The sequence below is a fragment of the Sphingobacterium allocomposti genome, from assembly GCF_008124885.1.
Classification (GTDB): domain Bacteria; phylum Bacteroidota; class Bacteroidia; order Sphingobacteriales; family Sphingobacteriaceae; genus Sphingobacterium; species Sphingobacterium allocomposti.
The window spans coordinates 1-57,671 of record NZ_VNHX01000020.1 but is presented as its reverse complement, the minus strand read 5'-3'; the positions used below and the strand labels follow the sequence as shown (position 1 = coordinate 57,671).

Here is a 57,671-nt window from a genome sequence, read left to right as displayed (position 1 = left end):
TCCTGACGGATACACCGAGCGGATACCGGACAATGTGATGTTTTCGGATTTAACCGATAGGTATCTATCTTATTTTACCAATATCGGCTACGAGTACCAGGGGAGATATCTGGCATCTCTTAGTGCCAGAAAGGACGAATCAAACCTGTTCGGTGTCAGAACAAATCAAAAGGGCGTCCCCTTATGGTCAGCAGGATTATCATGGCTGCTTCACAAGGAGGAGGGATGGCTCCCGACAGCGGTGTTTTCCCACCTGAAACTTCGCACCACCTACGGTTATAGCGGAAACGTCAATAAAAGTCTTACGGCGTACCCCACCGGCATATATGGCGTGTCAAGCTTGACCGATCTACCGTACATACAGTTGCTCACGCCGCCGAATCCTGACCTGCGTTGGGAGCGGGTAGGCATGTTAAACGTCGGACTGGATTTTGGGCTGTTTGGAGATATGCTTAATGGAAGCGTCGAATACTACAGGAAAAAGGCCATCGATCTCATCGGACAGATTACGCTCGATCCAACAGCAGGCTTTAGTGTCGGCAGCAGAAACATCTTCATTGGCAACAGTGCCTCCTTAAGAGCAAGTGGTGTCGACGTAAACCTGAATTTTACCAAGCGGTGGAAAGATGCCAATCTACATATCAGAAACACCTATAGCTATAATACAGACCGTATCGTTTCCTATGACTATGAAAACACAATATCGTCGTACTTCAGTAACTACCCTAGGCCAAGAGAGGGCCGGACCCGGCACGCGCTGTACAGCCTACGGTGGGGAGGCCTTGACGGGAGCGGCGACCCACAGGTATATGTGGACGGACAGCTTTTTAAGGAGTATGCCTCGGTGCTGTCGGCTATCGATGACGATGACGTCATATATCATGGATCAGCCCTGCCGCGACATTTCGGGGCGCTGGTACCGACGTATACGTGGCGCGGTCTGTCTCTAGGAGTTACGATTAACTACAAATTTGGATATTGGTTCAGAAAAAGCAGTTTGCGCTACACGGATTTATTCGATCGCTGGATTGGCAACGTGGACTACGCCCAGCGGTGGCAAAAGCCCGGTGATGAAAACAGCACCGACGTCCCCGCTATGCCTGCGGTTGGTGTGTCTCCTATGCGAGACTTTGTGTATGCCAACGCAGATGTTTTGGTGCTGAAAGGCGATCATATCAGGTGGAGGGATATTAACGTTTCCTACACGTTCCGGCCGAAAAATATTAGACAGCTATCAAGTCTCACGGTATATGGCTATGTCGATAATATCGGGCTGCTGTGGGTTTCAAACACGGATGGAATCGACCCTGAATATGCATATTATCCCATACCGCCGATGCGCAGCTATTCTGTCGGTATTAAAGTAAATTTTTAATGATATGAAAGTAAGGATTTTATACGGTATACTACTACTGCTCGTCATGGGGTGCCGCGAAGAATTTTTAGACCTGAAAGCGGATAAACAGATGGTCATACCCGAAAGTTTCGACGACATGGAGGCGCTGCTCGACTATACTGACCTCATGAACCGTTTTTTGCCCTGGATGGAGGAAGTACAGGCCGACGACTACTATATACTGGAGGAAAATTGGCAAACATTGTCCTCGACTCCGGAATACCGGAATGCCTATGTCTGGGCGAAAGATATATTTGAAGGAGACGCGGGCACTTCCGATTGGAAGACGCCTTACAGGATCATCTTTCAGGCAAATGTCGTACTGGATGGCCTTTTGAAAATAAATTCGAATATGAACAGCGTGCGCTATAATGAAATCAAAGCCCGCGCACTTTTCTTCAGGTCCTGGCAGTTTTTTAGGCAGATTATATTATACGCACCGGCTTATGATACCGGTGGCGACAATCGTGCCACGCTCGGGGTCCCCCTACGGCTGAACTCGGGGCTGCACGAAACGTCCGTCCGTGCTTCCCTGGAAGAAAGCCTGCAAAGGGTCGTCTCCGATCTTCAGGAGGCTGAATCGCTTTTTGCCGATGTTGATACCCACATAAGAACGCGGCCCTCTAAGGCGGCCTGTCAAGCACTGCTCGCCCGCGTTTTCCTATACCTTCAGAAGTACGAAGAAGCGGGGCGCTATGCGGGTCTGGCGATCTCGAATTTCAAAGGGGGGATTATAGATTTGTCGTCAGTAAATAGTGCGCTAACCTTCCCGATGCCGAGGTTTAATCGCGAAGTAATATTTCATTCTGCTGCTTCCACACCATCGCCGATGACCGCCTCCCGATTGAATGTGGATTCCGTACTCTACGCGTCTTATGGCGACGATGATCTCAGGAAGACCGTGTGGTTTCGGATGAACGCTGGCAGATTAGGGTTCCGGGGTAGTTACGATGGTTCGTCTGTCTACTTTAATGGACTGACAGTGGCAGAATGCTTACTGACAAGAGCCGAATGTCTGATAAGACAGGGAGAACTGGATGCCGGGCTCCGCGATCTGACAACACTGCTGAGGAATAGGGTGGAAGGCTATGTGCCGCCTACCGCACTGGATAGAAACCGGGCGTTGGCGTATGTACTATCTGAACGACGAAAGGAGTTGGTTTTTAAGGGCGTTAGATGGATGGATCTGAAGCGGTTGAATCTGAAACCTGAAACGGCACGGACAATTTCCAGGAGATTGGGAGGACGGACTTATCAGCTGTTGCCGAATAGCCCTAACTATGTATATCCTATTCAGCCTGACGTGATAGAGCTGACGGGGATGATTCAAAATGAAAGGCAATAAAATGAGGGCGTCTAAAGGTGTATTCTGTCACACAGAGCATATGACCAGCTATGTGCAAGCGTAGTCGATGTGCGACAGAGTACGCTGAAGTGTGATCCTGAGTGGAATGGATGATACATTTCAGTTTTTTAGACGCCCTGCTTCTTAATCTACACGAGTCCGGTGGTCCACTTCGTTGTTAATTTCCGACGGGATTACCGTTCTCGAGTTGCCGGATCCGGTGGTTTGATTAGCGTTATACAGCCGTGCGCAATTAGCCTGTTCCTCCTTATCAGGACAGATTTCATCGACGCTGCTTATCGGACCGGGAAGCGGTGTTTCTCCGCTTGCATCCATAGCAAACCAGAACTGGCTTTGCGAATCTTCAGACTTCGTTGTCTCCGCCATTTTAAATGCCGAAAAACCGATTACGGTGGCTAATGCTACCACCATTAAAAAATTTTTTCTTATTATTGTTATAGTTTTCATTTGATGGCCTTTTTTTTACGCCTAAAAAAAGGTTACCACAAAAAACGCTATGTATCTACCTTAACGGCTGTGTCGGGCTCTAACGGGGCGGCACAGCCTCTTTTCTTAACCCCGGCAGCATTTTTTTCTGGTAGGGTTCACCCCTCAGAAAGAACGCATATCATCCGGATAGGCGTCTTTTTTTCGATCATGCCGCAAACGTATCCTTTTTCGCTTAGACGTACCGGCCAGGCCGGGAAAGGAGCAAACTTCCGTGGAAATCTTCTTCGACCGTATATGAAAGTGAAAAACACCATGTGCGCAGCGTTGTCCATAAATACGGGGCGGAGCCAGCCCGCCATGGAGCCGGACCGCCTTCCGCCCCGTCCTGCAGTTGCCGCGCGCCTGCAGAGCACCCAACCCAATATAGAAGAAACCAGTAATAAGCCATTGACGAGGAGATGCGACGACCACGATAGGCCGCTAAATACGGAAGCACAGCCGCAGGGCTTCTTCGGGTAGAAGCCGGCCACGCCCAAACCTATATATAGGGTGAAGGCGAGCATGAGCAGCACGGAAAGGAGGTAGGCTGTCCTTTTCCTCGACAAGACGAAGAGTAGCGATATCCCCATCTCCGTCATGGGCAGGCTCCAGAACAGCACGTCGGCCCAGGCATCCGGAAAGGGCTGCCTGAGCAGCGCCGCATGAAACGAAGGCAGGTCCCAGAACTTGTCGAGGGCCACATACAGCCAGAACAGCATCAGAAAGATGTGTAAGCTATGTGAAATGATATGTCTGATCTGTGCTTTCATTTTTTTTAACTACTGCTTTATTCTTACTTTATATAATCATATGCACGCGCGTTATCAGCGCCTGAAACAAAAATAAATTGCGGCAGCTGGTTTAGGCTGATAAAAACCGATACAGCAGACTGATGGAAAATCGTATTTGTGTATTCGGCAATTCACTTTATTTTGAAAATTATGCTGTTTTGGTTATACTTGCACTGTCACTCTATTATACATTAATCACCGTATTATGATCAATAAAGCTTCGTTATCTGCCGTATCCGGTTTTTTATTCCTGTTCTTCCTGAGCTGTTCAAAAGACAGCCCTGCACCTGTTCCCGCCGAAGTTCCGCCCGCGGTCTTCCGGTTTGACAGGATCGAGGTTGTGGAAACCAAGCTCTTCGTGGGCTCCAAGGATGGGGGTGTAGACCGATCGCATATCATAGACGATCCCGCTTCGTATTTTCCGAAGATATATGGCGGAGGTAGCAGTTTTGATGTGTACATTAAAGACTCGCTGCAGCTTGTACAGGATACACTGGCTGAATTTCCGCTGGAGACTGCCGCCAACAGATTTGTGTTCAAGGTTGCTGCGGGCGACTCCCTGTTCCGCTGGAATACCAATGCTGATTTCTGGCAGTTTTATGGTTTTAAGCTGCCGGATGATAACGGTGTGGTGTACAACCGCTCTTTTTATCGCTTCGTCAAGGTGCGGTCAGACGGTCCCTCCATTCTGCTTTCCGGCAGCGAAACGGGATTTCTGACCGGCAAAGGCTTCTTTGACGATGGCGTCTACCGGTTTGACGGCCTGGAGGATATGACGGCAGAGACCGATACTGTGCTGTTCTGCAATGTAAAATATTACTATAAATGACGCGCTGGCGTGGCCGGACGTCTATTGTGTCTTAAGATAAGTCAGCGGGCTCAGTCCCATTTTGGCCTTAAAGAAATGGAAGAAGCTTTCGGGCGAGTTGTAGTTGAGTGCGTAGGCGCACTCCGTAGGGGACAGGCCGCTGTGCAGCAGATCACAGGCTCTGGCAAGGAGCAGTTCTTCGCGGTGCTTTTGCAGCGTCTGCCCGAAGTACTGCTTATGTTTGCGGCTGATGCGGGTCAGGCTCTCGCCGAGGTCGGCGGCGATCTGCGAGAGTTGTACGCTCTGCCCGTCGCGCTCCACATACAGGGCGAGCAGTTCCCGGGCCCGTTCCGCGGTTCTGCGCAGCCGCTCGGCACGGGTGGCCGCCGGAAGAATTGTCTCTCTGGACAGCGCAATTAACCGCGTGAGCTTATCCATAATAAAACTTTCGTTACGGAGTTCTTTGGGACGTATATCGCGGCAAAGGGTCTCGATCAGAAAGCGTGTGCGCAGGCCGATGCTAAAATCAGCGGTGGATAGAGCTGTGCCCGACCCCGTTCGGTAGGCCTCAAGCAGCGGCCTAAGAAAATCGTAAGGGCGCTCGTTGCCCCGTCGGAATATTTTAGCCCGGAAGTAAAATCCGAAAAGCCGTGTCCGTCCACGTGGCAGGCATAAGCTGTATTCTTCGGGCGGAAGATAGAGGTATACGGCGCGCTGTGAATCCAGCTGGCACACCGGGCGTACGTCCGTATCGTATAGGCGGGTCTGGCCCGGGCTCTGCAGGACGTATAAAATGTGCATATCGGCGCGGTCAACCTCAACGGGGATATGCCGCTGCCTGTCTAGCCGGACGTCGATATAGTAGAGAAAGCCGTAGTGTCCGTCGAACTCCTGCAGCACGGCTTCCTCGTCCTGCTGTTTCCAATAGCTCGCCTCGGCGTTAGGCATCGTGACCCCCTGTTTCAGATGTACAAGGGAGTCTGCTGTCCTAACCGGATCGAAATGTTCGTACAGACCTAAGTGAAAACTCTTTTTCATGACTAAAAGGTGGATGGTTAATGGTCCTCATGTATGTTCGTGTTTTTTTGTTTGTCGAGATATTTGTAGGTTGGTCAGGTGGATAAAGTTGATAACTTTTTCAGTTTTACTAACTCCTAATCAACTGATACACCTCATTCCTTTGATCCTACAGCTTATCTAATGCGACATACAACCAGAACGCCGTCAGAAATGTGCTGATGCAGGATGAGGCGATATGTGTTGCTTTCGTTTTCATTCCCATTAGTTTCTACCAAAGTTCCGGATGGTTACTGACGGATTTCTGCCTGCTAAGACAGGCTACTTTCGACATTTGTCAGCCGGATAGAAGATATTTCTGTGCTTTTTGCACGGTATAGTGCCAAATGCCCCGGAAGTCGCCTTGCTCCAGCTGGGTGGTGACCTGCTGTATGTCAAAATCGCCGCCACGCGGAGGTGTGGGCATGGCGGCGGGTTAACGTGGGCCTCGCCTACGAATCTTTATAGTAGATGTGTACGAGCAGGCTTCCTTCTACCTGGGTGCTTCCCGGCTGGGGAAGCACCTTGCTGCCGTCCGGCACATGGATACTGGTGCTTTGCTGCGTGTTCTTGCTGATGGCGATCACTTTGACAGAATCGGAAGACCCTGCCTGGGCTACACGACGCTCGTCTTTCTGCAGCCGGATCGGTAGCTGGTAGTTGATCGCGTCGATAAGTGCGTCCTGCAGTAGAACGACGAATTGGCTCTCCAGTAAATAGAGGTAAGAAATCTGGTCCGGTGTGAGCAAAAACCGTTGCTGCACCCACTGGTGCAGAGACTTGCCAATGAGCATCTGCTCGTAAGCCTGGTCCTGGACAGATGAGTGGTATAGATCCAATTGCCATTGGTCTACGCCGGAAGGGGTAAATTCATATCTTTTCATATCGTATAAAAGTTTATAATGGATCGATCGATCAGAGGCAAAAATAACACAGCCCAAATAGGATCAGAAATAAATCCGGTACTTTTGCGCGAACGGTCTAGGAGCTGACGCGAATGATCGCAGAAATGCGCTTCTACGCTTGTTTTAACGACCCTAGTTTCCGCAAAAGAAAAATATAAATTGCAAGTTACTTGAAATATTTTTGTGATGTTTTACTGTTTTTCGTTAAATTTGACTACTTAACCGACTGACCAATAGGTTTCGATTATGGAAAAAAATGGCTTGTTCGAAAAATCTTTTTTTGGCTCATGGTATGGTAAAGTGCTGGGCATTCTGTCGATGGCGCTCGTCGCTTCTGCATTGATTACGTTCTATGCGACACGCCTGCCGATGCTCCAGAGCGTAGGCACGGGGCCTCATCTGTTTACCCTATTATTTACATGGTTGCTCATGGTGCCCGTTGTGTGGGTGGTCGCCATCGTTGTTTGCCGCTTGGATAGGTCTGCATACTTTCAGCGGAACGAGCTGGCGCGCTGGCTGCTGCAGGCAGCGCTCTTGTGTGTTATACTGCCGACGGTTATCCTGTATGCGGTTTATTTTATTTACAGCCGCTTTCTGGGGGCGAATTTATGGGAGCACGATTATGTGAACCGCGATTTTGTGGTTGTGGTGTTCTGTGTCATCATGGAGCAGGTGTTTTTTGAGTTTCGGAAGAACAGGATCCGCATTGAAAGGCTGTCAGAGGCGCTCGCTACGGCGGGCGCGAGGGAGAAGAGCCTCCTAAGCCGCATCGAATTATTGGAGCCCAAGCTTGCCAACACCAAGCGCGATGCCGTGAAGCTGCGGGCTTGGCTGCTCGAGCTGACACAGCCCATTTACGTCCGCCTGGACGGAAAGGAGTTTGTTCCGGTGCCGGTCGTGCGGGCAGACTCCGTCTATATCGATAAGGTTTTTGCGGGGCAGAAGATGCTGCAGGCTGGTCTCCCCGGTGGGCATGTCGGCGAGGTGCGGGAGGATTCTCTGCAGGAAATCGGCAGCCGGTTTCCGTTCTGGATGGTTAAGCTTAAACGGAGCCTGCTGGTGCCGCTGATGTCCATTCGCGCCGTCGGATATGCTTCTGGAGTGCCCTATGTACAGCTTTTCGGCGAGGACAGGAAGGTCAAGGTGTCGGCATCTACCCTGAAAGATATCAAGGAGCGGATAACGGCGTACCGGAACGCGCTTGGATCAGATACGCCGCCGGGTGCGCTGGACTGGCTGCATACTTTGCTGCCTGATGGCAGCGACGACGAAGACCGCTCCTAAGGTGCCTAGCGCATCCGCGCGTAGATCTCGTTCACAGGCAGGCCGTAGTAATCGGCAAACTCCTGGACCGTCAGCTCCTGGTGGCGGAGACGGCCGTAAGCGTCTTTTACTTGGTTATAGCGTCTGCTAGCCTGCCGCAGACTGACGTTCAGAATATAAGCGATATCTTTCGGCGTGATACACAGCCGGGGGGATTTTTCGTGCATGGGTTCATAATCTGAGGGTTGTCGTGGCCAATAAGTGGTATGGCCGGACAACCATGGTTAGACAATGATTCTCCGGTCGGCATGACACCTCCTATCGGTACGCCCGCTGCGGCAAATAAGGCGGCATGTATACGTCCAAAATGCCTGTCGCATACCGGCGACGGATACCCCTATATGAAGAAAGTTAATAACGACATTAAAACAACAGGAGTTACATATTTGTTTCATGGTTTTTTGTTTTTTCTATGAACTATTGGTTAACTAGTCGCTAACCGTGATATACGGCCTGACCAGCAAACCGTCGATCAACTACCACAGAAGTACGGTGCCCGGTATATCTCCCGTACCTCTCTAGTACCTTTCTGGTACCTCTGTAGTACCTCTGTAGTACCTTTTCAGTACCTTTTCCGTACACTCGCTGTACACTCCCCGTACACTCTGCGTACCTTTTTTGCAGTCAGGTGTATCACCTTTTTTGGACATTTTGGTCGTTTTTAGACATTTTGGTCGTTTTTGGACACTTTGGTCATTTTCGGACATATCAAGACAAAAGAGGACATTTTCGCCATATCCGGACATTTTGGACAGAAGTTATTTTTTGCTGTTGCACCTTTGGATTGTCATAACAAATAATATCATGGCAAAACAAGAAAGTTTAGTAAAGATTAGAGGAACGATCGGGGATCTTTCCTTTAGCAAACACCGCGAAAGAGGGTACGAGGTGCGCATGAAGGGCGGCGTAGACAGGGCGCGTATCATGAGCGATCCAAACTTCGAACGTACGCGTGAAAACATGAGCGAGTTTGCCTCGGCCACACAGATGGCCAAAGTGATCCGCCTGCAGCTGAATAACCTGAGCAGGGGCGTGGCAGACAAATCCTTCCGCAACCGGCTTGTGTCTACGGTATATCGCATCCAGAAGGCCGATACAGTGAGCCCCCGCGGGCAGCGGACCTTCCGGCCGGAAAACTCCGGACAGCTGAAGGGTCTGGAGATCAACGGAGCGAGCAGCCTGCGGTTTATGTTCGGCGGCGATCTTCCCACAGCGTACGACCGGTCGTCGGGCGAGGTGACATTGAACATCCCGGAGTTCAACCCGCGTGAGAAAGTCACCTTGCTCGAGGGAGCCACACACGTACAGTTTACGCTGGCAGCGGTAGAGCAGGCGCTGGATATGGACGACCTTCCGCGGCCCGAGGTGCAGCACTCCTCCTATATTCCGCTCATAGGGGTACATCAGGCCGAGACGATTCAGGTGAACCTGCCGCCCGCAACCGATAAGGTGGTCTATATCCTGGTCGGGATATCTACCTATCAGGAGGCGAATGGTGCATTCTACCCCCTGAAAAACAATCCGCACAACGCATTGACCATCGTTGACGTGGATCTGCCATAATCCATGATCCTTGGCGGGACACTCCGTCCCGCCTTATTGCTTACTAATTTATACGTAAATGAAGAATACACATACCCTGGTGCTCCGCCGGAAATACGGAGAACAGGGAACAAACGGAACCGTCACCTATCAGGGGCGGCACATCTGCCATACGATCGAGCTGCCCGACCGCAATAATATCCCCCGCATCAGCTGCATACCTGAGGGGCGCTATAAGCTGCAGAAGCGGCAATACCCGCGGCATGGCGAGCAGATCGGTATTCCGAATGTGCTGAACCGCGAGGCCATCCTGATACACCCCGCAAACAATGCCCTGAAGGAACTGCTCGGGTGCATCGCTCCCGTAACGGCGCTGACGGGCGAAGGGCAGGGGACCGGCAGCAGGGCGGCCCTGCAGGAACTGAAAGCGCTGGTATACGCGCTGTGGGACCAGGGAGACGACGTGTTTCTGGCGATTAGGAGTTGTGGTTAGTAGTTAGTATCAGGATGAAGAAGATAATCCGGAAGGTGCGTGATGCAGTGCAGGTGGTGCTGCTCGCACCGGTGAAACTGCCCGGCAAGGTGCTGGGCGTGCTGAAGTACGTAGCGCTGGGGCTGGGGATCCTGGAGACCGTGCTGGAGGAAGACGAAGGGCAGGAGTCGCCGCCCGCAGGAAAGGAGGAGGGCCATGAAGGCGCTGAATAACGTGCAGGCCGGAACGCTGGGCGGCACCCTCGTTTCGGTGTGGAGCAGCTTCGACTGGTCGGACATGATGAATACGGCGGTGATGGCGGTAGTCGGCGCTACCGTCAGCTACCTGACCAGCCGGCTCCTTGAAGGACGACGGCGGAACCGCCGCCGGTGATTGTTACCCCAATCATCGCGAGGAGGAATGACGACGCGATCTTAGCCGATATACGGGAGGATCGCGTCACCTTTGTTCCTCAGGTTTGTAAAGATGTAAAGTCGTTGTCGTCGGTTTGTAAAGTCGTGGATTTGTAAAGTCGTAAAGGGAGAGGCTGATAGCAGATGGCTAATGGCAGATAGCAGATGGCTATAAGCTATAAGCTGTAAAGTCGTCGGTTTGTAAAGTCGTAAATCGAAGGTGTAAAGTTGTTGATTTGTAAGCGGCCTAACATCTAACTCAGTTTCTCACTTCTCACTTCTGATTTCTCACTTCTAATATCTATTATGGCGGCCCGCTGACGCAGTCGAACCAATGCCGGTCCTTTCCCCACGCACAGGGCTGCCGTGGAATAGGATTTAGGTGTGTGAAGTCGTAAAGATGTAAAGTCGCGGGTCTAAGCACAACGATTGACCTCGTAGAGGTCATATCCCAATAGAAACCGGGCATTAATTTACACGACCCCGACGGGGTCGAATATCTTCGCGATAGGCATAGCGAGGTGAAAAACGCCTAAAAAGGGCATAAAACCCCGTCATCGAGAGGAGGAACGACGAAGCAATCTACCCCTCTAACTCCATCTAACTTTTCTCACTACTCAAATCTCACTTCTAATATCTCACTTCTCACTTCTAATTTCTCACTTCTCACATCCGTTCATCGCTAGGAGGAACGACGACGCGATCTTAAATGAGCCTTTTGATGCCGGAAGAAGCGCTTTTAATCGTAAATTTGCTAAACAGATTATAAATGCAAACAAATAGCTATGGCAACACTCTTTATCAAAAATATGGTTTGCAACCGCTGTATAATGGTGGTGCAGAATGAGTTAGATAAACTCGGCTTAAATGTTAAAAGTGTAAAGCTGGGCGAAGTTGCTCTCGCCGAAGAGCCAACTTCTAAACAAAAAGATGCGTTGACAGAAGTATTAGACGCGCTTGGGTTTGAGGTAATCGACGATAAAAAAAGCAGGATTATCGAAAAGATAAAAAATATCATTATTGATCTGGTTCACTACCAGGATAACGATACCAAAACCAACCTTTCTGATGTGTTGAGTGATAAGTTGCATCACGATTACAATTACTTGTCTAATCTATTTTCAGAGGTGGAGGGTACGACCATTGAAAAATATTTTATTGCCCAAAGGGTAGAAAAGGTAAAAGAACTGCTGGTGTATGATGAGCTATCGTTAAGTGAAATTGCCGACCGCCTAAACTATTCGAGTGTTGCTTACTTGAGCAACCAATTCAAAAAAGTAACAGGGCTTACCCCAAGCCATTTTAAACAGATCAAAGAAGACAAAAGAAAACCTTTGGATAAGGTGTAAGTAAATCTTACAAATCAAACCCATAATTTCATAATAGCCGGCCGGCAAATTGTTGCCAATTTTGTGTTATCAAGACAAAAGCAAAAGAGGATATGGCAACAAAAGATAAAAATACAGTTACACAGACTTTCCCTGTATTGGGGATGACTTGTGCATCTTGTGCAAGTAGCGCAGAAAGCATCGTGCAACATCAGGAGGGTGTTGTGAATGCTTCTGTAAATTTTGCAACGGGCAACCTTACCGTAGATTACCTCCCTGATACTACCAACGTTGAAATCCTGCAAAAAGCGGTGCAATCTGTCGGTTACGATTTATTAGTGGAAGAGGAGACCAAACAGCGGGAAACGTTAGAAGCTATCCACGAAAAGAAATTCAAAAGCCTAAAGGCCAGGACCATTTGGGCTATTATCCTGTCTTTACCCGTGGTCGTTATAGGAATGTTCTTTATGGATATGCCCTATGCAGATCCGATCATGTGGTTATTCTCAACCCCTGTAGTACTTTGGCTGGGCAAAGACTTTTTTATCAATGCGTGGAAACAGGCAAAACACCGTTCTGCCAATATGGATACATTGGTGGCATTGAGTACGGGCATTGCTTACCTGTTCAGCGTATTCAATATGCTTTTTGCAGATTTTTGGCATCAAAGAGGACTACATGCCCACGTTTACTTTGAAGCGGCGGCCGTAATTATCGCATTTATTCTCTTAGGTAAATTGTTGGAAGAAAAGGCGAAAGGCAATACTTCATCTGCCATTAAAAAACTAATGGGATTACAACCCAAAACGGTTATTGTGGTAGAAGCTGATGGAACAGAACGGCAGAAAGCTATTGAAGATGTAAACGCCGGTGATGTTATCCTTGTGAAGCCGGGCGAAAAAATTGCGGTGGACGGTATGGTAACATCGGGCGGCTCTTATGTTGACGAAAGTATGTTAAGCGGCGAGCCCGTACCTGTACTGAAAAAGGAAAACGAAAAAGTGTTCGCCGGGACGATTAACCAAAAAGGTAGCTTCCAGTTTAAGGCGGTAAAAGTGGGCAAAGAGACCATGCTTGCCCAAATCATCAAAATGGTGCAGGATGCACAGGGTAGCAAAGCACCTGTACAAAAATTGGTGGATAAAATCGCAGGTATCTTTGTTCCTGTCGTAATGAGTATCGCAGTTCTCACATTTATATTATGGTTCATTTTGGGTGGCGATAATGGTGTGGTACAGGGATTATTAGCGGCAGTTACCGTATTGGTTATTGCCTGTCCATGTGCATTAGGATTGGCAACGCCAACGGCTATCATGGTAGGTGTGGGTAAAGGAGCTGAAAAAGGTATCTTGATTAAAGATGCAGAGAGCCTTGAATTGGCGAAAAAAGTAAATGCCATCGTATTGGATAAAACAGGTACGATAACCGAGGGAAGACCGGAGGTAACAGGTATTCAATGGCTCGACAATGACGATATGACCGAAGATATTCTATTGAGCATCGAAAAGCAATCGGAACACCCATTGGCTGAAGCAGTAGTGAAAAAACTGCAAAACGTTTCTACAACTGTTTTGACCAACTTTGACAGTATTACGGGCAAAGGAGCGAAAGCTGATTATAACAACGAAACTTACTATGTTGGTAATAAAAAATTGTTAGCGGATAACAGCATCAGTATTGCCGATACTTTGCAACAACAAGCCGATGAGTGGGGCAAACAGTCCAAAACCGTTATTTGGTTTGCAAACAGCAAACAGGCTCTTTCCGTCATTGCCATTTCGGATAAGATTAAACAAACATCGGTACAGGCAATCAAGGAAATTCAGTATATGGGGATTGATCTGTATATGCTTACCGGAGATAATGATGCGACTGCCAAAGCTATCGCGGAGCAGACAGGCATCAAGCATTACAAAGCCGACGTATTGCCGCAGCACAAAGCCGATTTTGTGAAAGAATTACAAAGCAAAGGTAAAGTAGTGGCTATGGTTGGCGACGGTATCAACGACAGTACGGCTCTTGCGACCGCAGACGTAAGTATCGCAATGGGAAAAGGCTCGGATATCGCAATGGACGTAGCGAAGATGACCATCATTTCTTCCGATCTTACCAAGATACCACAAGCTATCCGCCTGTCAAAGCAGACTGTCGCGACCATCAAACAAAACCTGTTCTGGGCGTTCATCTACAACCTTATCGGTATTCCGATAGCCGCAGGTATTCTCTATCCTATCAACGGTTTCTTGCTTGACCCAATGATAGCAGGTGCTGCAATGGCATTGAGCAGTGTAAGTGTTGTAAGCAACAGTTTACGGTTGAAATGGAAAAAGTAAAACAGTAAATCTCACAAATCAAAGAAGAAATTGTACAACGATAGGCAATGATGTTCTGCCGAAATTTGTACTATCAAATAACAATTAAATTTTTATAAAATGGAAAACAAAGAGTTTCAATTCAAAACAAACCTTAATTGCGGAGGTTGTGTGTCAAAAGTTCAGTCTGATTTGGACAGTGCCGAGGGTATCTGCCATTGGAACGTTGACACGACCAATACAGATAAAATTCTTACGGTAAGTTCTAAGGGGATTACAGAAGACGAAGTGGTAGCTATCATCCAAAGCAAAGGTTTCAAAATCGAGCCGATAGCATAATAATTTCAGAATATCGGAGTAGCCAGTTCACTACTTCGATATTTGATAAAGAAGAAGCAGATATATGAATAAAAGTAACAGTAAATATCTATTGCCCCTGCTTGTTATTGCCACGGCGCAGCTTACCATTGTGATGGACGATTTTATTTCCAACATCGCTTTACCAAACATACAGCAGGGCTTGGGTATATCTGCATCCAATTTGCCTTGGGTAATCAACGCCTATATTCTGGCTTTCGGCGCATTGTTGCTTTTCGGCGGGAAACTGGGTGATATATTCGGGCGTAAGCTTATCCTACAGGTAGGCGTTGTGGTATTTACCATAGCGTCCATGTCAGCAGGTCTGGCACAAAACGACATATCCCTTATTGCCGCCCGGTTTATTCAAGGAACAGGAGCTGCAATGATAGCCCCCAATGTATTGGCATTGATTGCCGTTACCTTTCCACAAGGAAAACAACGCAATACCGCCTTGGCAGTATATGGTGCGATGTCGGGGCTTGGAATGATTATAGGGTTGCTGCTAGGCGGAGTGTTGACAAGCGCGTTCGGATGGCGCTGGGTTTATTTCATTACTGTTCCGATAGGCTTAGGAATCCTTGCAGGTTCTCGGAAATTAGTAGATGCAGAACGACAAAAAGGGAAATTGGACCTATTGGGCGCAGTAACAGGAACGCTGGGAATGGCATCGCTGGTCTATGCGATTACCAGAGCGGGGGAATATGGCTGGACGGATAGTGCCACGATAACATTCTTCATTACGGCTATGGTCGTGTTAGCGATATTTATCGCCAGCCAAGCCCGCGGCAAAGAACCGATGCTTCCGTTAAGCCTATTCAAAGACCGTAGCCGTTCAGGTTCGTATCTGGGAATGGTATTCCTGGCTTTTGCACCGATGGGTGTAGTGTATCTGTTGACATTGTATATGCAGATTGTTCTTGGCTTTAGTCCGTTGCAAACAGGTTTAGCTTGGCTTCCTTTCAGTGCGGGTGTTATTCTGGCAACAGCGATAATTTCGAAGTTGGTTGCCAAATTCCGCCCCCGGAGTATCGTGGCATTGGGAATGTTTATATGTAGCGGCAGCATGTTTTGGCTATCCACAGTCCATGAGCACACAGGTTATGCGGGACATCTTATGCCTGCGATATTTTTCGTAGCATTTGGGTTCGGAATGAGTTTTATTCCGTTAACGCTTGCAGCCGTTAATAAAGTACAGGCTCACCAATCCGGTATCGCGTCTGCATTGCTTAATGCATCACAGCAAATAGGTACGGCTCTTGGTCTTGCCATTTTATCGTCAATCGCCGTAACCGTATCGGCAAAGCAACTTCCCGATGCATTTTCCGTACTCCATCAGGCGCATGCTTCCCAAAACGATGGGCTTATCAGCGCAGCAAACAACGCTTTGATAAACGGCTATTCAGCCGCCCTTATAGTAGGTGCGTTTACACTTATCACTATCGGGGTTATCAGCTTTTTTGTCATCAATGCCAACGTTCAGCATGCGACGGGAAAACAATAAAAACATGGTCTATCTTAAATCAAGAATACAGAATGAAAAAAATATTTAAAACATCGGTAATAGCAGGTACAGTTGTTGCAGGCTTATTCCTTACAGCCTGTAATAACACACAAAATAAAAGATCAGATATGGAACAGCATCAGCACAGCCATAGCGACGGCATATATACCTGTCCTATGCACCCCGAAGAAACAGGAAAAAAAGGTGATAAATGCCCTAAATGCGGAATGGATTTAGTCCCCGTTTCCGATGAGAATGCCTCTAAAGTTGAGGTTAAACTGCATACGGAACCACAGACCATTGAAGCAGGAACATCAGCAAAATTGACTTTCGCTTTTCAGGAAAACAATAAGCATGTTCCGTTGGATATATCGCACGAAATGAAAGTCCATTTGATGATCGTGGATGAAAACCTTTCATGGTTCAGGCACATCCATCCCGAAGAACAGGCAGATGGTTCCTATACCATTGCCGAAACGTTTCCCAACGGTGGAAAATACATTCTTTTTTCAGACTTTAAACCACAGGGGGCAGCTTCCGTAGTGGATAAAAAAGAAATTATCGTAAAGGGAAGTTCCGATAGTAAGGCAGATTTCTCAACCAAACTTGTTTCCGTGGTGGACGGCTATACGGTGACACTTGAAAACGGAAAGGATTTAAAAACCAACCGTTCACAGGCATTGGAAATATCGGTTGTAAAAGACGGCAAGAAATTAACCGAAAGCGATATACAGCCATACCTTGCAGCAACTGCCCATATCGCCATGGTCAGTAAAGAGAATAAGGACTTTCTGCATATCCATCCCATATCAGACGACCGTTTTCCTATTTACGCCGAAACGCACATTAAGAAAACAGGTACTTACAGAATTTGGGTAGAGTTCCAGACGAACGGAAAAGTGCATACAGCAGACTTTACCGTAGATGTAGCGGAGGGCGAGAAGAATGCGCATGACGATGGGCATCACGGCCACCACGAGCATTAAATATAATTGATGTAGCAATGTGTATATGGAAGTCTTAAAATCTTTTGGAAACAAAAAAATCGGTTATATACCATTCGATACAATCATTTCATTTGATGATTTTCGGCTACCTTGTCGAAAATCAAAAGATTGCTACGTTGTTCTTTATGCAGAAAGCGGAAGCACCATAACTTCTGATTTTGTGGAATACAGAACTGAACGGGATACCCTGTTTTTTTTCAATATCGGACAACAGTTTCAGATCGGCAATAACAGCAGAGGTAAGCTGGTTTATTTCAATCCCGAGTTTTATTGTATTGCCTTTCACGATAAGGAACTTACCTGTGACGGCGTATTGTTCAATAATGTTTTTGAAACGCCCTCTATCGTCGTGGAAGAACATGAAAATGTTTCATTCAACAGGATAATGGACGAGATTAAGCAGGAACTCAGCAAGGAAGATTACTGGACAGAAGAAATGTCGAGAACGAAGCTGAAAGAACTTATCATCACGGCAAGCAGAGCTTGGCTTGATCGAACGCCTGACCAAAAAGGTCTTGGTACAATAGAAGATGAACTAAGCAGAAAGTTCAGTCAATTGGTAGAAACCAATTATCACAAACTGCACAGCGTCTCAGAATATGCAGCGCTACTCCATATCAGCCCAAAGACCTTAAACCGAAAGATCGTAAAGGAAAAAGGAACGTCGCCCAATACATTTGTCAAAAACAGGATTATTCTTCAGGCAAAGCGTCTGCTTGCCCACACAGACCTTTCGGTAAAGGAAATTTCTGCCCAGCTTGGATATGACGACCAATCTTATTTTGTCCGTTTTTTTAAAATACAAACAGAGAAATCACCTCTTGAATTTAGGAAAACAGCAAGCATATATTAAAGGTAGGGCGAAATATGCTATACTATGAGAAGTATCTCCATTGTCTGGAGGTGGCCCTTGAAGTACCTTTGTATGTATAATGTTTAATCAAATAATAGATATATGCAATCAAAGATTACAGCCGTATGGCAAGGAAGTTTTAAAGAGGGATCGGGAAAATTAGACGCAGCACATTCTTCTCTACACAATGTGACATTCGCCCCCGTTTTTGCGAAAAATGAAACCACAGCAATAAGCAATCCCGAAGAGCTTTTGGAGTCAGCCCATGCTACCTGTTATAACCTCACGCTTAGCTATATTTTGTCGCAAGCGGGTATCCGTGCGGAAAAATTGGAAACATCAGCCGAATTGACGTTGAAAAACAAAGTTATCACTAATTCAGACCTTACATTGACAGCTAAAATTCCAGACATAACAGAAGAACAATTCCAAGGCTTTGCTCAAAAAGCAAAAGAAATGTGTGCTGTAGGCAATGCGATCAAAGCCGAAATCAGCTTAAAGGCTACATTGGAATAGCATAAAGAAAGTCGTCTCCAAACGGCTTTCTTTTCATTAGCTATTTTATCAACTCAAAAACGTAAAACGATGACATTTCAAGAAATAATAATTCAGGACAAACCCATATTGATTGATTGTTTTGCCACGTGGTGTGGGCCGTGCCAAATGCAGGGCCAATCGTAGATGAAGTAAGGCAAAAGGATGGGAAAAAATGCTCCGGTTATTAAAGTTGATATTGATCAAAACGGGGAACTTGCCACACAGCTTCAGGTACGCAGTGTGCCTACTTTAATGATTTTAAAAATGGAGATTTAAAGTGGAGGCAGTCAGGGGGTTTCCGGCTTCAGCATTAATGGGCTTGATAGCAGAACAGTTAGCACCAAAAGTTTAACTTTGTATTTATGAAAGTCAAAGGACAAATGAACAAAAACTGGTAACCCGACATAGAAAAATGGAGCAACTTGAACATATAACAGAATTTAAATCATCGCCTGAATTAATTGGGAAGCTTTATGAATACAGCATACGAAAAGAGTATGGAGCAGGAACCGTTCTCTTGGATGAAAACGCCTACATACGTTCTATCCCCATTGTTACCAGAGGAACGCTGAAAGTTATGCGAACAGATGAAGACGGCAAAGAAATCCTGCTCTATTACATCAGATCCGGAGAAAGCTGTATTATGTCCTTTTTGGGTGGTATGCACAACGAAACAAGCAAGGTAAAAGCCGTAGTGGAAGAAGATGCCGAGGTTCTTTTTCTGCCTATGGATAAAGTATCCTTGTTCATTAAGGAATATCCGCAGTGGCTGGATTATATTTTCCGTTTGTACCACAAGCGTTTTGAGGAACTGTTGGAAGTAGTCAACGATGTCACTTTTAAAAAGGTCGATGAGCGATTGTTATCTTTATTATACAAAAAACAGGAACTTACGGGAAGCAATATTTTAAACATAACGCACGAACAATTAGCCAATGAGCTGGGTACTGCCCGAACCGTTGTATCACGCCTTTTAAAGCAATTGGAAGACATGGGCAAGGTGCAGCTGGGCAGAAACAAAATCATCCTTGTGTGACTAAAGTAACTGTATAGGATTTGAAATTGATACAATTTTGCAGTATCAATTTCAGACATCTTATGGACATAGCAGGTTACTTGGCATCAATTTTTGTAGGAATAGCATTAGGGCTAATCGGCGGTGGCGGCAGTATTCTTACGGTTCCGATGCTGGTTTACTTGTTTAGCCTCGATGCAGTACTGGCTACCGCTTATTCTCTTTTTATCGTTGGTGCAACGAGTGTGGTCGGCTCGTTTTCTTATTTCAAAAAAGGATTGGTTAATATCAAAACAGCTATCGTTTTCGGTATTCCGTCCATAGCCGCCATTTTTCTGACAAGGCATTACATTCTGCCTGCTATCTCGCAGCACGTCTTTACTATCGGGAGCTATACCGTAACCAAAAACATTTTACTGATGTTGCTCTTTGCCGTACTGATGATTGTAGCATCGTACAGTATGATAAAGAAAGACGACGGGAAGTCAAATGAAGAAGCCCCGAAAAGGCAATCACTCAACTACTTCCAAATTCTGATGCAGGGAATTTTTATCGGGGTGATTACGGGGCTGATTGGAGCAGGTGGCGGTTTCCTCATAATACCTGCTTTGGTAAACCTGCTGAGGCTACCGATGAAAACAGCCGTGGGCACATCATTGGTTATCATTTCCATCAATTCATTAATGGGCTTTTTATTTTCCCTGTCGCATACTTCCGTGCAATGGAGATTTTTATTGAGCATTGCCGCTATTGCCATTATCGGCATCCTGATAGGCAGCTATCTTTCTACGAAAATAAAGGCGAACAGATTAAAGTCCGCTTTCGGTTGGTTTGTGCTGGTAATGGGGATTTATATAATCATTAAAGAAACCATACTAAAATAATTTCCTTATGTGACCAAAGTAGCTGTAGGATAAAAATAAGTAACGGAAATTTGCAGTATAAAAGAAATAATGAATCATAAAAATAAAGGACTATGTTTTTTCAGCACGTATATGATAGAAGTTTGGCACAGGGCAGTTATATAATAGGCTGTCAGGTAACTGGTGAAGCAATCGTAATAGATGCCCAAAGGGATATTGACGTATATCTCGACATTGCAAAGCAAAACAATTTGCGGATTACGCACATAGCCGAAACCCATATACACGCCGACTTTCTGTGCGGTTCAAGAGAGCTGGCGGCAGTAATCGGGGCAACAATGTACCTTTCGGACGAGGGCGGCAAAGACTGGCAATATCAGTTCCCGCACAAGGGACTGAAAGACGGTGATGTGATTAAAGTAGGTAACCTTACATTGGAGGTCATGCACACACCTGGTCACACGCCCGAAAGCATCAGCTTTTTGCTAACGGACCATCCGGCAACGGACGAGCCCGTTATGGTATTCACAGGCGATTTTGTTTTTGTAGGCGATATTGGTCGTCCTGATTTACTGGAGAAAGCCGCAGGGCTTATCGGTACAAAAGAAGCCGGAGCCAAACAGATGTTCCAATCGTTGAAAAAGTTTGCCGCATTGCCGGAATATGTGCAGGTATGGTCGGCACACGGAGCAGGTTCAGCTTGCGGAAAGGCTTTGGGAGCGGTACACAGTTCTACCGTAGGTTATGAAAAAATCCGTAATTGGGCGTTCCAATATGGCGAAGACGAAAAAGGCTTTACCGATTACCTTTTAGCAGACCAGCCAGAACCGCCTAAATATTTTGCAATGATGAAGCACCTCAATAAAGTGCCACGTACTTTATTGGTTGAAGTGCCGAAACACCCGAAATTGAGCAAAGAGCAGTTTATTTCCGCCTATGAAAAAGGTATCAGGGTGATAGACACCCGCAATAAGACGGATTTTGCCAATGGCTTTATTCCCGGAAGCCTGAACATTCAAGGCAATAACTCATTTTCTACGTGGTGCGGTTGGCTGTTGAACTATCAGGAGCAGTTTATATTGGTAGCTGATGACAGCCGGATGGAAGACTTGACCCGTAAACTGATGCGTATAGGCTTGGACAACATTTATGGCTACATTTCAGAGGTAAACGATTTGGGTATAGAACTCCAGACGGCAGATGTGATTTCCTTAGACGAATTTAAAACCAACATCGGGCAGGAAAATGTACAGATAGTAGATGTTCGGGGCGCATCAGAATATGAAGCGGGACACATTGAGGGAGCAGATAATGTCTTTGTGGGAACCTTGCCGGACAATCTGGATAAAATCAGTAAGGACAAACAGGTAATCATCCACTGCCAGGCAGGCGACCGCTCGGCGATAGCTTATTCCATCCTTACCAAGAACGGCTTTGAAAACGTAAAGAACTTTTCGGGCGGTATGACAGAATGGTTGGCAGCCAATGGTAAAACAACGGGTTTTGCCTGCACCGATGCTTAAAATATGAATAATGGGATTTTTTCGACCTGTCGGAGAGAAGTCAATTCCCCAAGACAATTCGTATGGCAAAGGAAAATGTTAAGCTAATTATCATCACAATAACCGTAATAACAATGTTTGGAATTTTCAAAAATATGTTTGCACCGACAGACGACGGCGAATTGAAAGAAGCCGTAAGCAATGGTGCGTTTTTAGTGGATGTTCGCACACCTGCCGAGTTTTCCGCAGGCAGTGTGAAAGGAGCGGTAAACATTCCGCTGGATAAAGTCTCAGGCCAATTATCCAAATTCAAGGGCAAGAAAAATATTGTTGTCTTCTGCCGGAGCGGAAACCGGAGCGGACAGGCAAAAAGCATTTTGGAACAGAACGGTTTTCGGAATGTGACCAACGGTGGAACGTTGCAAAATGTAAATCAGGAACTTAATAATAAATGATGAAAGCTTTTTGGGACGAACGATATAGCGGAAAGGATTTTGTATATGGAGAAAATCCAAACGAATACCTAAAAGCGAAACTAACGGAGCTACGTAAGGGTAAAATCCTACTACCCGCAGAGGGAGAAGGAAGAAATGCCGTATTTGCTGCAAAATCAGGCTGGATGGTTTCAGCCTTTGACCAAAGCACTACTGGAAAGAAAAAAGCGGAGAGATTGGCTCAAAAAAACGAGGTAGCAATCGACTATACTATTTCAGATTTGGAAGATATCCGGTATCCCGAAAATTCATTTGATGTATTGGCTTTGGTGTATGCACATTTTCATTCGGAAAAAAGAACGGCATACCATCAAAAATTAAGCACTTATCTAAGGAAAGGTGGTACACTCATTTTGGAAGCTTTTGGGAAGCGTCACATGGAAAACCAAAAGATAAATCCAAATGCGGGTGGGCCGAGGGACGTAGCAATGCTTTATAGACTGGAGGAATTAATGTCCGATTTTGAGGGGTTTGAATTTCTTGAAGCTATCGAAACGAAAACGGAACTGAATGAGGGGAAGCATCATCTGGGAGAGGCCGATGTGGTAAGAATTTTCGCCATAAAAAAATAGTATGTAGGTGCAACGGTATATAGTATATGCCTTTTTAGTATCAACACTCTTAAACGGAAAAGACGATGAAAAACTATTTGAAGAATTGGAATTTTATGCGGGTGCTGCGTTTGGCGTTGGGTATCATTATTATTGTACAGGGTATCATGGCAAACGCATGGTTGCTCGTGGGATTGGGCGGTCTGTTCTCCCTGATGCCTTTGATGAATATGGGTTGTTGCGGTGTATCAGGTTGCAATACACCTGTTCCGAGAAGTAATAAAAAAACAGAAGATATCACGTATGAGGAAGTTCGGTAAAAAGCATCTGTCCACCCTGATAGGCATGACAATCGGTGCAGTCGCAGGCTATTTATATTGGAAGTTTATCGGATGCAACACGGGTAGTTGCGCCATTACTTCCAACCCGGTAAACAGCACCTTGTATGGAGCCGTAATGGGTGGGTTTCTATTATCAACATTTAAAAAAGACAAAAAGCAATATGACGTTTCAGGAAATAATTAACAGCGACAAGCCCGTATTGGTAGATTTCTTTGCCGAGTGGTGCGGACCCTGCAAAATGATGTCGCCCATTCTCGAAGAATTAAAAGGGCGCATTGGCGATAATGCAAGTATCATTAAAATTGATGTGGACAAGAACCCACAGGCAGCAGCTGCTTTTCAGGTACGTGGTGTACCTACGCTCATTATATTTAAAAACGGTGAAATACGCTGGAGGCAATCGGGCGTTTTTCCGGCAAATGAATTAGAAAGGCTAATTAACGAAAACAGATAAAAATATAAATGTTAGAATTTTTGAAACAACCGTTGCCTTGGTACGTTGCAGGCCCGTTGGTCGGGCTTACCGTACCAATACTTTTAATCATCGGTAACAAATCATTCGGTATCAGTTCCTCACTACGGCATATATGTGCCTCGTGTGTACCTGCCAACATTCCGTTCTTTAAGTACGATTGGAAAAAAGAAACGTGGAACCTGTTCTTTGTATTTGGTATATTTTTAGGCGGAGCCATCGCCATAAACCTGTTGTCCAATCCCAACCCTGTTGAGATCAATCCGAAATTGGCAGAAGAATTGGCAGGTTACGGCATTACCAGCTATAACAACCTAATCCCTGAAGACATCATCAATTGGCAGTCTTTATTTACGCTGAAAGGTTTTATCCTGATGGTAGCCGGAGGTTTTTTGGTAGGCTTCGGCACACGCTATGCAGGAGGCTGTACAAGCGGACACGCCATTATGGGTTTGTCTAATTTACAGTTGCCCTCGCTGATTGCCACCACTTGTTTTATGATTGGCGGTTTCATTATGGCAAACCTCATTTTACCGATTATTCTTTCACTTTAACCCCAACAAGAAATGCAACAAAATTCAGATACAGAAAAAGATTTACAGCTTCGTGAGTTAGATGCGATGTGTGTAAACGAAAGCCGTCTGGAACACAAATGGTATCACAACCTGAAATACCTGGTCATCGGAATACTGTTTGGTATCGTCTTCGTAAAATCGGAGGTAGTCAGTTGGTATCGCATACAGGAAATGTTCCGATTGCAATCGTTCCATATGTACGGTATTATAGGGAGTGCGGTCTTGACAGGTATGATTTCCGTTTTCCTGATAAAGAAATTCAATATCAAAACCATCTACGGCGAACCCATTAAGATTGCTCCAAAAACATTCAACAAAGGACAAATCTACGGCGGTCTGATTTTCGGTCTGGGCTGGGCAATGACCGGAGCTTGCCCCGGCCCGTTGTTCGCACAGATCGGGACAGGTGCAACCGTCATTGCAGTTACGTTATTGAGTGCGATTGCAGGTACTTGGGTGTACGGTAAATTAAGAGAGAAACTTCCCCACTAAATAACAGTTATGCATAGGTTATACACATTACCCCCCTTTACTTAGCGCAACAAAAATGTACGAAGACAACCTCTATCTGAACTTGACCTACCAACTCGAAAAACCATAAAAAAGGAGGATAACCCTAAATCATTTCCATTATGTGACAAAAGTAACAGTACGGTGAGAAAAGATAGTTTAAATTCGCAGATTAAGAATTTCTAAAATGAGGAGCTATGCTGAACAAAGTGACCGTAACAACTGCCCTATTCTTTTTTGCCCTGTTATTCACACAGGGAAATAATTTACGGGCACAAAGCTATTTTTTTGAACGTGTATTTGATGAAACACTTGCACAGGCAAGTTACATCATAGGCGATTTGAATACCAAAGAAGCCATTGTCATCGACCCGCAAAGGGATATGGATGTTTATTTGGAAATAGCCCAGACCAACCACCTTAAAATTACAAAAATCGCCGAAACACATATCCACGCCGACTTTTTAAGTGGTTCCCGTGAATTGGCAGCCGTTACCAATGCTGAACTGTTGCTATCCGATGAGGGCGGAACAGAATGGCAATATCAGTTCTCCCACACAGGGCTGAAAGACGGAAGCATAATTGCAATCGGACAGGTAGAGCTGAAAGTAATGCACACACCCGGACACACGCCCGAAAGCATCACTTTTTTGGTGAGAGATACCAAAGTTCCCGCTACGCCGCAAAGAGCCATAACGGGAGATTTTATTTTCGTGGGCGATGTGGGGCGTCCTGATTTATTGGAAAAGGCCGCCGGAGAGATCGGTTCGCGGGAGATTGGCGCAAGACAGCTATATGCTTCCATTCAGAAGTTTTCCGAACTGCCCGATGATTTGGAAATATGGGGAGGACACGGAGCAGGTTCGTTTTGTGGTAAGAGCCTAAGCACTATTCCGCATTCTACATTAAAAGCAGAAAAGCAGTATAGTAGGGCTTTTCAGTTGAAAAATGATGAACAAGGATTTGTAAAATACATTTTAGACGGACAGCCGACCCCGCCCAAATATTTTGCAGTAATGAAACAACTCAACCGGGTTGAACGTCCGTTACTGATTCAGGTTCCTGTACACCCCAAACTCAATCAGACGGCATTTCAGAAAGCAATAGACAACAATCTTCTGATCATCGATACCCGAAGCAAAGATGAGGTTGCCAAAGGTCACGTTCCAAACAGTATTCATATAGCAAACAGTAATTCGCTTTCTACATGGATGGGATCATTGGTTGACTACCAGCAACAATTGGTTTTGATAACCAATGAACTACACACGGAGGAGCTGACCCGTAAGCTGATGCGTATCGGAATGGATAATATCTACGGTTTTGTAACCGACTTGGAGAAAATGAATATTGAATTGGAGAAGTCAGACCTCGTTAATATCGGGGAACTGAAGAAGCATTTAGACAAAAAAGACGCACAAATCATAGATGTGCGAAGCGAAAGCGAATATAACGTCGGACATATCAAAGGCGTGGAAAATATCGTTTTGACTTCTTTGGAAAACAATTTAGCCAAAATCGATCAAGACAAACCGGTTATTGTGCATTGCCAAAGCGGAGTGCGTGCGGCGATGGCATACTCCATTTTGAAAAGAAACGGAATACAAAACCTCAAAATTTATTCGGGAGGCATCAACGAATGGACGGAAAAAAACAATGAATTAGTGAAATAGAATTTATTCCGATTTTAGAGGTGATATAAAGAATAAATGCGGAGATGGACTTCCGCATTTAATCATAAAAACCCGAACTTTCGGGAAACTTAAAGTTCCGGCACTGAAACGCATCGGCAATAAGTTCTGCCGAATGTACCATTTTTTCAGGCGAATGTCCTAAGTTTACGACCATCAGCTCATCTGCTCCCGATATTTGCTGCACCTTATTCAGGCCACCTGCAACCATTTCTCCCGTACCATGGATCATTTTTGACCGCCAGCTTTCCATCATATATTTTTCCTGTGGCGTGTATGGGTAAGTTGCCAGTTCCGCAGGAGACGGCATTACATACGACTGACGTTTCATCATCCGCATCATGCTATGCGCGTAGCTTTCAGTTTCCGTTAGGGCTTCTTCTTCCGTGTCCGCCGCAAATACGGCAAAACAGGCTAAGGTATAGGGCTTTTCGAGTACTTCCGACGGTTGAAAATTTTCCTTATAAATGGCAAATGCCCTTTCAAGGTTTTCCGGTGAAAGTTGTGCAGCAAAAGCATAAGGACGCCCAAGTTTTCCGGCTAAACGTGCCGAATAGCCCGAAGAACCCAATAGCCATGTAACAGGTTTTCCCATAGAACGTTCAATACCGTTTTCCATATCCTGTCCAGGGCCGGGTACAGCCCAAACCTTATCCTTATACGGATGGTCTTCAGGAAAGTCATTATCAAGAAAATGGAACAATTCTTCGAGTTGTTCTGTATAATTTTCGGCTCCGATATTACGTGTGCCACGAATGGCCGTTGCCGTAAACCCGTCCGTTCCCGGAGCACGCCCAATTCCGAGATCTATCCGGCCCGGAGCCATTGCTTCGAGCATGCCAAACTGTTCGGCAATTATCAATGGAGGAAAATTAGGGAGCATCATTCCCCCAGCTCCCAATCGGATGTGTTTTGTTTCGCCGATCAGACGGGCAAGCATGACTGCCGGAGACGATGTGGAAACAGCAGGCATGGAATGGTGTTCAGCAACCCAATAGCGGGCAAACCCACGGCTATCAGCAAGTTTCGCCAGTTCAATACTTTTGTCTATACCCTCGATCGGGGAAAATCCCTTGCCCGTCGTTGCCCAATCCAATATGGAAAGTGGCACGGGGGCATTCCCTTGTTTTGATACCGTTTTGAAATTGTTCCGCTGTTCTTTTTTATTTTCGGTCATTTTATATCCTTTGATTTTATACGTAATTTAAAGTACAAAGGTATCTGTAATCGAAGCGGAAAAGGATACCAAACCAACCCCTTATCCTACCATTTTGATAAATAAACCTCAATAATTGCGATACCATTTAATCTGAATTTTGTAAATTGCAGACTATGGATCATTAGCGTGTTGATTAGGATGGAGACTTATAAATTTCATAAAACGGACTGCGGTGTAGATTTTCTCCTGAATGTTGTCCATTTGGAAAGTGCAGACGGAACGTACCTTAAAAAAGTACCGTTCAATACCGATTTTTTTGAAGTGGTGTTCTTCAAAAAAGGCAATGGCCAGCTTATATTGAACCACCAACAGATTGAATTGGCGGATAACAGTATTGTTTTTATTTCTCCCTCTCAGAAAAGGCAGTGGCATTTTGAAGAAAATAAGGAACAGGATTTTACCATACTTCTTTTCCAAGAGGATTTTCTCAATGAATTTTTTGCCGACAAACTTTTCACCTATAAACTACTGTATTTCTATCAACTTCATTTTCCGGTAAATATGATGGTCGATAAACCGCTGATACAAAATTATTGTACATTTCTCACCGAAATAAAAAATGAACTTACCCATACCAAAGCAGATAGCGTTCACATCATACGTTCACTTTTGTACTATATTCTTCAGAAACTCAATAGAGAGTATGCAACGAGAAACCACCTCGATCTGGAAAAGGAAAACAATCATTATGCTTTTCAATTCAAACAATTGATCGAAGTACATATTAAGGACAAACAACGGGTCGGCGATTATGCCGAAATGCTCGGCATCAGTCGAATTTCATTAAATACCGCCGTCAAAGAACAGTTTAATGTAACAGCCACGCATCTATTAAAGCAACGGTTGTTACTGGAAATAAAGAACTATCTTATCCATTCCAAATTAACCGTCAGCGAAATTGCCTATAAACTCAATTTTTCTGAACCCAATCACCTGATGCGTTTTTTTAAAAGTCAAACGGGAATGACGACAAGTAAGTTCCTGTCAGACAGTGAGCATCAGCTTTATTCCCAATAGTAGCTGATAAAAATAATAATCCTGCGTTCTATTTATCAAAATGGTAGTTATATCCAATCTTTTGGTAGCATATCCCCACTGCTATTAGCCGAACTTTGTTTTTATTAAAGAGCGTATAAATTATTAAATTTTAAAACGATGAGTAAAAAAGCATTACTGGTTATTGATATCCAGAACGATTATTTTGAGAATGGGGCTTGGGAACTCGTGGGAGCCGAAGAAGCAAGCCTGAAAGCAAGAAAAGTGATAGACCACTTTAGAGCGAACAATCTTCCCATAGCACATATCCAGCATTTTGCCGTTGATGGTAATATTCCTTTCTTCCATCCGGGAACACAGGGAGCGGAAATCCATGAGAACGTAAAACCATTGGAGGGAGAAAAACTTATCCAAAAATTCTATCCGAACAGTTTCAGGGAAACAGATCTGTTGGAATATCTGAAAGCAAATGATGTGACCGAAGTAGTTGTGACAGGTATGATGTCCCATATGTGTGTCGATGCTACCACAAGAGCCGCTAAAGATTTTGGATTTGACTGTACGGTCATCAGTGATGCCTGTGCTTCTAAAGACCAGGAATTGGACGGTAAAGTTGTAAAAGCCGCAGATGTGCACACCGCATTTATTGCAGCACTGACGTTCTTCTACGCAACGGTTAAAACCGCTGACGAATTTATCAACGCTTAAAGAGTGAATTACAGGAACAATATACTATTGTTCCTGTAACTTTAAATGATATGAACACGATCAGGAACCAAATTCTGTAAAAGAAAATAGTGTTAAAATGCGATAAATTCAATTTTGCTACTTGTCCACTTACGCAAATAACACTACTTTTGTAAATTGATGAACAGGACTATGCCAAATATTTTAGAATATTGTAAGCGAAGCTTTTTAGTGTTCGCTGCAATGCTTTTGGTATTACTTTCGTCCTGTGCGATCAAAACAAGCATCAAAAACTTAGCTGGTATTCCCTCGAAAACAGAGCGGGGCGTACCAAAAGGAAACAAAAATTTTTCGACACACACAATTGAAAAATGTGCGCAGTTTGATGCTTCAGATACACAAATCGTTCAAAAGGTTTCTTTCAGTGCGAACGATTTACTGCCTGCCGTTATCTTCGCGGCGGCATTTCTATTTTTATTCGGCTTACGCCCTGTAAGCAAAGAAAGCAAACACCCGCTTTACAGTGGTAGCGGGAAAATCCGGAGTTCTATTCCCATCTTTCTCGAATACCGGAAACTTATCATTCATTACGCCTGCTAATTCCCTTTTTCCCTGTTGACCGCACCTGTTCAACGGGACGAATTTCTATTGATTTCATTTTAAAATAATCTAAGGTCGCCGCTTGCGACCTGTCCAAAATTTGTAGAGTAATATGATAAAATATATTATGGCAACCGCATTATTGTGGTTAGCCATTGTTGCTACGCTTCCACTATATGCACAGCAACAAAAGGAACATACTTTAGGCAGCCTGTGGCCTAAAGTCGAAGAAAACTATCCGGGCGTTGGCGCAAAAACATCGGCGATTGATGCCGCAAAATTCAACCAACGGGCGGTCAAGGGCAATATGCTCCCACAGGTAATCGCACAGGCACAGAATACCTACGGAACTTACGAGGGAAGCGCAGGAGCGTTTTTTCCGCAGGCAGGCTTTTTCAATGTAAGCGGTTCGGCAGTACCACTGGACGGTAGTTATACAGCTGCCAATACCTTTGGCTCCGCCATCCTGCAATGGGAAGTATTTTCTTTCGGGAAGCTCCGCAAGCAGAACGAGGCCGCGGGTGCATTGTACGATAAGTCGGTCAGCGATAAAGATGCTTATTTACTCAACCTGAAAAAGACATTATCCGAAAGGTACATTGGTCTGTTATACAACGATGCTAAACTGCAATGGACGGAGAAGAACGCAGAACGCCTGGACGATATTCGTAAAATAACGTCGGGCTTGTCCGCTTCCGGTTTACGACCTTCGGCAGACAGCCTGCTCGCCGCATCATCGTATGTGCAGGCAATGGGCGAACGCGACAAATGGTTTGGTTTTAAAAATGCCGCGTACATCAAATTATTGGAATTGTACGGCAATGATACCGTTAATTATACCGCATCTACAAACCGCTTTGGCAATCCCGCAGAAAATGACTTAAACAAGGTCAATACCAATAATCCCACGCATCCCATTTTAGATGCTTTGCATAAGCAATCGGAGTATTACACGTTGAGCGGAGAAGCACAAAAAAGGTCTTCTTTGCCCTCTATCAACCTGTTGGGCGGTTATGCTTATCGGGGTACGGGCATCAGCCCTAACGGAACGGTATCGGGAGCGTGGAAAGACGGCTTTAATAATACGACCAATAATTTTTTGGCGGGTATCGGCATTACGTGGAATTTGACCAGCCTGCATACCAACCGTATGAAAGGCGAGCAGCTTTTTAAAGAAGCCGAGAGCACCAAATTATTGCAATCACAGTACCAGCAGGCGATGCAGGCGGATTTATCCGCTTTGCAGGCAAAAATAATTCAGCAGTACGAACAACTCCAGAAAACAAGGCTTGCCGTACGGCAGTCGCAGGATGCGTACAATATGTACCTGGCAAGGTACAAAAGCGGTTTAATCACGCTCAGCGAACTGTTGCAGATACGCATCTTGCTCGAACAGGCGGAGAACGCCCATATCGAGGCTTCCCGTGACTACTGGGTGTTGCTGGCTTACGAAGCGGAGCTTACTGCCGATTTCGACTTTTTGTTTAACAACCTTTAATTAATCGTATATGAACATGATAAGATTTGCGTTAAGAAAGCCCATTGCGATTATGGTTGTCGTACTTGCGATAGCTTTCTTTTCCTACAATACCGTAAAAAAAATAAACGTAGATATATTTCCCGAAGTGGAATTGCCTGCGATGTACGTCGCTATGCCTTACGGCGGATTGTCGCCTGCCTATATGGATGGGTTTATGGCAAACGAGTTCCAAAAGGTACTCCTATTTGTGAGTGGCGTAAAAAATATTGATTTTAAAAGCGTACAGGGCTTAACCCTGATGAAGCTGACCTTTTATCCGGGAACCGATATGGCACAGGCTGCAGGAGAAGTATCAACGTCCGTTTCACGGGCAATGGGCTTCCTGCCGCCCGGAGCCGTCCCCCCGATGGTGGTGCGGTTCGACGGTAGTTCGCTCCCGGTAGGTAACCTTGTTTTTGAAAGCGACCAGCGTTCCGTGAATGAAATACAGACATTGGCACTGACCAAAATCAGACCGATGTTCGTACAAATTCCGGGTATTACTTCCCCCGCGCCTTTTGGCGGTAACATCCGTTCCATTGTCATTAACATTGACCCCGATGCGATGCAGGCAAACGGGTTAAGCCCCGAAGATATTACAGTAGCCATTACTAAAAACAGTCTTCCGTCGCCTGCCGGAAATATCCGCATAGGAGAAGAAAACCTGATGGCTCCCATTAACTCCATCGCCAAAGGACCGGACGAGTTATTGAAAACCCCTGTAAAAACAAGCGATAACCGTACCGTATATGTGGGCGATGTTGCCCGTGTGGAAGACGGCGCAGACCAGACCGTAGGGTACGCCTTGATAAACGGGAAACGTTCGGTGTACCTGCCTATTATTAAAAAGGCTGATGCTTCCACATTGGATGCCGTGGAGAACCTAAAGGCTGCCATTCCGATGCTGAAGGACCAATTGCCCGAAGATGTAATGGTCAGCTATGAATTTGACCAATCGAGCTATATCGAACGCTCACTTTCCAATCTTATCCACGAGGGGATATTGGGAGCGGTTTTCACAGGATTGGTCATATTACTGTTCTTAGGCGATACACGGGGAGCCATCATTGTTGTATTTACTATTCCGATTGCCGTTCTTACGGCAGTTACGACATTGTATCTTTTCGGGCAGACCATCAATATTATGACGTTGAGCGGGCTTGCCCTGTCCATCGGTATTCTCGTTGATGAAGCCACCGTAACGATAGAGAACATACACCAGCATATGGAAATGGGCAAGCCCAAACAGCGGGCTATTGTAGATGCCCTGCTTGAAATCTCTATCGCCAAATTGCTGATATTGCTCTGTATTCTTGCGGTACTGACCCCTGCCTTTATTATGACGGGCATACCAAAAGATATGTTTATGCCTTTGTCAATGGCGGTTGCCTTTGCGATGATTGCTTCCTTTTTGGCTTCGCAGACCTTTGTGCCCATACTTGCCAACTGGATGATGAAGAACAAGCACAACACAGAAGCCAATACGCCGAGAAAGCGGGCATTCTTTGATAAGTTCCGTGTCAACTATTCCTACCGTATGCGTAAATGGCGGGCCAAAGCCGCGCCGCTTTTTGTAGTGTACCTGCTGGTGGCAGGTGCTATCGCAGGCTTACTATTGACCGTTGTGGGTACGGATGTAATGCCTGTTTCCAATAACGGCGATTTTCAGATGCGCATACAGGCTCCGCAGGGGAGCAGGATTGAAAAAACAGAACGGATAGTCAAAGAGATTACCGAAGATATTAAAGCTGAACTGCCTGAAAACGGATTGAATATTACTTCCGCGTTTGTCGGGATGCACCCCGCAGGTTCGCCTATCAACCCGATATTCCTTTTCAGTAATTCTTCCCACGAAGCGGTATTACAAATATCCGTTAATCAGGAGGTGTACGGTGGTTCAATGGAAGATTTCAAAGAGAAAGTCCGCAACAAGATTATAGAGAAGCACCCCGAAGTCGCTTTCAATTTTGAACCGATGGAGCTGACCGAAAAAATTATGGGACAGGGCGCAATGACCCCTATTGAAGTCAAAGTAGGCGCAGGTCAGGTAAAAGGTGCTTATGCGCACGCATCAAAGATTGAAGCCAACCTTAAAAAAGTTCCTTACCTGCGTGATGTCCGCATTGCCGAACCCATTGCTTATCCGAGTATGGAAATAGAGGTAAACCGTGACCTTGCGGGACAGTTCGGGCTGACGATGCAGGATATTACCCGCAGCCTTGTTACGGCTACCTCATCTACCCGTTTTACAGACAAGAACCTTTGGATTGACCCAAAATCGGGCTTGGTATTCCAAACGCAGGTACAGATACCGGAGGGCATTATGTCGGAGGAAAGATTGCGGTCGCTTGCTTTGAAAGGGGGAAGTCTTCGCCCTGTACTGGAAGATGTGGCGACCATACGCAGGGTTACGGCTCCGGCACAGGTCAACCGTAAGGGACCGAACCGTTATGTAACCATTGTTGCCAATGTGTACGGTAACGATTTAGGTACGGCTTCCGGTGCAGTGAAGCAAGCCATTAAAGATGCGGGAGAGCCGCCCCGTGGTACAACTATTTGGACAGAGGGAACATTGCAGTTATTGGATGATACTTTGGAAAGTCTTTTGGCTGGTTTGGGCGTAGCTATTATTGCCATATTCCTGATGCTTTCGGCTTATTACCAATCGTTCAAAGTGCCTTTGATTATTCTTTCGGTATTGCCTGCCGTAATTGCGGGTAGCCTTATTATTCTATTCCTAACGGGCAGTACGCTCAACCTGCAATCTTATATGGGTATTATTATGTCGCTTGGGGTATCAGTTTCCAATGCGGTACTGTTGGTCAATCAGGCAGAATATTACCGCAAAAAATTACTCCTGAAACCTGCCAACGCTTCGAGGCTTGCCGCTTCGTCAAGGTTAAGACCTGTATTGATGACCGCAGCAGCGATGCTTGCCGGAATGTTGCCGATGGCAATGGGCTTAGGCGACGGAGCAGAACAGGTAGCACCTTTGGGCAGGGCGGTTATCGGCGGGCTGATTGCCTCTACCGTTACCATCCTTTTATTGGTTCCGCATTTCTTTTCTTCCCTGATGTCGAGGACTAAAGTCATTAGCCCGTCGTTAGACCCTGATGATTGCGAGAGCAGGTATTACGCAAAACAATCCGGTAAATAAACGATATAATAAACTTTAAAAATTAGCATTACAATGTATCAAAGCATTTCAATAAATAGAAAATCAACAACCCTACTGGCATTGACCACATCGCTGGTATTGGTGCTTTCAGCCTGTTCCCAAAAAGAGCAGGAAAAAGGACAGGCGCAAAAGGAGCAGCCTACATCCGTGAATTATAAGACGGCTCCTGTACAGGTCATCAATCCCGAATACGAAATATCCGTTCCGGCAGAACTGAAACCATTTGAGCAGGTAGCGGTGTATGCAAAAGTTACGGGATTTGTACAACGGATGTACGTAGATAGAGGCGACAGGGTGCGCAAAGGTCAGCTTTTGGCGGTACTGGAAGCCCCCGAAATGCAGCAGCAGTACCTTTCCGACAAATCTACCGAGCAAAAGGTTTATAGCGATTACCTGTATGCAAAGCAGGCGTATGACCGATTGGTAACGGCTTCCAAAACAACCGGAGCCGTAGCGGATATTGAACTCGACAGGGCTAAAAGTGCAATGGAAAGTGCCAAGTCCGCTTATGATGCTTCCAAAGCAGGTACGGCGCATTCCTCGCAGTTGCAGCAGTACCTACGCATCACAGCACCGTTTGACGGCGTGATAACCCAAAGGAATGTTTCGGTCGGCGCATTGGCAGGAACAGGCAGCAATACGCCTTTATTTATGATGGCGCAGAGCAATAAGCTCCGCCTTACCTTATCCCTGCCCGAAAAACACGCAGCATCCGTACACGAGGGAATGCCCGCTACATTTACCGTTAGCTCACAGCCGGGAAAAACGTTCGATGCCAAACTTTCCCGCACATCGGGTTTGCTCGACCAGCAAGACCGTTCCCTTACACTGGAATTTGACGTACACAACCCGTCGGGCGAATTGCAGGGCGGCGATTATGCGCAGGTTAAGCTGAAATTAAAACGTAAAAGCCCGTCGAATTGGGTGCAGACGAAGAGCGTATTAAATACGCAGTCGGGAACCTATGTTTTAACCTTGAACAACAACGAGGTAAAACGGATTGCTGTAAAAGAGGGTATCCGCTTAGATACGCTGACAGAGGTTTTCGGCAATCTTTCTCCAGCAGACAAAATCATTGTCAAACCATCGGAAGAAATCAAAGAGGGTAAAATCAAAAAATAAGATTATGAAAATGAACATTAAAAAAATAGCCATGCTCCCGCTAATAGCGATTACGGGATGGGCATACGCAGCAATCAATGGCAATGCCATTGACGGTAGTATGACCGCAAAACAAGGCACTAATGGCGAAAAGCCGTTAGTGTCTAATACGCAGCAAACGCCTGATTTAAAGTTTAAGGACGAAAACGGCAAAACCATTTCGTTACACTCGTTAAAAGGTAAAGTTGTCTTTATCAATCTATGGGCAACGTGGTGTCCGCCTTGCATTCACGAAATGCCCTCTATTAACGAACTGCGGAAGACCTTTAAGGACAATAAAGATTTGGTATTCCTGATGGTTGATGTGGACGGGAAAATAGAAAAGTCAAAAGAGTGGATGAAAAAGAAAAAATTTGACCTGCCTGTACACGTTCCCGACGGCGAGATACCCCGTGAGCTATTCACTGGCTCTATCCCCACTACCATTATCGTAGATAAGCAAAACAACATCATCGGCAGGCAGGTGGGCGGCGCAGACTATTCGTCAAAGGAAGTCATCGACCTGATGACGAAACTGTTAAACGAAAAATAGGTAGCAACAATTAATAAAAATAATTAGCAACACTTAAAAGATAATACAATGAAAAGGATAATATTTTTTGTGGCATTCTTATTCATAAGTGCCCCATCATTCGGACAAATACTAAAGCCTGTAAAATGGTCGTATGCTTCAAAACGTATCAATGATAAAGAAGCGGTGCTGCTGTTAAAGGCAACGATAGACAACGGCTGGCATATCTATTCACAAACGGTTCCGAAAAATGGTCCGCAGCCGACAAGTTTTTCTTTCCTTTCGTCGAAAGCCTACCAATTAAACGGAAAGGTTCAGGCGGCTAAACCTACCGTGAAGCACGACCCGACTTTTGATATGGAAGTAGGCTATTATGAAAAATCAGTAGTGTTCCAGCAAAAGGTAAAACTAACAGGCAATTCGCCTACGGTAAAAGGTACGCTTACCTATATGGTTTGTAACGACAAGCAATGCTTACCGCCTGAAGAAGTGGCGTTCAGCATTCCTGTAAAATAAAAGGATATACTATGAGATTAATAGCGAAAATATTAACGGTACTATTCATTAGTGGTTTGATGGCGGTTACTGCCAGTGCGCAGACGGACAGCCTCGTATCGTTTGATGATGTGGAGTTTACGGAAATAACGGAGCAGCAGCCCGTTCAGCAGGACAGTATCGCAGCATCCACCGATAAAGAAACATCGGAAATCGCCTATTCGATTATAACCGATGAGCCCGAAACGGATAAAAGTTCGTTATGGGCGATATTTATTGCAGGATTTATAGGGGGATTTGCCGCATTGATTATGCCCTGCATTTTTCCGATGTTGCCCCTGACCGTAAGTTTCTTTACCAAAAGCGGGCAATCTAAAGGCAAAGCAATAATGCAGGCAATACTTTATGGCTTGTCAATTATAGTCATATATGTATTGCTGGGGATTTTGATTACGGTTATTTTCGGTGCGGATGCACTCAACAGCCTTTCCACCAACGGCATATTCAATTTTGCGTTTTTTGTTCTTCTGGTAGTGTTTGCTTTCTCCTTTTTCGGTGCATTTGAATTGACTTTGCCCGCCTCGCTTGCCAATAGGTTAGACCGCAAAGCAGACCGTGGAGGGTTATTGGGGCTTTTCTTTATGGCAGCTACGTTGGCAGTGGTTTCGTTCTCCTGTACAGGCCCCATCATTGGGACGTTACTTGTACAGGCGGCTACAATGGGCGAGCTTTTAGGACCCGCCATCGGGATGTTGGGGTTTGCATTGGCTTTGGCAATTCCATTCACACTGTTTGCTATGTTTCCAAGCCTTTTAAAGAGCCTGCCGTCTTCGGGAGGTTGGCTGAACAGCGTAAAGATCACACTCGGATTTTTGGAGTTGGCTCTCGCTTTGAAATTTTTGAGCAATGTAGACCTTGCCTACCATTGGAATTGGTTTGACAGGGAAGTCTTTTTGGCACTTTGGATTATCATCTTCGGGTATTTGGGCTTCTACCTACTGGGAAAAATACGTCTTCCCCACGATAGACCAATGGATAAATTGAGCCTGCCGAGAATGGTGCTGTCAATGATTGTACTGTCCTTTACCCTGTATATGGTTCCCGGACTATGGGGAGCGCCCTTAAAATCCATTTCTGCATTCTTACCGCCGCAATCGACACAGGACTTTGATCTGTACACATCTTCGTTTGGCGGAACACAGGCGAGCAACACGAATGACGGCAAAGCGCACAAATATTCAGATATATTCCACGCTCCGCTAAACCTGAATGTCTTTTTTGACTATGAAGAGGGCATGGAATATGCGAAAAAGGCAGGCAAACCTGTCATGCTGGACTTTACGGGACACGCCTGCGTGAATTGCCGTAAGATGGAAGCATCCGTATGGCCCGATAAGGATGTATATAGGCTATTGAACGAGGAACTTGTCCTTATACAACTTTATGTAGATGACAAGACTGCATTACCTACAGAGGAACAGTATGTATCAACGTTCAGCGGGAAAAATGTCCGTACCATTGGCAACAAATGGAGCGACTTTCAGGCGCGTAAATATAACTCCAATTCACAGCCTTACTACGTGCTTTTAGACCCGTCCAGTGAAGAAATATTGGTAAAACCCATCGGAGCAGATTATGACCCGAAAAGCTATTACGGCTTTCTTCAATCGGCAATAGACAAATACAGGAATAAGAGTTAACAGAATAAGACAACAGTAAAAAATCATTCAATATGAAAATGCAATTTAAAAAATTAGCGGTACGCTCTGGGATTTTCATCGTAACAGCCATTTCGCTTGCAGCCTGTGGAAATCCATTTAAGAACAAAGGGAACAGGACAACGGATGGGAATACCCCGACAGAGGAAATTGCAAAAGTGGAAGCTCCGGCGGAAACTTCGGATATTTCCTTTAAAGGCGGTGACGGCAAGACCGTGACATTAAGTTCCCTAAAAGGCAAGGTTGTATTTATTAACTTTTGGGCCACGTGGTGTCCGCCGTGTATACGCGAAATGCCGTCCATCAACGAATTGAAACAGTCGTTCAAGGGAAATGACAACATCGTATTCCTGATGGTGGACGTAGATGACAGAATGGAGAAATCTTCCGCCTTTATGCAAGAAAACAATTACGATCTGCCAGTATATGTTCCTGCCAGCAATATACCATCGGACTATCTAGGTGGTGCAATACCCACTACCGTTATACTCGACAAAAGTGGAGATATGATAGTTCGTATGGAGGGTGGCAGGGATTATAGAGACCCGGAAATAACCAAAGCTCTTAATGAACTGGTGGAAAGCAACCGATAGCAAAGACGCCGCGAGGAGCAACGCTACGTGGTGATTCGCATTTTGGCATGGCCGGATTGTTCGCAGTTGCGTTCGGCGGTTCGCGCTAACGCTCGTCGCAGTGGGACATAGAAAGGGCGAACAATCCTGTCGTCGCGAGGAGGAACAAGGACGAAGCGAAGGACCCAAGTAAACAAGGTCCTCCGGCCAAGGTTCTTGATGCTACCGTGCCTTATCCTAGCCTAAACCGTTCCAAACTCACTTCGTTCAGACAAGGAACGGTTCTTGACGGCTAGTATGGCGGCCCGCTGACGCAGTCGAACCGATGCCGGTTCTTTCCCCACGCACAGGGCTGCCGTGGAATAGGGTTTAGGTGTAAAGTCGTAAAGGGAGAGGTTAATGGCTAATGGCTAATGGCAGACGGCGAATGGCAGATAGCAGATGGCTAGTGGCGGATGGCTATAAATCGTGAAGTGGTTTTTGATAGCAACGAGCGTCATCTAACCATTCTAACCCATCTAACTACTCTAACTCCTAATAATAGCCGTAAAGTCGTGGATTTGTGAAGTCGTAAAGTGAGGGGCTAATGGCGGATGGCAGATGGCTATAAGCCGTAAAGTCGTTGATTTGTAAAGTCGTGAAGGAAGAGGCGGATGGCAGATGGCAGATAGCAAATGGCTAATGGCAAATGGCTATAAGCCCTAATGCTAGTCGCAATGATTGTTGGGCTTAGACTCTCGGTAAGGTTGTATAGGTTATTTGGTTAATATGATGCCTAAGGTAATAAACCTGCCCGCTGAATAGGGAAGCAACATATCAAAGAAAAGCAGGCCGCAAAGCCTGCTTTTCTTTGTTTGAGGTGAAACGAAACTAATCAAACGATAGCACGAATTCATTCCTTTCGTCTTTTTTCCACGCCAGTTGCTGTGTTTTTGGGGATGCACCGAATAGGGGCGAAAACGTTTTAACTTTAACCGTCTTGTTGTCGGGGAAGAATTCTAAAATACGGATCCAACCGTCTCCACCATTGCCGTTGCGGTGCCCGCCGCCTTCAGACTGTGTATCAAATAGCATCTGATGTACTGCTTTGCCTTGTTTATTGCGGTCCATGCGATAGCCTTCGCCAGAAATATGTCCGGAGATGACCATCTCGATGTTACCGGAAGGATAAACCAGTTTTTCCCATATTTGTTCGCCGTGATTAGCATTTGGAAGTGGGATCATTGGCGATTTTTGGACAACCCGATCAATAGCATAAGGCTCGTAAGTAAACCATTTTGGATGCTTGTTCGTTCGCTGATCCTTATTGTTGAGATACGCGTGGGTCAACAGGATAACGCGGTGGTTTTTGTATTGCGCAAGGTTGGCTACACGGTATGCCCAGGTTACGATCGTGTCGCGTGGTGCGAATTCCATGTTTAGAAACAGATAATCCTGGCCATGAAGCTGTTTTATCTCGAACGCACTGTTCTCCAAGGTGGGTTCACCATGTTCGTTCGTTGCGTTTTGCACGATAGCTTTTCGATTAAGCCAGTTTTTTTCGATAGTGATGTATTCGTTATACCGACTATGCCTGATACCCCGTTTATCAACATTATAATCATGGTTGCCGGTGGCCAGTAGGTACGGCACTTTGTTGTCCAGCCGCGCGAACGAACGGGATACCGTTTCCCATTGTTGTCTGCCAGTTTGGTTGCCGTCATGGCCTTGGTTAATAAGATCATTTTGTTCGACGAGGTCGCCCACGCAAAGTACCATCTGTATATTCAAGCTGTCAATATTTTCGGCAATCCACGCGGTCATTAAATCGAGTATAGGTTGATTACGCTCCCATTTTGAGTAGTTTTGTATATCGGGAAGCACAACCATGGACCACGATTTTGGATTTTCTAGGGTGGGCCGCTGCGCTACCGCCGCTTGCGTGACGTAGAGCAGGGCAATCATAAGGAATGTTGTTTTTCTCATATCAGTAACCTGGATTTTGTATTAATTGCTTATTGGCGTCCATTTCGGTCGCAGGAATTGGCCAATACTCATCTTTATTTTCTTTATAGATAACCGTCTGGGTGGTGAAGTACTTGGTGGCTTCGGTGTGATTATACACCGGATTATGGTTCTCGTCGATGTATTGTAAGGTACTGGCCGACCAGCCGTTGCCTTCTCGGTTTAGGTATAGATAACCGTTCATAACGTCCTTCGCGATTCCCCATCGACGTAGATCATACCATCGTAGACCATCGTTCGCTAGCTCGACCTTACGCTCGTAGCGAAGTGCAGAACGCAGTTGCTGCTGGTTAAGCCCTTCGGTAAGTAGTGGCATATGTGCACGGCGGCGGATCCTGTTTATAGCGTTGTAAACAGAGGCATCAAGCTCATTGGATTCGATTTTTGCCTCGGCATAAATCAATAACAATTCTGCCAGCCGAAAGATGCCTGCGTTCAATTCGGATTGACCGCTTACGGAGGTGCTGTTGAAGTCATTTATATCGAGGTGTTTGCGCCACAGGTAACCGCTGAAGGAACGATAGGCATTGGTGGCATCTGTATTTGTTACTGAACTTGGCTCTGATGAGCTTCCATTATTTACCGGCCAATAATTAAGAACAGTGCGATGCTCCGTTTGCGGTTGGAACTGATAGCCCATAAACCTTGATGCCGGTCGTACGCAATAGAGATCGAGACGCGGGTCTCTATTCTTGAACGGCTGCTCGGGATCATATAAGGGCGATTCGTCGATTGGAAGACCGTCAAGAGCCTGAAAAGAATCGATGAAATTTTGGGTTGGTCCCCAGTAGCAAACACCCTTCCCTAGGCGCGAGGCGCCATAGTACTGGCGATTGTGTGTATTACCCGCCGCAATACTATATTCGGCCACCCATATCCACTCGGAACTGTTTGCGTATCCTTCGTGTCCGAAGATATTACTTACGTCCGGCTCTCCCGCTTGATGATTTTTTCCAGCGACATCGATCGTTGCGTTGAATGATGTTAGGTCATGGACACCTTCGGCATATTCCAGCCCTTTTTTTGCGGCTTCAGCAGCTTCTGCATAGCGTTTTGCATATAATGCCACACGCGCTTTGAGCATATAGGCGGCGACACGGCTGGCCCGAACGTGGCCGTATGCCGATTGGCTGATCGGCAGATGCTCGGCGATTTCACTCATCTCGTCAAGAATAAACTGCTGTATTTCAGCCTTCGGTGTACGCGGAACGTCAGCATTATCCAGTCCTACCGCATGCCGGAGAAGGGGAACGTTACCATACAGTTCAATGAGCTGGGAGTAGCAGTATGCGCGCACAAAGCGTAATTCGGCTGCTAGCTGTAAGTAACTGTCGTGGTCCATGGATCCTTCGAGGTTGGATAGGTTGTCCAGCACAAGGTGTACGCGGGCGATGGTGCGGTAGTGGTACTGCCAGGGCTTGGTGGCTAGCGCATTGTCCGTCGTTAGCGAACTGGTAATCGGAGAGGTGTAGTTGGTTCCGGGGCGTGCGTAACCGACATCGGTGATGTTGTCCATAACGTGCCATATCGGCGTGCTGGCAGCATCCAAGGTGGAAATGGATTGATAGGCTCCGTTCAAACCTAAAATGGCTTCTTGTTCGTTTGCCGGAAAGCTGCCGGTAGAAGGTCCCTCCATTGGTAATCTATCTAGATCACATGAAGAGAATAAAAGGCTGTATAAAAGACTGCTTATCGTGAAATGTTTTATTATTTTGATCATTGTTTTTAGAATTTAATATCCACACCAAATGTATATACCTTAACTTGTGGGTAATAAGCTCCCCCGCCCAGAGAAACGCCGGCCGCCTGCCCAGCGTCGTAGTTGATTTCAGGATCGTACCCCTCATAGAAGTTGGTGCTGGTAAAGAGATTTTGTCCGTTGGCGTATAGATAGACACCTCCCAGTTTGCTATTGGCAAAGAGTTGTTTGGGCAACTCGTACCCGAGATGTACGTTCTTCAAGCGAAGATAGGCGCTGCTGCGCATCCAGAAAGTGGAATTTTGGGTATTATTGCTTGAGGTGATGGACAACCTTGGTAGGGAGGCATCGCGATTCTCTTCAGTCCAATAATCGAGCTGCCATTCTTTTACCGCACTGGAATTCACCGCCGGGATAACGTAGTGGGAATTGAGATAGCCGTCGGCTTTACCAACACCTTGTAGAAATGCGCTGAAACGGATACCTTTCCATCCGAAATCGAGATTGGCCCCATAGGTATAGCGAGGTATAGTGCTACCGATAATGACCCTGTCATCGTCGGTAATACGACCGTCCGGTATTGGGTTTCCGGTATCGTCGAAAGCGCCCGCGATGTCGCGGTAGCGGATGTCGCCGGCTTTAAGCTCTCCGATCTGGGTAGGTCCGTTATCTATCTCTTCTTGTGACTGGTAAAGTCCGTCGGCTTGATAGCCAAAAATGGAGTTAATAGCATAGCCCTCCTGCTGCCGCAACAGTGTTCCGGATGTCTGTCCACGCATATCTACGATTTTATTGCGCACATCCGATAGGTTGAAGCCTATGCCGAAGGTAAAATCTTTCCAGGAATCGTTATATCGTGCTGAAACCTCCCAGCCCTTGTTCGAAACTTTAGCTGCATTCTGGAACGGGGCGCCCAAGCCGGTGAGCTGCGAGGTATTCAGTTTTAAAAGAATACCTTCCGTCATTTTATCATACCAGTCGAAAGTGAAGTTTAATTTATTGAAGAATAGTGCGTCTAGCCCGAAGCCGCTCATCGTCGTCGTTTCCCAACGTAAATTAGGGTTAGCCATCGTGGACAGTGTAACCATCTGATGGATGTTTCCGCCCATGGCGGTACTACCCAGGTTAAGCGTTTCGATAAACGGATAATAAGAACTTCCAATATTTTGGTTGCCCAGTTTACCCCAGGATCCGCGTAGTTTCAGTTCGTTGATATAAGGTTTTGCGGGTTGCATAAAGTTTTCCTCTGAGATACGCCATCCCGCTGAAAAGGAAGGAAAAACGGCCCACCGATTATTAGCCATGAACCGTGAGGTGCCGTCGTATCTGAAATTGGCTTCAAGAAGATAGCGATCCTTGAAGTCATAGTTCAGACGGCCAAATGTAGAAACCAGCAGCCATTGTGCGTGAGAGCCATCGTTGTTTTTTGTTTCGTCGTCGGCACCGGCACGGAGTACCTCGTAAGTGTCGTAGGTAAAATTACGACGGTAGCCCATCAGGTATTTCTCGTCATACGTTTCCCGCGAGGCACCCAAAAGTAGTCTCAGATTGTGCTCGTTCCATTTTTTCTGAGCATTTGCCGTAAATTGATAAGTGCCGTAAAAATAGCGGTAACCTGTCTCGGTAAGATCGGTAAAAGTATTCGCTGCTCCGGCCTCCGAACCATCTTCGTTATAGGTCATCACACTCCGTGTGAAAGTATGCGTATTGCGGGTAAGGTATCGGGGCGCCACCATACCTGAAAGTGATAACCAGTCGGTAGGTTTATAGGTCAGGTTCAGGTTACCTAGAAGTTCGAGGTTATGAACTTTCCGGTTACCTCCTTCCTCGATAAAGGCGACGGGATGGCGATTAACCCAAGCTTCAGACCATAAGCCATTGTGTCTTATGGGGATGTTGGTAGGCATCCGGCCCAGATAATTCCAGACTACATCTTCTTCTGCTATTTGTAAACGATCCTTGTTGGTCATGGATAAGTCTAACCGTATATTCCAATTTTCGTTAGGGGTAATATCCATGTTGTTACGTAAGGTATACCGTTCAAAGTCCGTGTTTTTTATGATCCCTTCTTGTTTGACGTAACTGATCGAAGGGGACACCTTTATGATGCCGGTATTTGCCATCAGGGAAACATAATGGTTGTGGGTAAAGCCACTTCCTTGGAGGATTGCTTTTTGCCAATCGTAATTGGCTGGATCTTTCGCGAATGCAGCCCTGAATTGTTCTATATCTTCTTCGCTGTAAATGGCACCACCACCGTCATTGATATTGGCCTGATTGAATACTTCCATATAGGTTAACCCGTCGGTCACTGTTGGAATGTCCGTAGGTTCCTGCCATCCGGCGTAATTTCGATAATCGATGGCCAGACGCTCTTTGGCACGTTTGGTCGTGATGAGGATAACACCGTTGGCTGCCCGTGAACCATAAATGGCTGCTGAGGCTGCATCTTTCAATACGGAGATAGATTCGATGTGATTGACGTCTACATTATCTATCGAGCCCGCTACACCATCAATGATGACGAGAGGGGCATTGTCTGATCCGCCGAAGGAATTGATACCGCGTATATTGATATTGGCGCCATCACCACCGGGAGCCCCGGTTTGTGCGGTCACGGTCACGCCGGGAGCGAGTCCCTGCAAAGCAGTAGACGCGGATACCGTCGGTCTTCTTTCCAGCTGCTCGCTTCCCACCGTTGATATGGCTCCGGTTAGGTTATTGCGGCGTTGCGTGCCATAGGCTACAACGACGACCTCTTCCACAGCTGATTGCTTTTGGCGCATTTCGATAGCAAGCTGATGTTCCCCACGTAAAGTATACTGTCGTTTCTGATAACTGATATGACTAAACTCCAAGGTGTCGCCGGGCGCTGCGGCGACACGGAAGCGTCCATTTTCATCCGATAAGGCTGTCTCATTTTTACCTCTTATGTTAATATTTACGCCAGGAATGGGGTCGTTTTCTTCGTTGACAACAAGGCCTGTATATTGCTGTTGCTGGACTGAAATGGACGTTTGGTTAGCGGGTAATGATCGAACTGACGCACGCGCCACGATAATATTTTTGTCTTTAATTGTGTACGTCAGCCGTTGAGGATACAATACGTCTTTGAGAAAGTCGGATAGTTTCTTGTTATCGGCTACGACAATAATCGGTCCGGTGGTCTCCATAATATCGGTACTGCATATAACATTGTAATCGGTCTGTCGTTTGATTTCGCGGAACAATTGCTCGATGTTAACTTTGCGCTGTTTCAAGGTAATGGTTTGCGCTAATATCTCGCCGTGTACCTGCAGTACACAGACGATTAAGAAGGTTAAAATCATTTTCATGATTAAAAATGTTTTCAGATGGCTTTTATAGGCCATCTGTGGCACGAATTTCTTTTTTTTCATTAATTTTGATAGCTATGTAATTATAATTCCAATCTCTTTGTGGTTACTGGCATACTGCCGGAAAAGTTGGCGCTTTTCCGGTTTTTTATTGTCTATTATTTCATAATATGGACCCTCCTCCCGTCGATATTTATTATTAAATCGTTATCAATCAGTTGTAGTATGTCCAACACTTTGTCGAACGTGTCGTATTTGCTTAAACCGCCCCAAATACGTACTTGTCTAGCGCTCGGCGCGATCTCAATGTCGATATCGTACCAACGGCTTATCTTAGCGGCAACAGCTTCTAGATTTTCATTTTGAAAAACGAATAAACCGTTTTTCCAGCTAATGAAATCTTCAACATTAACCGATCTAATGCGTGTTGCCGTACCGTCTGATATACCTTGCATACCAGGCGTCAGTTCGGGGTTATGGAATCCATCTTGTAACCTGACTCTTCCTTCAACTAAGGTTACGTAGCTTAACGTTTCTTCTTGATACGAACGGATATTAAAATGGGTTCCAAGCACCACAATCTCGTTATGTTTGGTGTGCACATGGAATGGTTTTTCTTTATTGGATGCTATCTCAAAATAAGCTTCTCCATGTAAGGTAACTTCTCTTGTATTTCCATGGAACGATATCGGATATGTTAATTTACTGTCGGCATTCATGTGTATCCGGCTACCATCGGATAGGGTCAAAATATATTCGCCACCACGTGGTGTTTGCAACGTAGCCATCATATTTTCGGGCTGTACAGCACCAAGTTGCACCGGCCGTCCATCGGCATAGTGTAGCCCCTGGTCTATGACGATACCGCCGGGAATAGAATCTAGCTGGATCACCTGACCATCGCCGAGGGTTAACGTGGCCTTAGAGCCTCCAGGCTCGATAGTATGCGTTGCTGTTTGGTTTTCTGAATTGTGGCTATCGTTTAATTTGGGCATAAATAGGATACTACAGACTCCCAAACTGATTATTGTACACGCCGCTGTGAGGTAACGGTGGAAAGCGATTGTATTACTACGTTTACCCTCCCCGGTCTGTTCACGGATGTGACGGAGCACAGTAGCCCGTCGAGCGTCGTTGGCTTTTTTGAAACGACTGTAAGCGGCGGATTCTTGGAGGATGTCTTTTGCTTCCAGTTGCTCAATTATGGTTCGCGTTTCGGGGGGCAACTTGCCCAGCTCATCTTCTAGGGATGACTGATCCGCAGGTTTATCCTTCTTTGCAAAAAGAGAACTGAATATTGTGCTAACTAACTTTTCGAAGTCGTTCATGTATCGCTATGATTTACCGATAAAACACCCTAGACGACGAAACCTTTCGTTAAGCTTTTATTAAATGTGGTTAATATTTATTTAATATATCGGTGTATTTTAGAACGGGGAATGTCCAAAAAGATATAGCAGGAGAAAATAGTCCAGTTTAATGTTTTTCTTCAAGTAGCTTAGTGCACGGGATTTATGGATGTAAACGGCCGATAGACTGATCTGAAGCTGGGAGCTTATCTCTTCGTGGGTAAGGTTTTCGATATAGGCCAATCGAAATACTTCCCGTTGTTTTTCAGGAAGATCGTCTATTTTGTTGTTGACCAGTTCTAAAAGTTCTATTCGGATGATATGTGCTAGGAGATCGGTATCATCTTGCAGAATCGACTCTATATTTTCGGGGTCTTCTATAATACGGGTATTTTTAGATTTGCGGATGTGGTTGAGACACGCATTTTTTGTGCAGATATATAAGAACGATCTAATCTGATGATAGTGTGAAAAATCGTCTTTCTTTTTCCAGAACAGAATAAACGAATCGGATACAATTTCTTCTGCAACTTCGACAGTCGGCACGTATTGCGTGGCAAAATATAGTAACGGGTCGTATAGCTTGCGGAAGACTTCTTCCAACGAAAGGTCCATTAATTCCTCCACCTTCTTTTTGTCAATATGTGATCGGTTATGCATCCGTTTTTCTTCATGCCGATAACTGTTTATATCTACCAAAGTTAGTGCTTCAATATTAACGTATCGTTAAGTTTATAGGTCGTCAGGATACGGCCGAGGTTCTTGATGCTACCGTGCCTTATCCTAGCCTAAACCGTTCCAAACTCACTTCGCTCAGACAAGGAACGGTTCTTAACGGCTATTATGGCGGCCCGCTGACACAGTCGAACCGATGCCGGTCCTTTCCCCACGCACAGGGCTGCCTTGGAATAGGGGTTAGGTGTAAAGTCGTTGTTTTGTAAAGTCGTTGATTTGTGAAGTCGTTGATTTGTGAAGTCGTTGATTTGTGAAGTCGTAAAGGGAGAGGCTAATGGCGGATGGCGGATGGCAGATGGCAGATAGCAGATGGCTATAAGCCGTAAATTCGTTGATTTGTAAAGTCGTAAAGCGAGAGGCAGATAGCGAATGGCAGATGGCTAGTGGCGGACGGCTATAAATCGTGAAGTGGTTTTTGATAGCAACGAGCGTCATCTAACCATTCTAACCCATCTAACTACTCTAACTCCTAATAATAGCCGTAAAGTCGTGGATTTGTAAAGTCGTAAAGAGAGAGGTTAGTAGGGAATGGCGGATGGCAGAAGGCTAATGGCAAATGGCGAATGGCTATAAGCCGTAAAGTCGTGGATTTGTAAAGTCGTGAGGTGAAGTTAGATGAGTGAGCCTACGCTACTCAATACTCACTACTCAAATCTCATTTCTAATATCTAACTTCTCACTTCTGATTTCTCACTTCTCCCTTCGAACATCCGTTCTCTGTATCCCCAAAGCGCGGACCTTCTTCTGGATGATTTAATATTGTGTTAACATTATACCTCTAAATTTGAATGGTATTTAAAGATCATGGATCAGGCGCAAATAAATAGCTGGTGGGTAGAGGTCAGGACACAAAGCAATCGGAAAGCCTTCGATCGTATATACCTGTCGACCTGGCGTAACTTGTACGCACAGGCATGGCGGCGGGTAGAAGACGAGGATGTAGCGAAAGACATGGTACAGGATGTCTTCGTAAAGCTTTGGGAGGGCCGGCACTCAATAACCATTACGGGAACAGTCCCCGCATACCTACATGCGGTGCTGAAAAATCGGATAATGGATTATTTTCAATCGGAAAACGTACTGAAAAGTGCCCTGGAGCGAGCTTTCCTCATCATGGAATCGGTGGTTGACCGGTCGGAATTAGGGCTCTCCTACGAGGAAACTGAAGGGATTCTGGAAGAGGAGCTGGCTAAAATGCCGAAGAACATGCGGGAAACTTTCCTGCTTAGGCTCGATAACCAGAGTATACCTATGATAGCCCAATCATTGAATCTTGCCGACCAGACCGTAAACAATCTGCTTACCGAAGCCAGACGACGACTGAAAGAGAACCTTCCACGGCGATTCGAAAATCACCACCCCCAATATGTGATTTTGTTCCTGTATGCCCTTAATGAAATGTTAACATACAATTAACCTTTTATTGAAGTAGTTTCACGGCTTTTTTTAGTCTTTGGGTAAAAGAAGCATAAGTGACTAGTAAGGAATTTCAGAAATTATTGCGCAAATACCGCGCGGGCAATGCCACTGACCATGAGGTCAGGTTGATAAATAAATGGTACCAGGAATTTGGGGATGCGCTCCCCAATTGGGATGCCCAGCAACAGAAAAAAATCAGAAACAGCATTCATCAACAGATTCTTCGTGCAATAGATTCTACCCAGTCTGCAGAGGATCGGCAGGAGGCCGCCAACGATCGCCGGTGGCGGCGGCAGCTTGTCCGGCTAGCGGGGGTCGCCGCGGTGCTGGCAGGCGTCTTTTTTGCCTTCTACCTAGCCCGTCAGTGGAATATACTGAATCCGGGCGACAGCCGGCAGCAGGTTGTCGAGGAGGTTGTGGTCGAGGCGGGGCAGGGGCAGGTCAAGCAGCTCACGCTGGCAGACAGTACCGTGCTGTGGCTGAACGGCGGTACGAAGGTGCGGTTTGAGAAGGCCTTCCATAAGTCGGCCGAACGGAAAATTCACCTCGACTATGGCGAGGTACACTTCGATGTGAAGCGGGACACGCTAAAGCCCTTTGTGGTGAACTCGGGTTTCGCTACCACCAAGGTGCTGGGGACCAGCTTTACGGTGAAAGCGTATAACGAACTGCCGTACGAACAGATATCGGTTTCGAGCGGAAAGGTGCAGGTGTCTGTACAGCACGGAAATCAAGTACACATTTTGGGCGCCGGAGAATTCATCAAGATCGGTAAGGAAAATCATCGGCTTGATCGCGGCAAGACGGAGCAGGAGCAAAGTAGCTCGTGGAGGGAGGGAGTCACCTTCCTGGATCAGGCATCGTTTGTGGAACTCGCATTGGTGCTGAAAAATAGCTATGGCGTAACGCTGGCTGCCGGAAATAAGGCGATCGAGAAACAGCGCTATACGCTGGTGATAGACCGGAAGGTGCCTTTCGACGACATCGTCGAGGCCGTAAGTGCAGTGAACAATAACCGGATTAGAAAGGAAGGAGGGCAGGTGATCATGTTTTAGACAAGTGGGCGGCATACGTGCCCGGGAATCAATAATAAGAAGCCGGTAGGCAGTTGCGATGCGCTACCGGCAGGAATGAGGTAGCTGGAAAACGTTGGAAGCGTGTTTCCAGCATGTATAAAGTAATTTGTAGTGAAACAATTACTGATTCCAACCACAAACTTAGACAAATTGCCTTTTAGTTGCAATATAATTGCGCTGCATATAAAAGCGATTTATCGATCTCTCCTCTGCCGTCAGCAACTTTTTGGTAGAGGAAATATACGCTTGTTTGCCGGATTGGAATCAGGTTATAGAATATAATAATGACGTTAAAAATATCAACGAATCTTAGGAAAGTCATGAGATTATCTACGATTGTGTTTTGTATGACTACGGCGGTGTTCGGCTCGCTCTATGCAAAGACTTCGAATGCCCAGTTTCTCGAAAAACGTGTCCGGATTGCCAGGGAAGTTCGAAATGCATCAGAGATCATAAGGGATCTGGAAAGCCAAAAAATCAGGTTTGTCTACGATCGGGAGGCATTGAACCTGGCCGGTATTCCTGCGAAGCTTGTCCATAAAGGAGATGCAGGCCCTGTGGGGCAGATCTTACAGGATGCATTTAAGGGCACGGAGGTTACCTTTGAGGAAAAGTCCAGTTTCATCGTGCTGAAGAAGAAACAGCGGCCCGGACGTATCGTCGGGCAGGTCAAAGACGTTAGCGGGGAAGTGCTGATAGGCGCAACGCTGAAAGTTGTCGAGACCAACCAGAACACCGGAACAGATGTGGACGGTAAGTTCTCGATGAGTGTCCCGCCCGGCAACTATACGCTCGAAATCTCGTATATCTCCTACGGCACGCAGCGTAAGAGCATCGTGGTGGAAGAAGGAAGAACTTTAACGATGGACATCACGCTGTCGCTCGAAGGAAGTGAGCTGGATCAGGTGGTGGTGGTGGGCTACGGCACGCAACAACGCGCACTGCTGACGGGGTCTGTCAGCACGCTGGAAAGCCAAAAGGTTGTCGCAGCTCCGGCAATAAACCCGTCTGACGCGATTGCAGGGCGCATCCCGGGACTGGTAGCTTTGACACCGTCGGGCGAGCCGGGCAGCAGCTCGAATATTTCCATCCGCGGAAGTAACACGTTGGGCAATAATTCGCCCTTGGTTGTGGTCGATGGAGTGCCCAATCGGGAATGGGAACGTCTAAACCCACAGGATATCGAAAACATCACCGTGCTGAAAGATGCGTCGGCAGCTATTTACGGCGCGAGGGCTGCAAACGGGGTTATCTTGGTAACCACCAAGAAGGGAACGTCCGGCAAGCCCAAGATCCAATTTAATTACAATGAAGGACTTGCGGCACCGACAGTAGTGCCGGAGGCGGCGGATGCAGCAACCTATGCACAACTTCTCAACGAAGTGCTGCTCTACGAGGGAGCGAGCCCCATGTATTCGGAAGAGGATATACAGAAGTACCGCGATGGCTCAGATCCGCTGCATTTTCCGAATACGGACTGGTACAAATCTACTTTGAAAAACTGGTCTACACAGCGTACGGCAGATGTAAACATCTCGGGAGGGCAGGAGAGTCTGCGCTACTACCTGTCGGCGGGTACACGTTATCAGGACGCTGTGTATAAAAACAGCGCCACCTCTTATAAGCAGCACAACCTGCGGCTGAACTTGGATGGGACGATATCACCCTATATCTCGTATGGTGTCAATGTAGCGGTCCGCGAAGTAAACAGGAACTATCCAACGGAATCGGCATCATCGATATGGAACCGTCTACGCGCATCTAAGCCCAATATGCCGGACTTCTGGCCGACGGGCGAAGCTGCTGATAACGGCGACAGTGGAAACCCGGTGGTCATCACGACCAACCAGACAGGCTACGACCGGAATAAGGCGACGGTATTCGAAACCCGGGGAATCCTGGACCTGCGGGCCCCTTGGGTGGACGGCCTCTCGCTAAGTCTGACAGCAGCGATGGACAATAACATAGAGAACGACAAGCTGTGGAAGACGCCGTGGTATCTCTACGCGTGGGACCGCACTTCTCTCAATGACGCCGGACAACCGCTGCTGGACCGTGTGCAGCGTGGCTATTCGAATGCCGAATTGCGTCAGGATATGCGCGACTCTAGGCTGGTAACATTGAACGCGCTCGGTAAATATCGGTTTCAGTTCGATGGCCATAAGTTTGATGTGATGGCCGGGGTGGAGCGCATCGAGGGCGATAATATGAACTTTTTCGCTTTTCGTAAACATTATGTATCCACCGCCATCGACCAGCTTTTCGCAGGTGGTGATCTGGAAAAAGACAACGGCGGGGTGGCCAGCCAGGAGGCCCGTCTCAATTACTTTGGACGGGTGAACTATAATGCGAAGGACAGGTACCTGCTTGATTTCGTATGGCGCTACGACGGCTCGTATATATTCCCGCAAGATAGCCGCTTTGGTTTCTTCCCAGGTGTTTCCGGCGCGTGGCGCGTATCCGAAGAGCCTTTTTGGCAACCGGTAAAGCCCGTCGTAAACGAACTGAAATTCAGGGCATCCTGGGGAAAAACGGGAAATGACAGGATAAGCCCATACCAGTTCCTCCCAAGCTACGCGTACGGAACCGCTGTGACTGATATTTACATATTCAATGAAACGGAGCTGGCCAAGATACTTGCCGAGTCCAGTATTGCCAACCCGGCGGTGACGTGGGAGGTCGCAAAGCAAACAAATTTAGGGGTCGATATGCAGTTGTTAGATAGTAAGCTAAGCCTGTCGGCGGAGTATTTTCACAACCACCGGACCGATATCCTGTGGCGCCGTAATGCTTCCGTTCCGGGATCTACTGGTATGACGCTTCCGGACGAAAATATCGGCGAAGTTATCAATACGGGTGCGGAGTTTCAGCTGGCCTATAGCGGAAAGAAAGGCGACTTCTTCTACACGCTGTCTGCCAATGTATCGCTCAATAAAAATAAGATCAAGTTTTGGGATGAGACGCCCGGCGTACCTGAATATCAGCAATCGACAGGGCGCCCGATGAACACCGGCCTGTACTACAAGGCTATAGGCATCTTCCGTGATGAAGCCGCTGTGGACGCCTACCCGCACTGGACAGGTGCACGGCCGGGCGACATTATTTTTGAAGATGTGAATGGCGATGGTGTAATCGATGGGCTGGACCGTATCCGGATCGACAAAACATCGCTTCCAACACATATTGGCGGATTTAACACCGATTTGGCCTACAAAGGGTTTTCTGCGTCGATCTTTTTCCAATGGGCATTGGGAGCTATCCGTAACGACTATTTCGAAATGCAGGGACAGATAGGCAATTACCTTGCCCGTGATGCGGAAGGACGATGGACACCGGAGAATCCTGATGCAGACAAGCCCCGTACCTGGAACCGATACAACGAATACTGGAGGAGTAACCAAAATACATATTGGCTGCAATCTACGGATTACCTCCGGCTCAAATCGGTACGTTTAGGCTACACCCTGCCGAAATCTGTCAGCGCAAAGCTGTATGCTTCGGACGTACAGCTGTATGTATCGGGCCTCAACCTGCTCACGTTCACAGGCATCAGGGATGTGGATCCGGAGAGTACATCAAACACCGCATATCCGGCCAATAAAGTGTTCAACATGGGGCTGTCGGTCAGCTTCTAGCAGTCAACTGTAGTTACGAAATTTTTAATTAGATATTTTGAAAGTGATGAGAAATTGGATAGTAATAGCGACGCTATCTTTGTTTATGGTGATCGGAATGAACGGCTGTAAGCAGGATTTTTTGGATACGCAATCGCAGGAAAAATTTACCGACGATGCGGTATGGTCCGACCCGGCCCTGGTAGAGACCTTTCTGAACCAGATTTATTTCAGGCTTTACGAACCGCTTACGGATGGACGGGGTACGGCCAATATTGTCGACGAAGGACATTACAGAGGTAACAGTGCGTCGAACTTACATAACAACAGCCAGTCTACGCAGGACAACCTGTACGCATGGGGCTATCAGCGTAATCTGGTGTGGAACGAGCTTTATAAGTCGATCCGCTACTGTAATGTGTTCTTTAGCAAGGTGGGAGAGGTGCCATTTACAGGAACTGTCGTCGATGGCAAGACCGATGAGGAGCGGATGACGGGCGAAGCGCATTTCTTACGCGCCTTTAACTACCACTATCTGCTGGCTCTGTACGGCGGCGTGCCGCTGGTAACGGAGGCCTATGGCTTAGACAGCGAATTTGCTGTGCCAAGAAACTCCTACGAAGAATGTATAGATTTCATCGTCTCGGAGTGTGATAAAGCAGCTGCGCTGCTTCCGGAGGTTCATTCCGGCAGCAATATAGGACGCGTAACCAAGGGGGCTGCATTGGCTTTGAAGTCTCGTGTGTTGTTGTATGCGGCCAGTGATCTGCATACGCCAAATCCTGTTATATCGGCCTTTAAAAAGCCTGAGCTGTTAGGCTATACCGATATTGCGCAGGAGGAACGTTGGCGTAAGGCTAAGGAGGCTGCGAAAGCGGTCATCGATCTTGGCCTGTACGCTTTGCATAAGGCGGAGCCTGCTGCAGGTGATTCGGTAGCGCAGAACATCACCGAGATTTTCCTGACGAACAACACTTCGGAGGATATCATGGTCAAGTATTTTACGCAGGTAATGGGGCAACGGTGGGGCCTATACTCTTCGCCAAATGGTTATTACGGTTGGGGAGTGAATGCACCGGTCGCCAATTTTGTCGACGCCTTCCAGATGGCCGATGGAACACCGTTCGACTGGAATAATCCGGCACATGCGAAAGATCCTTATGCAAACCGCGAACCGCGTTTCTATGCAACCGTATTTTACAACGGCGCATCGTGGAGGCAGCGGCCGGCCGACGCGCAGGGCCTCGATCCGGACAATAGGATCCAAACAGGCACCTATCAACGCTGGGATGCGGCTGCTGGCAGGATGTATGAAACGTATGGTATAGATACCAGAAATGGCCCTATCGAAAACTGGAACGGTTCCTATACGGGCTATTATTGTAGAAAGTATGTCGACCCCAGCGTGAATGTGCAATACATCCGGCAGTCGGTTACATGGCGGTTTTTCCGCTATACGGAAATACTCCTGAACTACGCCGAGGCGTGCATAGAACTCGGCGAGGAGGCTGAAGCCAGAACGTATATCAACGCCGTGCGCCGGCGTGCCGGCCTGCCTGCAACAGCAGCCACAGGCGAGGCCCTAAAGAAGTTATATAGAAATGAGCGCCGTCTGGAACTGGCGTTCGAAGAGCACCGCTACTTTGATGTACGGAGGTGGATGATAGGCCCCGAAGCGTATAGCCCGGCCTATCAGGCAAGGGTAGTGTATCCACTGACCGCAAATAATACAACGGCCACAACGCCGGTGGTGACCCACGTGAAGTTTGATGACCGGTCATGGAACGATAAATCGTATTTCTTCCCGATATTCAGGGATGAAATGAATAAAAATGCGAAATTAGACCAGAATCCCGGGTATTGATAATCTAACCAGAAACGCGATGACATTTTTTAAGAGAAGACACTTTTTAAAGGCACTGACCGTTGGCTCGGTGGCGGCCGCCCTGCCAAAAGCGGGTACAGCGATGGAAATGGTGGGACATGACCTGCCGGACGACGGCGCTTTTTCGTTGCTGACTCCGCCCTACTTGCAGCATCTTGCAACGGATGGGGTCACTGTATGCTGGATGACGGATAAGCCCGCTTTCAGCCATGTAGAGTACTGGCCGGCAGACGCGCCTCAGGACGTTAAGGTCCAGCACACGGTGAAGGACGGGCTCGTGCTGGCTAACAACAGAATAAATAAAATCAGGCTGTCCGGTCTTAAACCCGGACAATCATACGCCTATCGTGTGGTCAGTAAGGAAATTGTTGAGTTTAAGGCGTATTCAAAAACGTTCGGACCCACCGTTACAAGTGAAACGTTCAGCTTCCGGACGGTAGATCCGGATAGCAAGACGGCGGCTTTGCTGGTGATGAACGATGTGCACGACCGCCCTCACTCGTTTGCGGTACTCGAAGGCTTATATGGTAGTAAGGATTATCAGGAGGTGCTTCTGAATGGCGATACATTTGATTACCAAACGGGAGAACAGCAATTGATTGACCACCTGATTAAGCCCTGCACTGCACTTTTTGCGTCTAACAAGCCGTTTATGTTAATGCGCGGCAATCACGAAACCAGGGGCGACTTCGCATACGCGCTTGGACAATATTTCGAGAATATTGACGACAGGGCGTACTTTGCCTTTACGCGTGGGCCCGTGTTCTTCGTGGCACTCGACACCGGAGAAGATAAAGCCGATGATGCCGAGGCATACCACGGTATGGCTAAATTTGACGAATTTAGGGAGAAGCAGGCGGCTTGGTTAAAAACGGTGCTTGAATCGGCCGAGGCTAAAAAGGCGCGCTATCGGGTGGTGCTCATGCATATCCCGCCGTATCACTCGGGCGACTGGCACGGCACGATGCATTGCCGGAAGGTCTTTGGACCGGTTTTGGCCAATGGTCATGTAGACCTGGTGATCAGTGGGCACACGCATCGCTACGGCGTGCACGAGGCCCAAGAAGATCATCCGTATCCTATCATGATTGGCGGCGGCCCGAAGGAAGGTCAACGTACGATCGTTAAGGTGGAGGCCAACCAGGAGGGGCTGGAAGCGCAGCTGATACTGGAAACAAAGGAAACGGTGGGCAGGGTACTATTGAAACCCCGGCAACTAAGGGGATAATACCCTGTTTCATGGATATAGATGAAGGCGTCTAAAAAGGGCGCCTTCTTTAGTTTTATTATGGGCTTGTGGTCTGTAATGGTTTTAGGAGATTAGCCTAGGCCGCCAGCGGTTGATATGGGCAATTTATCCATGACTGGTCATAAAATAAGCGGATTATTGTATTTAGGTTCGTCGTTTGGTCCGGAGAAAGTTGTTTCAGGAGTTTTTTCGACCAT

53 protein-coding genes and 1 pseudogene (1 of these 54 running past the window's edge) are annotated in these 57,671 nt (G+C 46.5%); 42 read left to right on the top strand and 12 right to left on the bottom strand.

The window, feature by feature from the left end; genetic code table 11:
• On the top strand, positions 1-1,375 hold the final stretch of the coding sequence (locus tag BC792_RS13945; RefSeq protein WP_148909627.1) for a SusC/RagA family TonB-linked outer membrane protein. The gene continues 1,823 nt to the left of window position 1, outside the view; only the last 1,375 of its 3,198 coding nucleotides appear in the window; the start codon falls outside the window, past its left edge; the stop codon is at positions 1,373-1,375.
• A gap of 4 nt (positions 1,376-1,379) precedes the next feature.
• Positions 1,380-2,741 (top strand): RagB/SusD family nutrient uptake outer membrane protein, encoded by a 1,362-nt coding sequence (locus BC792_RS13940; protein ID WP_148909626.1) that lies wholly within the window; start codon positions 1,380-1,382, stop codon positions 2,739-2,741.
• 144 nt (positions 2,742-2,885) lie between these two features.
• On the opposite strand, the gene BC792_RS13935 is transcribed toward BC792_RS13940, so the two are convergent.
• Together BC792_RS13935 and BC792_RS13930 are read right to left on the bottom strand one after the other, a co-directional pair.
• Positions 2,886-3,209 carry a hypothetical protein gene (locus BC792_RS13935; RefSeq protein ID WP_148909625.1) on the bottom strand — a complete coding sequence of 108 codons (324 nt, stop codon included), beginning with the start codon at positions 3,207-3,209 and terminating at the stop codon, positions 2,886-2,888.
• A gap of 137 nt (positions 3,210-3,346) precedes the next feature.
• On the bottom strand, positions 3,347-4,000 hold the full coding sequence (locus BC792_RS13930; protein ID WP_148909624.1) for a MauE/DoxX family redox-associated membrane protein: 654 nt from the start codon (positions 3,998-4,000) through the stop codon (positions 3,347-3,349).
• Positions 4,001-4,226: 226 nt separating this feature from the next.
• On the opposite strand from BC792_RS13930, the gene BC792_RS13925 reads away from it, so the two are divergent.
• The gene (locus tag BC792_RS13925) at positions 4,227-4,850 is read left to right on the top strand and encodes a hypothetical protein (RefSeq protein WP_148909623.1); all 624 of its coding nucleotides are present in this window, start codon (positions 4,227-4,229) and stop codon (positions 4,848-4,850) included.
• Between the two features lie 21 nt (positions 4,851-4,871).
• Here the strand turns inward: BC792_RS13925 and BC792_RS13920 are convergent, their stop codons facing one another.
• The 3 genes from BC792_RS13920 to BC792_RS13915 form a co-directional block, all read right to left on the bottom strand.
• Positions 4,872-5,867, bottom strand: coding sequence for a helix-turn-helix domain-containing protein (locus BC792_RS13920; RefSeq protein ID WP_148909622.1), 996 nt, complete (start codon positions 5,865-5,867; stop codon positions 4,872-4,874).
• Positions 5,868-6,183: 316 nt separating this feature from the next.
• Positions 6,184-6,312 (bottom strand): hypothetical protein, encoded by a 129-nt coding sequence (locus BC792_RS18735; RefSeq protein ID WP_262713455.1) that lies wholly within the window; start codon positions 6,310-6,312, stop codon positions 6,184-6,186.
• A gap of 25 nt (positions 6,313-6,337) precedes the next feature.
• Positions 6,338-6,769, bottom strand: a complete 432-nt coding sequence (locus BC792_RS13915; protein WP_148909621.1) for a hypothetical protein — start codon at positions 6,767-6,769, stop codon at positions 6,338-6,340.
• A gap of 267 nt (positions 6,770-7,036) precedes the next feature.
• Here BC792_RS13915 and BC792_RS13910 point away from each other — a divergent pair, with 267 nt between their 5' ends.
• Positions 7,037-8,074 carry a hypothetical protein gene (locus BC792_RS13910; RefSeq protein ID WP_148909620.1) on the top strand — a complete coding sequence of 346 codons (1,038 nt, stop codon included), beginning with the start codon at positions 7,037-7,039 and terminating at the stop codon, positions 8,072-8,074.
• Between the two features lie 5 nt (positions 8,075-8,079).
• Here BC792_RS13910 and BC792_RS13905 read toward each other — a convergent pair whose 3' ends face one another.
• Positions 8,080-8,280, bottom strand: a complete 201-nt coding sequence (locus BC792_RS13905; protein WP_148909619.1) for a hypothetical protein — start codon at positions 8,278-8,280, stop codon at positions 8,080-8,082.
• A gap of 637 nt (positions 8,281-8,917) precedes the next feature.
• Between BC792_RS13905 and BC792_RS13900 the strand changes: the two genes are divergently transcribed.
• The 23 genes and pseudogenes from BC792_RS13900 (at position 8,918) to BC792_RS13795 (ending at position 26,435) form a co-directional block, all read left to right on the top strand.
• Positions 8,918-9,676: a hypothetical protein gene (locus BC792_RS13900; RefSeq protein ID WP_148909618.1), complete on the top strand. Its 759-nt coding sequence runs from the start codon at positions 8,918-8,920 to the stop codon at positions 9,674-9,676.
• A gap of 58 nt (positions 9,677-9,734) precedes the next feature.
• Positions 9,735-10,148 (top strand): DUF5675 family protein, encoded by a 414-nt coding sequence (locus BC792_RS13895; protein WP_148909617.1) that lies wholly within the window; start codon positions 9,735-9,737, stop codon positions 10,146-10,148.
• A 14-nt stretch (positions 10,149-10,162) separates the two neighbouring features.
• Complete coding sequence (locus BC792_RS13890; protein ID WP_148909616.1) at positions 10,163-10,360, top strand: hypothetical protein; 198 nt, start codon at positions 10,163-10,165, stop codon at positions 10,358-10,360.
• On the top strand, positions 10,344-10,520 hold the full coding sequence (locus tag BC792_RS18380; protein WP_170250039.1) for a hypothetical protein: 177 nt from the start codon (positions 10,344-10,346) through the stop codon (positions 10,518-10,520). The genes BC792_RS13890 and BC792_RS18380 overlap by 17 nt, the downstream gene beginning before the upstream one ends.
• Positions 10,521-11,325: 805 nt before the next feature.
• On the top strand, positions 11,326-11,889 hold the full coding sequence (locus BC792_RS13885) for a helix-turn-helix domain-containing protein (RefSeq protein WP_148909615.1): 564 nt from the start codon (positions 11,326-11,328) through the stop codon (positions 11,887-11,889).
• Between the two features lie 92 nt (positions 11,890-11,981).
• Positions 11,982-14,201, top strand: coding sequence for a heavy metal translocating P-type ATPase (locus BC792_RS13880; RefSeq protein WP_148909614.1), 2,220 nt, complete (start codon positions 11,982-11,984; stop codon positions 14,199-14,201).
• 99 nt (positions 14,202-14,300) lie between these two features.
• Entirely contained in the window at positions 14,301-14,519 is a 219-nt protein-coding gene (locus BC792_RS13875; protein WP_148909613.1) for a heavy-metal-associated domain-containing protein, read from the top strand.
• Between the two features lie 64 nt (positions 14,520-14,583).
• The gene (locus tag BC792_RS13870; protein WP_148909612.1) at positions 14,584-16,041 is read left to right on the top strand and encodes an MFS transporter; all 1,458 of its coding nucleotides are present in this window, start codon (positions 14,584-14,586) and stop codon (positions 16,039-16,041) included.
• Between the two features lie 32 nt (positions 16,042-16,073).
• Positions 16,074-17,027: a heavy metal-binding domain-containing protein gene (locus BC792_RS13865; protein WP_246155079.1), complete on the top strand. Its 954-nt coding sequence runs from the start codon at positions 16,074-16,076 to the stop codon at positions 17,025-17,027.
• 181 nt (positions 17,028-17,208) lie between these two features.
• On the top strand, positions 17,209-17,901 hold the full coding sequence (locus BC792_RS13860) for a helix-turn-helix domain-containing protein (RefSeq protein ID WP_170250038.1): 693 nt from the start codon (positions 17,209-17,211) through the stop codon (positions 17,899-17,901).
• 102 nt (positions 17,902-18,003) lie between these two features.
• The gene (locus tag BC792_RS13855) at positions 18,004-18,417 is read left to right on the top strand and encodes an OsmC family peroxiredoxin (protein ID WP_148909610.1); all 414 of its coding nucleotides are present in this window, start codon (positions 18,004-18,006) and stop codon (positions 18,415-18,417) included.
• 69 nt (positions 18,418-18,486) lie between these two features.
• Positions 18,487-18,714 (top strand): annotated as a pseudogene (locus tag BC792_RS13850) (thioredoxin family protein).
• Between the two features lie 136 nt (positions 18,715-18,850).
• Positions 18,851-19,474 carry a Crp/Fnr family transcriptional regulator gene (locus BC792_RS13845; RefSeq protein WP_148909609.1) on the top strand — a complete coding sequence of 208 codons (624 nt, stop codon included), beginning with the start codon at positions 18,851-18,853 and terminating at the stop codon, positions 19,472-19,474.
• A 62-nt stretch (positions 19,475-19,536) separates the two neighbouring features.
• Entirely contained in the window at positions 19,537-20,337 is an 801-nt protein-coding gene (locus BC792_RS13840; RefSeq protein ID WP_148909608.1) for a sulfite exporter TauE/SafE family protein, read from the top strand.
• 92 nt (positions 20,338-20,429) lie between these two features.
• Positions 20,430-21,839, top strand: a complete 1,410-nt coding sequence (locus tag BC792_RS13835; protein WP_148909607.1) for an MBL fold metallo-hydrolase — start codon at positions 20,430-20,432, stop codon at positions 21,837-21,839.
• 113 nt (positions 21,840-21,952) lie between these two features.
• Entirely contained in the window at positions 21,953-22,273 is a 321-nt protein-coding gene (locus BC792_RS13830; RefSeq protein ID WP_148909606.1) for a rhodanese-like domain-containing protein, read from the top strand.
• The gene (locus BC792_RS13825; RefSeq protein ID WP_246155076.1) at positions 22,270-22,884 is read left to right on the top strand and encodes a class I SAM-dependent methyltransferase; all 615 of its coding nucleotides are present in this window, start codon (positions 22,270-22,272) and stop codon (positions 22,882-22,884) included. The genes BC792_RS13830 and BC792_RS13825 overlap by 4 nt, the downstream gene beginning before the upstream one ends.
• 65 nt (positions 22,885-22,949) lie before the next feature.
• On the top strand, positions 22,950-23,183 hold the full coding sequence (locus tag BC792_RS13820; protein WP_148909605.1) for a hypothetical protein: 234 nt from the start codon (positions 22,950-22,952) through the stop codon (positions 23,181-23,183).
• Positions 23,167-23,388, top strand: coding sequence for a DUF6132 family protein (locus BC792_RS18630; RefSeq protein WP_148909604.1), 222 nt, complete (start codon positions 23,167-23,169; stop codon positions 23,386-23,388). Before BC792_RS13820 ends, BC792_RS18630 begins: the two co-directional genes overlap by 17 nt.
• Positions 23,366-23,659, top strand: a complete 294-nt coding sequence (gene trxA, locus BC792_RS13810; protein ID WP_013666847.1) for a thioredoxin — start codon at positions 23,366-23,368, stop codon at positions 23,657-23,659. Before BC792_RS18630 ends, trxA begins: the two co-directional genes overlap by 23 nt.
• A gap of 8 nt (positions 23,660-23,667) precedes the next feature.
• The gene (locus BC792_RS13805) at positions 23,668-24,231 is read left to right on the top strand and encodes a YeeE/YedE family protein (protein ID WP_148909603.1); all 564 of its coding nucleotides are present in this window, start codon (positions 23,668-23,670) and stop codon (positions 24,229-24,231) included.
• Positions 24,232-24,243: 12 nt separating this feature from the next.
• A complete protein-coding gene (locus BC792_RS13800; protein WP_148909602.1) occupies positions 24,244-24,744 on the top strand; it encodes a DUF6691 family protein in 501 nt (166 codons plus the stop codon).
• Positions 24,745-24,959: 215 nt separating this feature from the next.
• Positions 24,960-26,435 carry an MBL fold metallo-hydrolase gene (locus tag BC792_RS13795; protein WP_148909601.1) on the top strand — a complete coding sequence of 492 codons (1,476 nt, stop codon included), beginning with the start codon at positions 24,960-24,962 and terminating at the stop codon, positions 26,433-26,435.
• A 58-nt stretch (positions 26,436-26,493) separates the two neighbouring features.
• On the opposite strand, the gene BC792_RS13790 is transcribed toward BC792_RS13795, so the two are convergent.
• On the bottom strand, positions 26,494-27,630 hold the full coding sequence (locus BC792_RS13790; protein WP_148909600.1) for an LLM class flavin-dependent oxidoreductase: 1,137 nt from the start codon (positions 27,628-27,630) through the stop codon (positions 26,494-26,496).
• A gap of 180 nt (positions 27,631-27,810) precedes the next feature.
• Between BC792_RS13790 and BC792_RS13785 the strand changes: the two genes are divergently transcribed.
• The 10 genes from BC792_RS13785 (at position 27,811) to BC792_RS13740 (ending at position 39,130) form a co-directional block, all read left to right on the top strand.
• Positions 27,811-28,689, top strand: coding sequence for a helix-turn-helix domain-containing protein (locus BC792_RS13785; protein ID WP_148909599.1), 879 nt, complete (start codon positions 27,811-27,813; stop codon positions 28,687-28,689).
• A gap of 138 nt (positions 28,690-28,827) precedes the next feature.
• The gene (locus BC792_RS13780; protein ID WP_148909598.1) at positions 28,828-29,376 is read left to right on the top strand and encodes a cysteine hydrolase family protein; all 549 of its coding nucleotides are present in this window, start codon (positions 28,828-28,830) and stop codon (positions 29,374-29,376) included.
• 171 nt (positions 29,377-29,547) lie between these two features.
• The gene (locus tag BC792_RS13775) at positions 29,548-29,955 is read left to right on the top strand and encodes a hypothetical protein (RefSeq protein ID WP_246155074.1); all 408 of its coding nucleotides are present in this window, start codon (positions 29,548-29,550) and stop codon (positions 29,953-29,955) included.
• 112 nt (positions 29,956-30,067) lie between these two features.
• The gene (locus tag BC792_RS13770) at positions 30,068-31,453 is read left to right on the top strand and encodes a TolC family protein (protein WP_148909596.1); all 1,386 of its coding nucleotides are present in this window, start codon (positions 30,068-30,070) and stop codon (positions 31,451-31,453) included.
• Positions 31,454-31,463: 10 nt separating this feature from the next.
• Positions 31,464-34,631, top strand: coding sequence for an efflux RND transporter permease subunit (locus BC792_RS13765; RefSeq protein ID WP_148909595.1), 3,168 nt, complete (start codon positions 31,464-31,466; stop codon positions 34,629-34,631).
• Positions 34,632-34,664: 33 nt separating this feature from the next.
• Complete coding sequence (locus tag BC792_RS13760; RefSeq protein WP_148909594.1) at positions 34,665-35,774, top strand: efflux RND transporter periplasmic adaptor subunit; 1,110 nt, start codon at positions 34,665-34,667, stop codon at positions 35,772-35,774.
• A gap of 4 nt (positions 35,775-35,778) precedes the next feature.
• Positions 35,779-36,345 carry a TlpA family protein disulfide reductase gene (locus tag BC792_RS13755; RefSeq protein ID WP_246155072.1) on the top strand — a complete coding sequence of 189 codons (567 nt, stop codon included), beginning with the start codon at positions 35,779-35,781 and terminating at the stop codon, positions 36,343-36,345.
• 48 nt (positions 36,346-36,393) lie between these two features.
• The gene (locus tag BC792_RS13750) at positions 36,394-36,840 is read left to right on the top strand and encodes a protein-disulfide reductase DsbD N-terminal domain-containing protein (protein WP_148909593.1); all 447 of its coding nucleotides are present in this window, start codon (positions 36,394-36,396) and stop codon (positions 36,838-36,840) included.
• A gap of 11 nt (positions 36,841-36,851) precedes the next feature.
• Complete coding sequence (locus tag BC792_RS13745; protein ID WP_148909592.1) at positions 36,852-38,519, top strand: protein-disulfide reductase DsbD family protein; 1,668 nt, start codon at positions 36,852-36,854, stop codon at positions 38,517-38,519.
• Positions 38,520-38,551: 32 nt separating this feature from the next.
• Complete coding sequence (locus BC792_RS13740; protein ID WP_148909591.1) at positions 38,552-39,130, top strand: TlpA family protein disulfide reductase; 579 nt, start codon at positions 38,552-38,554, stop codon at positions 39,128-39,130.
• An 849-nt stretch (positions 39,131-39,979) separates the two neighbouring features.
• On the opposite strand, the gene BC792_RS13735 is transcribed toward BC792_RS13740, so the two are convergent.
• The 5 genes from BC792_RS13735 to BC792_RS13715 all read right to left on the bottom strand — a co-directional run bounded on the left by BC792_RS13735 (position 39,980) and on the right by BC792_RS13715 (position 48,156).
• The gene (locus BC792_RS13735; protein WP_148909590.1) at positions 39,980-41,074 is read right to left on the bottom strand and encodes a metallophosphoesterase; all 1,095 of its coding nucleotides are present in this window, start codon (positions 41,072-41,074) and stop codon (positions 39,980-39,982) included.
• 1 nt (position 41,075) lies between these two features.
• Complete coding sequence (locus BC792_RS13730; protein ID WP_148909589.1) at positions 41,076-42,833, bottom strand: RagB/SusD family nutrient uptake outer membrane protein; 1,758 nt, start codon at positions 42,831-42,833, stop codon at positions 41,076-41,078.
• A 5-nt stretch (positions 42,834-42,838) separates the two neighbouring features.
• On the bottom strand, positions 42,839-46,147 hold the full coding sequence (locus BC792_RS13725; RefSeq protein WP_148909588.1) for a SusC/RagA family TonB-linked outer membrane protein: 3,309 nt from the start codon (positions 46,145-46,147) through the stop codon (positions 42,839-42,841).
• Between the two features lie 158 nt (positions 46,148-46,305).
• Positions 46,306-47,475, bottom strand: coding sequence for a FecR family protein (locus BC792_RS13720; protein ID WP_148909587.1), 1,170 nt, complete (start codon positions 47,473-47,475; stop codon positions 46,306-46,308).
• A 99-nt stretch (positions 47,476-47,574) separates the two neighbouring features.
• Positions 47,575-48,156: an RNA polymerase sigma-70 factor gene (locus tag BC792_RS13715; protein WP_148909586.1), complete on the bottom strand. Its 582-nt coding sequence runs from the start codon at positions 48,154-48,156 to the stop codon at positions 47,575-47,577.
• Between the two features lie 879 nt (positions 48,157-49,035).
• On the opposite strand from BC792_RS13715, the gene BC792_RS13710 reads away from it, so the two are divergent.
• The 5 genes from BC792_RS13710 (at position 49,036) to BC792_RS13690 (ending at position 57,453) form a co-directional block, all read left to right on the top strand.
• Positions 49,036-49,647, top strand: coding sequence for an RNA polymerase sigma factor (locus tag BC792_RS13710; RefSeq protein WP_148909585.1), 612 nt, complete (start codon positions 49,036-49,038; stop codon positions 49,645-49,647).
• A 56-nt stretch (positions 49,648-49,703) separates the two neighbouring features.
• Positions 49,704-50,705: a FecR family protein gene (locus BC792_RS13705; RefSeq protein ID WP_148909584.1), complete on the top strand. Its 1,002-nt coding sequence runs from the start codon at positions 49,704-49,706 to the stop codon at positions 50,703-50,705.
• Positions 50,706-51,046: 341 nt separating this feature from the next.
• Positions 51,047-54,361 (top strand): SusC/RagA family TonB-linked outer membrane protein, encoded by a 3,315-nt coding sequence (locus BC792_RS13700; protein WP_170250036.1) that lies wholly within the window; start codon positions 51,047-51,049, stop codon positions 54,359-54,361.
• Between the two features lie 46 nt (positions 54,362-54,407).
• The gene (locus tag BC792_RS13695) at positions 54,408-56,204 is read left to right on the top strand and encodes a RagB/SusD family nutrient uptake outer membrane protein (protein WP_170250035.1); all 1,797 of its coding nucleotides are present in this window, start codon (positions 54,408-54,410) and stop codon (positions 56,202-56,204) included.
• A gap of 19 nt (positions 56,205-56,223) precedes the next feature.
• Entirely contained in the window at positions 56,224-57,453 is a 1,230-nt protein-coding gene (locus BC792_RS13690; protein ID WP_148909582.1) for a purple acid phosphatase family protein, read from the top strand.
• Positions 57,454-57,671 lie beyond the last annotated feature (218 nt).

What these genes read in the sequence shown, in the direction of transcription:
- BC792_RS13940 (WP_148909626.1), top strand. Translation starts at nt 1,380, where the DNA reads ATGAAAGTAAGGATTTTATACGGTATACTACTACTGCTCGTCATGGGG.
- BC792_RS13935 (WP_148909625.1), bottom strand. Translation starts at nt 3,209, where the DNA reads ATGAAAACTATAACAATAATAAGAAAAAATTTTTTAATGGTGGTAGCA.
- BC792_RS13930 (WP_148909624.1), bottom strand. Translation starts at nt 4,000, where the DNA reads ATGAAAGCACAGATCAGACATATCATTTCACATAGCTTACACATCTTT.
- BC792_RS13925 (WP_148909623.1), top strand. Translation starts at nt 4,227, where the DNA reads ATGATCAATAAAGCTTCGTTATCTGCCGTATCCGGTTTTTTATTCCTG.
- BC792_RS13920 (WP_148909622.1), bottom strand. Translation starts at nt 5,867, where the DNA reads ATGAAAAAGAGTTTTCACTTAGGTCTGTACGAACATTTCGATCCGGTT.
- BC792_RS18735 (WP_262713455.1), bottom strand. Translation starts at nt 6,312, where the DNA reads ATGCCCACACCTCCGCGTGGCGGCGATTTTGACATACAGCAGGTCACC.
- BC792_RS13915 (WP_148909621.1), bottom strand. Translation starts at nt 6,769, where the DNA reads ATGAAAAGATATGAATTTACCCCTTCCGGCGTAGACCAATGGCAATTG.
- BC792_RS13910 (WP_148909620.1), top strand. Translation starts at nt 7,037, where the DNA reads ATGGAAAAAAATGGCTTGTTCGAAAAATCTTTTTTTGGCTCATGGTAT.
- BC792_RS13905 (WP_148909619.1), bottom strand. Translation starts at nt 8,280, where the DNA reads ATGCACGAAAAATCCCCCCGGCTGTGTATCACGCCGAAAGATATCGCT.
- BC792_RS13900 (WP_148909618.1), top strand. Translation starts at nt 8,918, where the DNA reads ATGGCAAAACAAGAAAGTTTAGTAAAGATTAGAGGAACGATCGGGGAT.
- BC792_RS13895 (WP_148909617.1), top strand. Translation starts at nt 9,735, where the DNA reads ATGAAGAATACACATACCCTGGTGCTCCGCCGGAAATACGGAGAACAG.
- BC792_RS13890 (WP_148909616.1), top strand. Translation starts at nt 10,163, where the DNA reads ATGAAGAAGATAATCCGGAAGGTGCGTGATGCAGTGCAGGTGGTGCTG.
- BC792_RS18380 (WP_170250039.1), top strand. Translation starts at nt 10,344, where the DNA reads ATGAAGGCGCTGAATAACGTGCAGGCCGGAACGCTGGGCGGCACCCTC.
- BC792_RS13885 (WP_148909615.1), top strand. Translation starts at nt 11,326, where the DNA reads ATGGCAACACTCTTTATCAAAAATATGGTTTGCAACCGCTGTATAATG.
- BC792_RS13880 (WP_148909614.1), top strand. Translation starts at nt 11,982, where the DNA reads ATGGCAACAAAAGATAAAAATACAGTTACACAGACTTTCCCTGTATTG.
- BC792_RS13875 (WP_148909613.1), top strand. Translation starts at nt 14,301, where the DNA reads ATGGAAAACAAAGAGTTTCAATTCAAAACAAACCTTAATTGCGGAGGT.
- BC792_RS13870 (WP_148909612.1), top strand. Translation starts at nt 14,584, where the DNA reads ATGAATAAAAGTAACAGTAAATATCTATTGCCCCTGCTTGTTATTGCC.
- BC792_RS13865 (WP_246155079.1), top strand. Translation starts at nt 16,074, where the DNA reads ATGAAAAAAATATTTAAAACATCGGTAATAGCAGGTACAGTTGTTGCA.
- BC792_RS13855 (WP_148909610.1), top strand. Translation starts at nt 18,004, where the DNA reads ATGCAATCAAAGATTACAGCCGTATGGCAAGGAAGTTTTAAAGAGGGA.
- BC792_RS13845 (WP_148909609.1), top strand. Translation starts at nt 18,851, where the DNA reads ATGGAGCAACTTGAACATATAACAGAATTTAAATCATCGCCTGAATTA.
- BC792_RS13840 (WP_148909608.1), top strand. Translation starts at nt 19,537, where the DNA reads ATGGACATAGCAGGTTACTTGGCATCAATTTTTGTAGGAATAGCATTA.
- BC792_RS13835 (WP_148909607.1), top strand. Translation starts at nt 20,430, where the DNA reads ATGTTTTTTCAGCACGTATATGATAGAAGTTTGGCACAGGGCAGTTAT.
- BC792_RS13830 (WP_148909606.1), top strand. Translation starts at nt 21,953, where the DNA reads ATGTTTGGAATTTTCAAAAATATGTTTGCACCGACAGACGACGGCGAA.
- BC792_RS13825 (WP_246155076.1), top strand. Translation starts at nt 22,270, where the DNA reads ATGATGAAAGCTTTTTGGGACGAACGATATAGCGGAAAGGATTTTGTA.
- BC792_RS13820 (WP_148909605.1), top strand. Translation starts at nt 22,950, where the DNA reads ATGAAAAACTATTTGAAGAATTGGAATTTTATGCGGGTGCTGCGTTTG.
- BC792_RS18630 (WP_148909604.1), top strand. Translation starts at nt 23,167, where the DNA reads ATGAGGAAGTTCGGTAAAAAGCATCTGTCCACCCTGATAGGCATGACA.
- trxA (WP_013666847.1), top strand. Translation starts at nt 23,366, where the DNA reads ATGACGTTTCAGGAAATAATTAACAGCGACAAGCCCGTATTGGTAGAT.
- BC792_RS13805 (WP_148909603.1), top strand. Translation starts at nt 23,668, where the DNA reads ATGTTAGAATTTTTGAAACAACCGTTGCCTTGGTACGTTGCAGGCCCG.
- BC792_RS13800 (WP_148909602.1), top strand. Translation starts at nt 24,244, where the DNA reads ATGCAACAAAATTCAGATACAGAAAAAGATTTACAGCTTCGTGAGTTA.
- BC792_RS13795 (WP_148909601.1), top strand. Translation starts at nt 24,960, where the DNA reads ATGCTGAACAAAGTGACCGTAACAACTGCCCTATTCTTTTTTGCCCTG.
- BC792_RS13790 (WP_148909600.1), bottom strand. Translation starts at nt 27,630, where the DNA reads ATGACCGAAAATAAAAAAGAACAGCGGAACAATTTCAAAACGGTATCA.
- BC792_RS13785 (WP_148909599.1), top strand. Translation starts at nt 27,811, where the DNA reads ATGGAGACTTATAAATTTCATAAAACGGACTGCGGTGTAGATTTTCTC.
- BC792_RS13780 (WP_148909598.1), top strand. Translation starts at nt 28,828, where the DNA reads ATGAGTAAAAAAGCATTACTGGTTATTGATATCCAGAACGATTATTTT.
- BC792_RS13775 (WP_246155074.1), top strand. Translation starts at nt 29,548, where the DNA reads ATGCCAAATATTTTAGAATATTGTAAGCGAAGCTTTTTAGTGTTCGCT.
- BC792_RS13770 (WP_148909596.1), top strand. Translation starts at nt 30,068, where the DNA reads ATGATAAAATATATTATGGCAACCGCATTATTGTGGTTAGCCATTGTT.
- BC792_RS13765 (WP_148909595.1), top strand. Translation starts at nt 31,464, where the DNA reads ATGAACATGATAAGATTTGCGTTAAGAAAGCCCATTGCGATTATGGTT.
- BC792_RS13760 (WP_148909594.1), top strand. Translation starts at nt 34,665, where the DNA reads ATGTATCAAAGCATTTCAATAAATAGAAAATCAACAACCCTACTGGCA.
- BC792_RS13755 (WP_246155072.1), top strand. Translation starts at nt 35,779, where the DNA reads ATGAAAATGAACATTAAAAAAATAGCCATGCTCCCGCTAATAGCGATT.
- BC792_RS13750 (WP_148909593.1), top strand. Translation starts at nt 36,394, where the DNA reads ATGAAAAGGATAATATTTTTTGTGGCATTCTTATTCATAAGTGCCCCA.
- BC792_RS13745 (WP_148909592.1), top strand. Translation starts at nt 36,852, where the DNA reads ATGAGATTAATAGCGAAAATATTAACGGTACTATTCATTAGTGGTTTG.
- BC792_RS13740 (WP_148909591.1), top strand. Translation starts at nt 38,552, where the DNA reads ATGAAAATGCAATTTAAAAAATTAGCGGTACGCTCTGGGATTTTCATC.
- BC792_RS13735 (WP_148909590.1), bottom strand. Translation starts at nt 41,074, where the DNA reads ATGAGAAAAACAACATTCCTTATGATTGCCCTGCTCTACGTCACGCAA.
- BC792_RS13730 (WP_148909589.1), bottom strand. Translation starts at nt 42,833, where the DNA reads ATGATCAAAATAATAAAACATTTCACGATAAGCAGTCTTTTATACAGC.
- BC792_RS13725 (WP_148909588.1), bottom strand. Translation starts at nt 46,147, where the DNA reads ATGAAAATGATTTTAACCTTCTTAATCGTCTGTGTACTGCAGGTACAC.
- BC792_RS13720 (WP_148909587.1), bottom strand. Translation starts at nt 47,475, where the DNA reads ATGAACGACTTCGAAAAGTTAGTTAGCACAATATTCAGTTCTCTTTTT.
- BC792_RS13715 (WP_148909586.1), bottom strand. Translation starts at nt 48,156, where the DNA reads ATGCATAACCGATCACATATTGACAAAAAGAAGGTGGAGGAATTAATG.
- BC792_RS13710 (WP_148909585.1), top strand. Translation starts at nt 49,036, where the DNA reads ATGGATCAGGCGCAAATAAATAGCTGGTGGGTAGAGGTCAGGACACAA.
- BC792_RS13700 (WP_170250036.1), top strand. Translation starts at nt 51,047, where the DNA reads ATGAGATTATCTACGATTGTGTTTTGTATGACTACGGCGGTGTTCGGC.
- BC792_RS13695 (WP_170250035.1), top strand. Translation starts at nt 54,408, where the DNA reads ATGAGAAATTGGATAGTAATAGCGACGCTATCTTTGTTTATGGTGATC.
- BC792_RS13690 (WP_148909582.1), top strand. Translation starts at nt 56,224, where the DNA reads ATGACATTTTTTAAGAGAAGACACTTTTTAAAGGCACTGACCGTTGGC.